Genomic DNA, 57,671 nt, shown 5'->3' with positions numbered 1-57,671 from the left:
ATAAGCAGTTTTATAAGCCTATCTACTCCTCTTATAATAGCAACTTTTACAAACATTATGGCGTTATTGACTGGCTACCAATCAATAGCTTAAATCAAAACAAGGAGTTAGTTTTAAAATTTAAAAGTTTTAGCGTAAAAAACATTAATCTATACATAGAAGGCGTTACTGACGATGGTACTTTTATATCCGAGGTAAAAACAATTAATATTGAATAAATAATACAAAGCTATAAAATCAGACTAACCAACCAACCAACCAACCAACCAACCAACCAACCAACCAACCAACCAACCAACCAACCAAAAATAAATTATATGTCTAAAAAACTATTCCTTACAATTGTATTCACAATCTGTTGTTCCTGTTTTTTTTATGCACAACAATTTAAAGACAGTTTAATTACGGCTTTCAAAGCCTACACAAACAGCCCAAGAGAAACAACTTATGCACATTTAAACAAGTCTGTTTTTATAGCAGGCGAAACAATAGGATTTACTGCTTATGCTTTTGATAAAAAAACAAAAAAACCTTCTTTAACCACTTCAAACTTATATTGCGTTATTGAAGACCAAAACAAAAAAAATATTCAAAGTAAATTAATCCGTATCACTGAAGGCAGAGGACATGGTCTTTTTAACATTGACAGTCTGTTTACTGCTGGAGAATACACCTTTAAAGCCTATACTAATTGGCAGAAAAATTTTGACGAACCTAATTTTTATTCAGAAATAATCGAAGTTATAGATAACAAAACTATTTCTAAAAATAAAGACACAAATTTAGAATCCAAAATTGATGCTCAGTTTTTACCAGAAAGTGGTCATGCAATTAATGACGTTAGTAACGTTTTTGGTATTGTTATTAAAAACAACCTAGGATTTGGAATTCCAAACATCGAAGGACACATTGTTGATGATAAAAAAAACACTATATCAAACTTTAAAGTCAACCAACTAGGAATTGGGTCTGTTAGTTTTACACCAAAAGAAAACGAAACCTATACTGCAATCTTCAATCACAATGATAAAATTCTTAGTTATAAGATAAATAACATAGAGTCAAAAGGCATTGTTTTAAGTATAAAAAAAACAGCTAACAAGGTAATACTAAATATTAAAACCAACAGGGCAACTCATAAAACAATAAAAAAGAATAAGTACACATTAACTATTCATAATGGAGAAGTTTTAAAAATTATAAATTTTGATTTTACAAAACAAACTGAATTAACCAACCTGATTAATATTTCAGATTTGAAGCCGGGTGTAAATATATTTACTGTTTTTGATCAGAACAACAAACCCATTTTAGAGCGTCTATTTTTCAAATATGCCGGATTAAAAAACAGTAACAGCAACTTAGCTACTATTGTAAAACAAGAAGACACAATTATTGCTACTATTAGCTATAAAGACGTCTTTATATCCAATGAGTCCAACTTCAGTGTTTCCATACTTCCAGCACAAACCAAAGCCTATAATCATCATCATAACATAATATCCTCGACCTATCTTCAACCATATATAAAGGGGAAGGTCGAAAATGCTAAGTATTATTTTACCGATATTAATAATCAAAAAAAATATGATTTAAATAACCTTCTAATTACTCAAGGTTGGAGTAGCTATAATTGGTTTAACATTTTTAATAATCCTCCCAAAACAAACTTTGTCTTTGAAAAAGGGATTTATTTTAAAGCTACAGCAAATAAAACAGAGTCTAGTAATTTTATACTATTACCATTACATTACAACAAATCCGCGACATATGTCGTAGATAAAAAAAATAACACCTTTGAACAACAGAATTTATTTCCTATCAACAATGAAGGGATAAAAATCATAGAATTGAATGAAAAAGGAAAAACAACTAGTCCAAAACTATATCTTCAATTTTACCCGTCTAAAATACCAATAATTGAAAATACAATTACACTATTAAATTCAAAATATAAACATCCAAAACTAGTAAATTTAAAAAGTGTTTTTATAGAATCAAATCTAAATAAGACCCAAATGTTAGAGGAAGTAATTATTAAAGCTTCAAAAAAACAAGTAAGAATAGATGAATTAGGAAAAAGATCTTGGGGAAAAATTGATCTTTGGGACAACAAAAAAAGATATGTGACACCCAATTTAGCTGCTTATTTTAGCAAATGGTACAAAGTTGGCAAAGGACAATACGGAGATATAACTTTAACTAGTTTTAAACCTGGTGTTCCTCCTCCCACAGTATTTTTAGATGGCATGCCACTTAGGAACGGACTAAGTCAATTAACATCATTATCAATGAATATTATCGATTACGTCGAAATAAACAAAAGTGGTTTAGGTGAAGGCATTAGAGGAGCTGGTGGAACTATTAGAATCTACACAGATCCATCAGCACGATTAAATGAAAGTAATGATAAAACACAGCGTTATACCAACTACACCCCACCACTAACCTTTAGTGATGAAAAGCAGTTTTACAAGCCCATTTATGCAACCTATAAAAGTGCTTTTTATAACCAATACGGCATCATAGATTGGCTGCCAATTAATAGCTTAAATTATAATAATGAGTTAGTTTTAAAATTTAAAAGTTTTAGCGTAAAAAACATTAATCTATACATAGAAGGCGTTACTGACGATGGTACTTTTTTTTCAGAGGTAAAAACAATTAATATTGAATAAATAAATAATAAGTATTTTAGCTTTTACAATTATATCATTTAGCAAACTTCACTAATACCACATTATTACTAATACCTAAATTATGAGATATTTATTTTTAATCCTTTTTTGTTTGTCAAGCATAAACACCTATGCTCAAGAAGAGTGGCTAATTAGTAATATAAAAACAGAATCTGATTTTTTAAATCCACGTGATATAATCCCTTTAGTAAATGAAGACACAAAAGATATTGTTTTATTTTTCACTAACAGAAAAGTAGTCTTTGGGAAACTATACAACCAAAACAAAGCATTAATTGGATCTATAAATAACATCAAAATTCCTAAAAAAGGAAAAGTTATTATTGGTGCAATTTATAACAATGATACTTACACACTCTTTTTTAGCAACACCAACAAAACGCATTTTAGTTCGGTTTCTATAAATTTTATTACAAATAAATTCAATATTACAGAAGACTTAAATATTAAGCTAGACAAAGAAAAAATAGTTGAATTTCTGGTGCGTAAAAACAAAATACACCTCCTTACAGTTAGTAAAAAAAATGATGTATTAAAAACCTTAACTATAACAGAAAAAGGAGTAATACAATCTTTTGAATATGATTTATCTAAAGAAAACATCGTTAATAATATTGATCAAGACTACCCTCTTTACCCATTGCTATTTGGTAATCCGTCTTATTCTACAATAGAGATCATTAATAATAACGTACCTAATAGTTTAGAACAAACAAATGCTATTACTAAACTATATCTAAATAACAATACCCTTACTATAACAAGTAATCTTTTTGATAAATCTACTTATATTATAAGCTTAGATTTAGAAACTAATACTTATAATTTTCAAAATATAATAAACACTGGTTTTAATGAGAGTCATAGAGGTGCCAACTCCAACTCGTTTATATACAACGACAAACTTTTAACTATCTATTCAACTTTAGACCACTTAAGTTTTAGCGCTTACAATCTAAAAAACTTAACGCTTTTAAAAACGTTTCAAATTAACAAAGAAGATAAAATAGACTTTAAAAATACGCCGATAATTCAAGAAGGAGGCGAGTTTGACAATTACAGAGAACTTGAAAAAAATTCTAAATTTCTAAGAAAAATTACACAATCAAAAATTGGAATTACAGCGTATACAAAAAACGACCAATTAATTATAACTCTTGGTGCTAGTAAAGAAATTGCCGGCAATAATTTTGCAATGGTTAATTTTGGATTAGTTGGCGGTATAGCATTTGGGCTATTAACTAATAACCTTTATAATTACTCACAAACAAAGTCAACACGAATTAGTTGTTTATTTGACGACAATCTAAATCATATAAAAGGACGTATTCCTTTAAACGATTTTGATAAAATTCAAAACTTTAAGCAAGACAACAATGCTTTTAATAATCCTAATTTACAAACTTTATTTAAATACAATTCTAGTTACCTTCTAGGTAATTATGATAAAAAAAACGGTTTGTATTCTCTATTCAAATTTGATTTTTAGTTAAATAAAACTCACCAAAACAAGTTATTACTTTAGGTAAAATGGAAATTATATAAAGCATGAAAATAATCATGTAATACCAAACCTTAAAGAGTATTGCATCTTTGTATCATAATCAAATCTAATATTATGAAACAAATTGTAACCGTCTTATTTTTAAGTTTACTGTTAAGCTGCGGCGCTTCAAAAACAGTCAAAGAATCAAGACAAACTATAAAAGGAGAATGGGTATTAAACACCATTAATTACAGTCAAGCAGGCATTTATAAAGTATCCCTTTTTAATGATGTATCCAAAGCATGCTTTGAACAAAGCACGTGGCAATTCATTCCAAATAATTATTCTGGGACTTACACTATAGATAAAACAGCTTGTAATGCTGGCACACGCAACTTCAACTTTAGTATTCAAGAAATAGATGAAGCAACTGGTTTATACAACTTTCTTTTAAAGCCAACAGATGCAAAAGGTAAAAGCGAAAGCAATCAAGGCTTTAGACTAAAACTAGCACAACTTTCTGAGACTAACATGATGTGGCAACAAACAATTACCGTAGACGGAGCTCCATTTACAATTAACATGAACTTTTCAAAACTATAAAACCTATGAAATCAATATTTAATAAAATAACAATCAGCGCACTTACACTAGTATTAACAATTAGTTTTACAAGCTGCAGCAGTGTAAAAAATGCAAATAACAAACAAAAAGGAGGCGTGATAGGCGCAACTGGAGGCGCTATATTAGGTGCTATAATTGGTAACAACGTTGGAAAAGGTGGTAACGGAGAACTTGGAGCTGTTATTGGAGGTGTTGTTGGTGGAGGTGCTGGAGTCTTAATAGGAAACAAAATGGACAAACAAGCACAACAGATCGAAGAAGAAATCCCTGGAGCTGTCGTAGAGCGTGTTGACGAAGGTATCGTAATTACTTTTGACGAAAATAGTGGTGTTTATTTTGACACTGCAAAATATGGTGTTAATGCAAAATCTCAAGAATCACTAAATAAACTTGTTGGCGTTTTTAAAGAGTATCCAGACACTAATATTTTAGTTGTGGGACACACAGATAGTGTTGGTAGCGAAGAAAACAACTTGATATTATCAAAAAACAGAGCTAATGCAGTGACCAATTACCTAACAAGTCAAGGATTGAGTAGTGCCCGTTTTACAACCAATTGGTTTGGAGAACTACAACCAACTAATGATAATAGTACTGCCGAAGGGCGTGCAAAAAATAGACGTGTAAATGTGGCTATTTTACCAAATGAGAAGATGATTAACGATGCAAAAATGCAATCTGGCGAAAACTAGAATTAATTTCGATTTTATTCGGAAATTTACACAGAGTTAAATATATTACCAGACCTTATTAAATTTTATAATAAGGTCTTTTTTTGTGCTTAAAAAATATAAAAAAAAGCCCCCAGTATCAAAAACAAAGCTTAACCTATCTAAGATGAAATTTAAAACAATAATATTACTTGCTCTATTTGCTGTAATGTCTTGTAAAACTAAACAAGAAGTCAAATCAACACCGCCATTCTCGCTATCTGATAATTGGTTATTAAAAACAGTAGCCTATCAAGACCCAAATCTTTTTGACACGATTGTACTTTTTAATGACGCTACTAATCAATGTTTTAAAGATAGTATTTGGGAATTTAAACCAACCAGCAATAGTGGTTCTTATTCTATAAACGATCTTAATTGCTCTTTCGGTTACCGTAACTTATGGTTTAAATTTTTAAAAACAGACCAGCAAACAGGCATAACACATATTACGTTAAGAGCCGAAAATAAGTCAGGAATGATTAAAAACCATAACATAAAAATAACTAAACAGTCTACTACTGCCATGCAATGGAGCTATTCCATTAGTGTAAAAGGTAAACGACGCACCGTTAATATGTTATTTGAAAAAGTATAATTGTCATAATTAACAAGACCAAAACAGCGCCATAATACATGCTAAAATATATAATATCTAAAACCAGACTACCTGAAACATCTGTAAAAAATACGGTAGACTTGCTTAATCAAGATGCAACAATACCGTTTATTTCGAGATATAGAAAAGAAGCAACGGGAAATTTAGATGAAGTTCAAATTGGAGATATTGTAAAATATAAAGAAGAATTTGAAGCCTTAGAAAAAAGAAAAAAAGCAATATTAAAAGCACTTGAAGAGCAAGGTGTTTTAACTGATGCTTTACAAGTCAAGGTCAAAGCTTGTAATGACTTAACAACGCTTGAAGATTTATACTTACCGTTTAAAAAAAGCAGAAAAACTAAGGCAGAAACTGCAAGAAAAAATGGATTAGAACCTTTAGCTAAAGTTATCATGTCTCAAAATGCAAATGATGTAGAATCTATCGCATTTAAATACGTAAAAGGCGACGTTAAAACAGTGGACGACGCTTTGGAAGGTGCAAGACATATTATTGCAGAATGGATTAACGAGCGAACAGATATTCGTAATAATTTACGTAACCAATTGGAGCGTCATGCTATGATTTCCACGAAAGTGGTAAAAACAAAAAAAGAGGACGAAAATGCTCAAAAATTTAGAGACTACTTTGAATGGGAGGAAGCATTAAGCCGCATCCCTTCACACAGATTATTAGCCATTTTAAGAGCTGAAAAAGAAGGGTTTATTCGTGTAAAAATTGAAATAGATAAAATAAAGGCGTTAGAAAATATTGACAGACGTATTATTAAAAGCGAAAATGCCTGCGCAGATCAGATTGAGTTAGCCATTAGCGACGCTTACAAACGACTATTATTCCCGTCTTTAAGCAATGAAGCGTTACAAAAAGCGAAAGAGAAGGCGGATGAATCTGCTATTTCGGTATTTGCAAAAAACTTAAAACAACTATTATTGGGTTCGCCTTTAGGTGAAAAACGAGTATTAGCGATTGATCCTGGTTTTAGATCAGGCTGTAAAATAGTCTGCTTAGATGCACAAGGGGTTTTATTACATAACGAAAACATATATCCGCATCCTCCAAAAAGTGATAGCATTGGTGCCATAAAAAAGCTATCCACTTTAACTGAAGCTTACAACATTGAAGCTATTGCTATTGGTAATGGAACAGCATCCAGAGAAACGGAAGCGTTAGTTAAAAAAATAAAATTTAAAAACGACATACAAGTCTTTGTGGTTAGCGAAGCTGGAGCAAGTATTTACTCGGCTTCAAAAATTGCAAGAGACGAGTTTCCAAACTACGATGTCACTGTTAGAGGAAGTGTCTCCATTGGACGACGCCTGCAAGATCCTTTAGCAGAATTAGTGAAAATTGACGCTAAGTCTATTGGTATTGGACAATACCAACATGATGTGGATCAAAGCAAACTACAGAAAGAACTAGATGTTGTGGTAGAAAACTGCGTAAATAGTGTTGGTGTAAACATCAACACTGCAAGTACATCTTTACTAAGCTATGTCTCCGGTATTGGTCCAAAGTTAGCCGAAAACATCTTTAACTACAGAAATGAGCACGGTGTTTTTACTAGCCGAAATGCGATAAAAAAAGTACCCCGTTTAGGCGGAAAAGCGTTTGAACAAGGCGCTGCTTTTTTAAGAATTAGAGAGGCCAAAAATCCGTTAGACGACTCGGCAGTGCATCCTGAAAGTTATAATATAGTCGAAAAAATGGCCAAAGATTTAAAGGTCACTTTAAATGATTTGATTAGCAATCAAGAGTTACTTAAAAAAATAGATTTAAAAAAATATTGTACTGATACTGTTGGTTTATTAACCTTAGAAGATATTATTAAAGAACTTGAAAAGCCAGGATTAGACATTAGAGAAGAGGCTAAAGTATTTACTTTTAATCAAAACATTAAAACAATAACCGATTTAGTTGCTGGACAACTATTACCAGGAATAGTCAATAACATTACTAATTTTGGGTGTTTTGTAGATGTCGGAATTAAAGAAAGTGGTTTAATACATGTCTCTAACCTATCCGACAGTTTTGTAAAAGATGTTAATGAGCATGTCCATTTACACCAACAAGTAATTGTTAAAGTTTTAGAAGTAGATGTGCCGCGTAAACGCATACAGTTAAAACTACATAAATAAAAAAAGCATCAATCTAGCTTATAGATTGATGCTTTTAATAAGACTAATTTAATACTTTAAGATGCCATTTTAGCATTGACTGTAACCTTTAAGTTATTATCAATAATGTCTTTCCAGTTTTCTATTCTTCGTGCTTCATAATCTTCTGTAAAGGCTTCATCTGTATCAAAAAAGCTAATAACTACAGCTTCTTTGTTAGGTGTATAAAACCAGATTTTTAAATCTAAATGCTTTAATCTTGTTACTTTATCTATGTCTTTTTTATAATCAGAAATGACTTCGCATGACTTGATTTCAGACAGCTCTAAATTAAGCACTTGGTTTTCGTCTGGCTTAAAAGCGACATAGGATAGTACTTTTTTATCTTCGGTTAAACCGATAAATTTATTGTTCCAAACCTCTTTTAGATTGTACCTAAACCCATTAGATTTTAGTAGATTTTCTGCTTTATGCTTTGTTTTTGTAGTGTTATTTAAACCTTTAAAGATGAATATAAAAAAAGGTACGAATACGCTTAATGTTACTAGTATAGCTAGTAATGAGAATGAAATTTTCATTGTTTTAATGTTTTGATTTAATGTATAAGAAATCAACACGTTATCTTTACGTAAAAGACAAGCGTTGCAATAGTTAATAAAAACGTATTGCGCTTATGTAAACCAATGAAAAGGGTAAATAATCTGTGTTTTAGACAATCCAACATTAATAGACGTGCTAGTTTTTTGATACACCAAGAAATTTTCTTGCTGCTCCTTACTAACTACATTTACAAAAGCAAGTTGCTTAAAAAAAGTAATGCTGTCTTCTGCCTGTACGTTAACTGTAAGATCAATTTGAGTATTTACAATTATACCTTGAGAATTTAAGGCTGCACTAGCTTGTACTGTATGTTGTGGAAAAGTATTTTGCACGACAGCCGCGACCTCAACTTCAGAAGTGAAGAAGGTAGACAACCCTATTAAAAGAGAAATAACTAAAACGCTAAATCTTGCCATGTTATACTTTAATTTAAAGTACAAAGGTATACGATAAGTTGTTAAGAAGATACTAAATTTTTAAAACGCACTTAATTTTTTTTTGAACCTACTAAACCCTAAATTTAAAACTTAAACTGTCAATTTACTTATGCTTAAAATAGCTTATCATCCTATTTATTGTCATCAATTACCTGAAGGACATCGGTTTCCGATGCTAAAATACGAGTTGCTTCCTGCACAGTTAAAACACGAAGGCACTTGTACTGAGGCTAATTTTTTTGAACCTAATAGAATGCTAAACGAAGCACCAATACTGGCAGTCCATGATCCCGAGTATTTTTACGACTTGCTTAATATTACATTGGATCAGCGTGCTGCGCGTAAAATTGGGTTTCCGTTGAGTGAGGTTTTAATTGAACGTGAAATAGTAATTGCAGACGGCACCATAAAAGCCAGTGAATTTGCTCTAAAACATGGTGTGGCCATGAATATTGCTGGCGGAACACATCATGCCTATACTAATCGTGGAGAAGCCTTTTGCATGTTAAATGATCAAGCCATTGGCGCCCGATTTCTTCAAAAAAAAGGACTCGCAAAACGTGTTTTAATTGTCGATCTGGACGTACACCAAGGTAACGGGACTGCCCAAATATTTAAGGATGATCCTTCTGTGTTTACTTTTTCAATGCATGGTAAACATAATTATCCATTTAAAAAAGAACAAAGCGATTTGGATATTGCTTTAGAAAATAATGTTGGAGACACGGAATATCTTTCGATTTTACATGACACATTACCCAAACTAATTATCGAATTTAAACCCGACTTTATCTATTATTTATGCGGTGTAGACGTTATTGCTACAGACAAACTAGGCAAATTAGGACTAACCGTGACAGGCTGTAAAGCACGTGATCAATTTGTTTTAGAAACCTGTAAAGCTAACAACATACCAGTTATGTGTAGTATGGGCGGCGGTTATAGTCCAGACATTAAAACCATTGTAGAGGCACATGCCAATACGTTTAGATTGGCTCAAGAAATTTATTTTTAAATGTAATGTAGCCTTACTTTATCAGACTATATACTTATGCTAAAAACATTTACAGAGTTTTCCACTAACGGAACATTAAAAATCTCTGACCAAAGTCTTTTAAAACAGTTTACAACCTCAAAACAAATTGGGCTTTATACCTTTATTCTTACTGGTAGTAATACCATTACTGCAGAAGTGGATGGTGTCCCTTTGGTTTTAAAACCGCATCAAATATTATCCTTAACGCCTATCCAAAATTTTAAATACATTGATGGGGACGATAGCGTAGTCTATCAATTTAACCAAGAGTTTTATTGCATAAAAGACCATGACAAAGAAGTGGGTTGTGCTGGTGTTTTATTTTTTGGGAATGATACTATTCCGGTGATTTCTTTAAACGAAAATGAGCAGCACAAATTTAATGTGCTCCATGATATGTTTTTAGATGAAATTGAAACAGAAGATACTATTCAGGCCGAAATGCTTAGAATGTTATTAGCACGATTTATAATAAAGACCACACGTTTACTTAAAAACGAAACACCATCTGCGCCACTTAATAAAGCTACTGACGAAACATTAAGACAGTATAACTTATTAGTAGAAACCCATTTTAAAGAAGCCCATCAAGTTAGTTTTTACGCAGAAAAATTATTTAAGTCTCCAAAAACGCTATCCAATAGCTTTGCTAAATCGGGACAAAGTCCTTTAAAGATTATTCATGAGCGTTTAGTATTAGAAACCAAACGCCAATTAATGTATACTGACAAAACTGCTAAGCAAATTGCTTACGATATTGGTTTTGAGGATGCTTCACACTTAAGCAGATTGTTTAAAAAACAAACTAGCATTACCCTTTCTGACTTTAAAAAGGGTTTATAAACTTTATTTAAGGCCTTTATTTCTTCACAAAAATACAATTTGGGAAAAATCGACAACTACTAAGGTAATATCGTCGTTTTAAAACCCGCTTTCGCGTCGCATCTTTGCACTGTAATATAAAAACAACAGCATTATGAAAACGACCATATCTATATTCAATCTAATTGAAATCTTTACAAAAGCAAAAAGAAAGCTAACCAAATCTATCAATCCGCAAGAACATTGTGAGCATAAACAATTACACGATTACTATTGTGATGCAGAAATCAACAAAGGAATTATTGACAATTCAATTATATAAAAACACAACATTAAAAACATAAGATTATGACACCTATTAAAGCACTTAAAAGAAACGAAGTAAACGCAACCAATCAAGCTATTTTTGACCAATTAGAAAAAGCTGTAGGATTTGTACCAAATTTATATGCAACGTATGCTAATAGCGAAACTGCTTTAGAAAACTACTTGAATTTTGCAAATGCAAAAACCTCTTTAAAAGCTAAAGAAAAAGAAGTAGTAAACCTTGCTGTAAGTGAAGTAAACAGTTGTATTTACTGTTTATCTGCACACACTGCAATTGGTAAAATGAATGGTTTTACAGACGACCAAATTTTAGAATTAAGAGCAGGAAAAGCCTCTTTTGATACTAAATTTAATGCTTTAGCTGCTTTAGCTAAAAACATTACAGAAACCAGAGGAAAAACAGACGCTACAATTTTAAACAACTTTTTAGACGCTGGTTATAACCACGGAAACTTAATTGATGTTATTGCTTTAGTTGGTGATAAAACAATCTCTAACTACATCCATAATACAACACAAGTCCCTGTAGATTTTCCAGTAGCACAACCATTAGAAACAGTAATATCTTAATTAATTATAAACCTTAAAAATAAATAACAATGAAAAAATTAATCGCAACTTTAGTAATGACATTAACACTTTTAGTATCTGTTAATGCACAAGACAAAATGATGAAACATGATGCTGTAAAAACAGTAGCATTAGAGCAAACTACGGGTGAGTTTACTCAAAAAGGATTAACTATAAGTGAAGGGACTTATATTTTTGAAATAGCAAATAACGCAGTTGGAACAGATGTTGGATTTGTACTAATTAAAAAAGGTGCTGATGCTTCTAACCCAGAAAACCACATTAAAACTGCTTACGTAACTAGTGTTGTTAAGGATGGAGAAACGCAAACGTCTAGCGCAACAACATTAGCAAAAGGAGAATACACATACTTTTGCCCATTAAATAAAACACCACAGTACACGTTAACTGTACAGTAATATATCAGCTTTTAAGCTGATCTAAAAATTCCTGTCTGCGATTACGCGAGACAGGAATTTTTGCATTTCCAGTCAAGATTACATAACCTTCATTCAGGTATTTTTCTATATAACTTAAGTTTATTAAATGTGATTTATGTACTAAATAAAAGTCGCTATGCTCTAATAATTTATTAAAATGCCCAATACTATTGGAGCTTAATAATGGCTTACCCTCTTTTAAATGAATTTTAGTATAACCCGCTTCGCCTTCGCAATGCACAATGTTTTCAATTTTAATAAACTCTAAGCCTTCCACAGACGGAATTATAATTTTCTTTTTTTGAAACGTTTGTACACCTAAGTTTTCAATTAACTGCTTGTTTTTTTGAAGCGCAGATTTATCACCAATATTGTTTTCGGCATTAGCCACAGCTTCTACCAGGTCTTTATTATCAACAGGCTTAACCAAGTAACCAATAGCGCAATGCTTTATAGCTTCAATAGCATAATTATCAAAAGCTGTTGCAAAAATGATTTCAAAATCAGGATTTTCAAATTGCTTTAATACATCAAACCCACTTAATTCTGGCATTGCAATATCTAAAAACACCAAGTCTGGTTTTAGACTTTTAATTAACTCAATCCCTTCTTTTGGGCTTTGGCTTTCTGCTATTATTTGAACATTAGGACATAAACGTTGAAGCTTATTTTTTAAAATAGCTAACGCTTTACGCTCATCGTCTATTAATATGGTTTTAATGGTCATAATCGTCTTCATTTAAGCCTTCCTTAAAAATCAAGGAGACTTTGGTTCCTGTTTTATCGGATGTATCTGCACGATCCTGAATTGTAAACGCGACATCCCAATGCTTACTATCCTTTAATAAAGTCAAACGCTCTTCTAACACAAAACTAGAATGTTCTGTATGCGTTTGTTTCTTTTTGGCATTCATAAGTTTAGACTTATTAATACCTATTCCGTCATCTGTAATTTCAACTTTAAAACTATAATCATTGATACTCACAAAGTCAATACTAACTTCTCCTTTTCCTTTTTTATGAAAGATACCATGGTTAATGGCGTTTTCTACAATAGGTTGTAAAATCATTGGAGGCAAAAATAAATCTTGTGTATCCAATGCTTTATCTATATTTAATTGAAAGTCAAAATCGTCTTCAAAACGAAGCTTTTCTATATCTAAATAATTTTTTAAAAGCGAAATCTCATGCGCTACCGAAATGCGTTCTTTTCGAGAATACTCAAAAAATTGTCGCATTAATTTTGAAAATTTAGATAGGTAATCTTCACTTTTTTCAACTTCGTTTAGCTGAATATAATATTGAATTGCATTAAGCGAATTGTGTACAAAATGTGGATTCATTTGTGCTCTAAGCGCATTAAGTTCCAGCTCGTGCTGACGTTTTTGATTGTTTAGTTTGGTTTCTAATTGTTCTTGGATGAGTTTGTTTTTACGGTTATTGAATACTGAAAACAAATACACAATTGTAGAAGCAATTAGTATAGCAACTAAAACAAGTACTAATAAAACTATATTTAATTCGTCTTTAGACATAAAAAACTTTTTATTATACTGCCATATAAAATTACATTTAATAGACTAATGATTACTGTATACGAATCTGAATATGTTTCTAAATAAAACATTAATAATTGAATTGGTAAAAATCCGATATAAAAGATAAGTAAACCAGCTATAATCCAAAATGGTTGTGAGGATTTAAAATTAACAACCTCTTTTTTGTTTAAAAAGTTTTTAAAAAAAATGGCAGATGTAATAATTATTATAACAGTACCTGTTGTTAAAGGAATACTCCAAAGTTGATCTACAAACGACTCTCTAAACAAACTAAAAACTACACTTGCCACAAAGACTATCAGGAAGCTATTTATTACTTTTTTATTTTCAATAATAGTATTAAACCAAAACAAGTAAAAAAGAAACGAGGCAACTGTATAGATATTAAAAACAAAATAATTATTAATCTTTAATACTGGCCCCAAAATAGCAGCAGAAACCTCTGAAAACAATACGTAACATAAAAAATGCAAAAAATAACGTTGCTTACTATTTTTATAACTATCCCAATACCTAACTGCAAAAATCACTGTTACAGTTACTATCAAAAGCCTTATTATTATACCAATATTTGCCATTTAGTTACCACCTTCAAATTCTTTAGGAGGCATTCCTGCTGTACCATAGTTTAAAGACTTAATTTTATAAGAGTTATTATTCTCATCATCCCCTTGTCTTGTTGTTTCGCGATTAGTTGGCGTAAAAAACACTGTATTTTTTAATTTTCCATCTGTTTTTTTTGCTCCAAAATACACTCTAATTCCTGGGTTTTCATATTCTAAATTATCAGATTCTTCTTTTACAAAGTTTAAATAATTTTGAAGTGTTTCTAAATCAAACCAGATATCCCTAACATCTTGAGGCATAACACCATTATTTGATGCAATTATCTCTGGTAAATTTTGATACTTATTTTTATAATTTTCCTCCAAAGCATCTGCTTCTGCATTTGTTATTAGATCTGTGGGATCTCCAAATGCACACTCTTTATTATTACACTCCTGAAAGAGCAAAAAAGAAAGGACTAAAACAATAATTAGTAGTGATTTTGTTGTTAAATTCTTCATTTTATAGTTGGTTTTAATTAATAGCTAGATTACTAAGGTAGTATTTTAGTTAATAACATATATTTTTTAACTTAATTTCCTTTTAGATGACAACTCATCCATCCACTTTTATTTTGTTTATGGAAAGAGACTGTTTTAGAAAACAATTCTGGTTTATCTTTTAAATTAGAGACTCTAACAAAATCTCTGTCGTAAAATGGTGTTTCTACTTTTTTAAAATTAGCGACAACATCTGCTCTTGCCTCGTTTTTGAATGTGATAGATTCAACATCTTGCACTTCACTATAAACTAGGTTTACATAAACCGCATTATCTTTTTGTCTAATAATATATTTTTTATTTGCATCTGAAATATCAATATTATAGACTGTATTAATCCTTGTGCTACTTGACATTTCTTGTTTTGTGGATGATATGGAATCTAACTTTATGACTCCTTTTTTTGCTAATTTTTTCAAATAATTTAATTCGGTTAAACTAGTACCTCCATTATGAAAAGTCATATTACCAACATACATTAGTTTTTCTACTTGGACAGGCCTGTCAGCCTCACAAGCTTTTATCATTTCTAGCGCTAAGCTTTTTGTTAATCCGTTAGTTGCATCTTTACAAGACGACAACATTAGGACCATGAGTATTACTGCTGTTATATATTTCATTGTATCAAGTTATTTAATTATTTTGAGAATCAAGAATCATTTTTTGATTTGGCTTTATAGTGATATTAACACGTCTGTTTTTTGCACGCCCATAAGCGGTTGTATTATCAAAAACGGGTTGTGTTTCTCCAAACCAATTTGTTGAAATACGATTAACATCAATACCTTTCTCGTAATGTAAATAACTAGTTACGGACTGCGCTCTAAACTTGGATAACGTAAAATTAGAAGCAGCAGATCCCACATCATCAGTATGCCCTTCGACAAAAATATCTGTATCTGGATATTCTCTTAATACATTTACCAATTTGTCTAAATTTTGTTTTGAAGCAGTGTTTAAATATTTTTCTCCAGTTTCAAAATATACTCCACTATTTTCGTCAAATGTAATTAGTATTGCATCATCAATACGCTCTACTGTTGCACCTGGAATTTCTTGTTCAATCTTCTGTGCTTGTTTATCCATTTTATTACCAAGCAACACGCCTGCAACGCCACCTAAAACACCTCCAATAATTGCACCTTCTGTCCCTTTGCCACCACTTCCTATATTATTACCAAGTATCCCTCCAACTACAGCGCCTCCAGCTGCACCAATTACAGCGCCTTTTTGTTTGTTATTAGCATTTTTTGTTGCGTTGCAACTTGTAAAATTTATAGTTAACACAACTGCTATTATAAACATTATGCTTTTGTTTAGTATTGTTTTCATGATTTTATTGTTTTAAAAAATTCATATTTAGTGTAAATGGTTTTCCGTCAACATTAATTGTTTGTCGCCACTGCATGTTAGTATCTGACAATTGCGTTAATGACATCCTAAAACCGTGATTGGTCTGGCTTTTACCTTTATAGTTTGTAGGTTTTAGCAGAAAATTATAAAGTCCTGTCGTTTTATCAATCTCCTTTATAGTAAAAACAAAATATCTAGCTTGATCACCACAACTGGTATTACTTAAACTATAATTACCCGAATTATTATTGGGTACAAATTTCCAAACACTACCTTTAAAACAGTCTTGTGTCGCATCATCCAACAACGCTATTTTATAGTTTCCTTTTTGATTATGTGTGACTTGACTAAGCACCCAATTTCCTTTTATTACTTTTTTTGATTGCCTTACCGTTTTACTACCACCACAAGACATGGCGAATAGCGTAAAAAGGCATAATGTTAAAATATTTTTCATTTTATTAGGATTTAAAACTCAAGACTAAAACCTATAATAGCCTTGAGTTTAGTTAAATTAATTAGTACAGCCATTACAAGCGTTACATACAATATCTCCAAAGACATTGTTGTCTACATAGTAATTTGCTGGCAAAGGGAAACTATTAGTTGCAAAAAGCAATCCTCCTGTTTGTGTTGTTAAATCTGAATAGTTTTGTAAAATTGAAGCCCCTAATCCTTGATACGTTAAATAATTTGAGAATACAGTTACACTATTACTTTGAGCACCTAAAATGGCATTAGCAGTAGATAAATCTTCATTAGCGGTATCTCCTCTTGGACTTGAACCATCCAACTCCTCGTCACTTATGTAAAAAATAGAACGACAAGCACCGTCTCTCCAATCAAAATAATTAGATAAATCCTCTACCGCATTTGCGCCTTGCTCTCCTAAAAATCCTGAAGGTGGTAAATCTGCAGCTAAAGGAAATGGAGCTCCTGGTAACGCATTTAAATAATCTCTATGCGAAGTCGTGAAATTTGTACTATTAAATGTACCATCAACGCCAAGATACATGACTCTTAAATCCGAGTCGCAATCTGCTAAAGCGGCATCAATACCTGCTTGAGCCTCATTACTAACTTGAGTTGCAAACGCACCCATAGAGCCACTTGTATCTATTAGAATTATTAAATCGACCATTGGTCTAGTGGCTGAGCCTCCACACGGATCATAAGTGTCATACTCACAATCACTATCACCACAAGCCATTGCTAATAGTAATATCATAGTTACTCCGACTGATTTTAATACTGTGAAAAACGCTGATTTCAAACCGTTGTTTTTCTTTTTTAAATATGTGTTTTTCATAATTTCTAATTTTTAAAATAAGTCAAGACCGTTTACTTTTTGTAAGCGTCACAGCCTTGACTTGGGATTGACTAATAGCCTCTTTTGTATTGTTTAGTGGTTTATAAACACACTACTTTAAATTCGGTTCTACGGTTAATGGTATGTTCATTTTCTTCGCACGTTACGCCATCTGCACAACGGTTAAGCAACTCTGATTCTCCAGCTCCACGAGCAATTAAACGCGCTCTAGAAATACCTTTAGACATTAGGTAGTCTACTGAAGATTGCGCTCGTTTTTGAGACAATTCTTGATTGTATTGATCGCTACCTCTAGAATCTGTATGAGATGACATTTCTACTTTTATTGTAGGATTATCTTGCATTAATTTTACAACATAATCTAAGTCTGGACGTGCAGCAGGAAGAATATCCCATTTACCTAAGTTGAAAATAATATTATCTAATTTTATAGCTTGACCACAAGGGTTAACACACATTTCAAAATCTATAAACAATGATTTATTTCTGTCCTCCCCATTTGTAGTCAACTCGACTTCATTAGAAAAATAACCGTCTTTATTTCCGTTTAAAGCATACGTTGATGCTTGTTTTAAATGAAAGATAAACTCACCTTTAACATCAGACAATGTGTTTTTTTGACCAGCATTTAATTTATCTCTTAGTTTTATATCCACACCTTGAATACCGACGATAGTATTACACTCTACCACATTTCCTTTTAAGATGAAATTTAAATCGCCGTATTTAATAACCTTTTGTATGCTATTACCATCTTTCTTACAGGCCTTAAATTCGTCCTTAGAAATACTAGTTTCCTCTAAACTAATATTGTATAATTTTCCTTTTACAATTAAATCGTCCTCTGCAACATCATTAAAAACAACCACTCCATAAGTATTAGTAGTTCCTGATTGTACAATATTTCCGTTTAAATCTGCTAGTACAACATCTGTAAAAGGCAAGGTTTCGTTTGTAAATTTATCTCTAGCGGTTACTGTAACACCACACCCACAAGTTGCACAACATCTTGGCATATGATCTTCTCCACATACCTCGCAAACATCTACTTTTTCTTTTTTATTGAATTTAAAAGTCACACCTGCAAACAGTCCAACCGAAGATATATCACAATCACATGGCTCTGTTCTAGTTTGTGCGTTACTAAAACCCACCGTATTACTTGGTTGCCCATTTGCTAACGTTCCAGCAACAACAGGATTATATCCTGCAGACACTGCTAAAGGTGTGTCAAAAAGTTCTGTTGCTCCAAAATGACGCATGTAATACGCACCAGCATTAATACCAAAATTATCATTTAAATAATATGTAAAACGAACTTGTCCTTTAAACGTAAACACGCTAGACGCATCATAACCAGCATGGAAATTTAAAGGATAGGCAGGAGAAGGTGCAACACTTTGTAAATAGGTACGACCTCCTTTAATAGATGCTAATCCAAAACGTGTGTTAATCTCTGTCGTAAATCTTTTAGATTGACTTCTAAACTGAATGTTTGGTCCTATACCGTAAAAAATTCTAGTTATCTTATTTTCGGTTAAGCTAAAATCTGAAATTGGTAAAGTCCCATCTGTTAAATTATCTGTTGGGTATGTGCTTTCTGGTTGATTCTTGATATAATCAAAATCAAACCCTAAACCAAACCAGTTCCAATAATAGTCTAAAGACAAGCCTAAATCTAGACCTCCTTTATAATCTATATAAGGGGTATTATTGTCATAACTTGGAAAGTCATAACCAATTCTTGGAGATAACTGAAAGTAATTAGTATCCTCCTGTTGTGCATTTGTTATAAATGCCGAAGCAAATACAAAAGCGATTAATAGAAATTTGAATAGATTTTTCATGATTTACATTTTTAAGTTTTAGTTATATACACTTACATAAAGAAGCGGTCTATTTTGTTACCCTTCCTTTTAAAATATGCAGTAATCAATTACTTAGGAGAATTAATATATACCCAAAGATGTACAAGAAAAGTCACACCAAATAGCAACAATAAACCAATAGACGTTTTGAGTCCATGAAGTGTCAACTACAATTGATAACAAAAAAAAGCCCGCTATAGTTAGCGGGCTTTTTTATGATAATAAAAAAAATATTATAAACTTTGAAGTAGTATTACAGCTAGTACTAAACACACAAAAGGCAAACTTAACAACAGTGTTAAATTATGATCCTTCGCTTTACTTTTATTAAACTTAGCATTTAAAACCTTTCTAGTCTTACCATTATATTTTAGCCAATTTTTAAAATGAATTGCAATAGCAGACAACACAAATAATGTCCAAGCTTTTTCGCTTGATATTGTGGACGCATTCATTTTAGTTAAAAAAGTAGCAATAAAAACACCTAGTAAAAAACACAATGTTATTTGTAAAGCCGAAAGATAAAACAAGGCTATAGTATTCGCTTTTTGCTTATAGCGTGTTTTAAAAGCTGTAAAAACCGTAAAAAAAAGCTGATCGAATGTATTAAGAGTCATAAATTATTAAAGTTGTTTCCTGAATGCACAAAAGTAACATATCCTACTATAGTATAAACCAGTATTTTTTTATCAGAAAAAAAAACTAAACCAATTAAACAAATAAGTAGTTAAAATTGAGAAGTATCGGTCTTCCAAAATATGCCGAAATATAATCTTTTATTGTGTGATGAACAGCATTTAAACAGTCCTGTTCTGTAAAAAAAATTAACAAATTACTATCTAAAGTTCAAGTGGTACCCATAGTAAAAAGCACATTATGCAACTATAAATCAATCAGATAAAACCATTTAAAGACAAGGATCTGGATTATCAAATTGTATTATTTCGGGAGAATTAATATAAATGGTATAAAAATCGTCATAATAATCGCGAGTTAAAACACCATCAATTGTCCCGCCATCTGCAGGTAATAACAAACTTTTAAAGTCTGAAAATGTACTTGTGCTTAAAATAACTGAATGACCTAAACAATCTAACATGCTACGTTCTCCATTAAAACTATCACTATTTTCTGAAGCAAAAGTCTGACCAACTACAGCGTCATCAAACCTAATATTGCTTAATCTAATATATTGACTTTCTAATGCATTAGAAAAATCTTCAATAGTAACATCTTTGGCCACAATTGGAACGACTTGATTAGACCTAATTATATGTTCGGATACTTGCGTACTAGGTATTCTTGCTATTTGACCATCTTCTAATCGACCTAATTGGATTACACCATTACTTTTACCTACGGATAATCCATTTAGCTTAATAAATACTTTTCGGCCAAACTCGTATTGCGTAAACATTGGATTTTTATCCACTTGAATACTTATGGCGGCTGTAGGGTTTTCTGGTGTATCTTGTATAATAAGTTGCTTATAAAAATTCCCGCCTTCATCACTAGACACGACATAACCCATGGTATATTTTTCAGAAACAGCATCTCCCGACAATTCATAAGTAATAGGATCACCGAAACCTGTTCCATAATTTCCTAACACAGCATCTATAGTATTAAACTGTGCCTGATCATTTGGATACGTTTCAATACCGGAAAGACCTGTTGGAATTTCAAAATCATCATCTTGAACACAACCCAAAAACACAAATACACTTAGTATTACAAAAGTTATTTGATAAGGATTAATTAGTTTGATAAGTGTTTTGTTTCTTTTCATAATTAAAATCTTACGTAAATATTTAAATAATAAGTGGTTCCGTTTCCAAAAAAATAACGATTACCAAACACTGGTCCACCCGTATTTGTTTGTTCCGTTAGCTGACTTCTATAATCTACCCGTCTTGATTGTTCAAAACCACCACTTTTATATTCTTGATTAAACACGTTATTTATAGTCGCAAAAAAACCAGCAAAATAATCCCCTATTCGCCATGACTTACCACCAATTATATTAACTAACATATAAGCATCAAACTGTTCTTGTTGCAATAATTGCTTTGCAACATCAGGATTTACATTATTAATCTGACCACCATTTAAGACATACAAATTACCACCAGCTGTACCATCTTGAAACTGTGTATTGGTATATAATTCTGGATCGGTAACAAAAGCAGCACTTCTTTTTAGCGCACTAGTATTGACATAAGCATTAGAAAACTGATTAGCTGTAACTCCAATATTCCAATAATCAGGGTCACGATACTCAAACCCTAATTGAAAAGCCCGTTCTGGCCCACCCGAAATATGCACGTTTTTAAGATTAGTTGTTCCGTCCCCAAATACTGCACGTCCCACACCAAACTCTTGACTATAAAAAGTGATATTTGGGTTGTTATTGTAAGTATACTGACCAACTGATGCGGCGCCTTTTAATTTTATTGTTGGTGTAACCTGAGCTTCTATACCTAGTTCTGCTCCAAAACGTTGCGTATCTATACCGGTAATTGCTTCTTGCACTAAATTATTACCCACACCTTCACTGTAATAAAAACCTGTTTCTGTTCCTTCTTGAATTGTAGAATAAAACCCCGTTAGTCGTGCTTTAACAATGGGTGATCTAAAAATATAACTTGCATCCAGACTGGAAATAATTTCGCTATCAACATCATCAATAAGCATATTTGATTGTCTAGAATTAGCAAACGTATTTCTAATATTTGGTGCTTTAGTCATATAAACACCATTAAAATCTAATACGTGAAGCCCAGAAATTTTATAAGTAGCGCCCGCTTTTACACCTATATTTATAAACTGAACTTTTTCACTCTTTCCAAAAGAGTTCCCCACAAAATATCCGTTTTCAAACAAGCCTTCCCTTTGATATGCTGTTTGCGAAACATTACCGGCTAAATAAAACTCTACCTTATTGTATTTAAAAATAGATTGAACAAAAGCACTAACAACATTAGCATTAATAATATAATTGTACTTATAGCGCTCGCCTTGATTGACAATTCTATTTGGATTTCTTACATCAGATTGCGCTGTGGTTAATGTACCGTCAATAGACTCTGTAGTTTCATCAGAAAAGAAATCGACATCTAAATAACCCGTACCACCCAACATATCTGATAAGACAGCAAAGTTTTCGCTTATTAATTTTCTATAATTGATTGCTGCATTTACTCTGATATTATTATTAAGCTCTGTATCAAAAAGAATATTAGCCATTAATTGTTTATCATCTATTCTATCTTCCTGAATAGCATAAATAGCATTATAACCCTGATTAGCAGCATCTACATTGGCCGCATAAAGTGCGTCCCAATTAAACTGTCCATCGGCTTGAAATGCTTCTTCTGCAATATAAGCTTGCTCAAAATTATAGGCAGTTGGTCCGCCCTCTACATTTAAGTAATAGCTTGGCAGATTTTGATAATATGTTGGATCTGTATTACGCGCTCCTCCAAGATAACTATCTTGACCTTGAAATGTCACAAGACGTGTCCCGCCATTATCAACTCTAGTATTTCCTGAAGACCCAAATTGATATCCAATATTTGTATTAATAAGTGCTTTTTCTGTGACCTTCCAAAAGTGGTTTAACATGACTATAGGTTCTTCACTTTTACGAATTCTAGAGTTCCGAACCTTACCATTCTGATTGCCCCAAAACGGATTATACTGTCGTCCTTTTAAATTAAAAACTTCGTCCGTTAAAGCCGTACCTTTTCCTCTTCTGTTTTGAGCATAAATAGCCATAAAGTTAAGACTATGCTTCTCATTTATTTGTTTTTCGGCAGAAGCCGTAAAAGAATTAGCGTCATACAATGTCCCGTCCACATAGCCTTCGTTTCCAAATCTTCTAGACACTAAAACGCTATAGGCCCAATTATTTTCCATTAATCCAGAACTATAGCTAAGCATCATACGACCTTGATAACTTCGATTTGCCGATGCTAGAGACAAGCGTCCTCCTTTACGGTATTTGGAAGCCCTCATAACTATATTGTTTGTTCCCGCTAAGTCTCCAAAACTATAGTCGTTAGCACTAATACCCATTGAAAATTCTTGATTACGTTGTAGATCATTAATCCCGCCCCAGTTACTCCATTGTGGCCTACCTGTATTTTGTTTATTTAACTCTAACCCATTTATTAAAACTTTACCATTAGTACTACCTAGACCTCTTGGTCTAAAAAAAGTAGCACTAAAATCATAAGCAGCTGCACTTAAAAAAGCATCTTTAGAAGACTGTAACAATCCAGATATATTACTTGTTAATCCATCGGCTTCACTATTTAATTCATCATCAGAAATAGAAATAACAAACACATCTGTTTTATTGATTGTTTTAAATGTTAAAGTCATATCCTGTATGTCTATTGTTTTTCCTTGACTTACAATTATTGGATAATACTTAGTAGCATAATTTAGTTTCTCAATTTTTAACATCTGTTCTCCTAATGGTACATTTTTATCGAATAGAAACTGTCCAAAAGCATCTGTTTTTGAAGATAAACCAGAGTCTTGAATAGAGATAATTACTTCTAGAATGGGTTGATTGGTTATGGCATCATTTACACTTCCTTTTACAATGGTTTCTTGTCCAAAAAGGCTAAACACAGTAGTTAATTGGACTAAGAGAATCAATAAAAATCTTTTCATAAATTACATTAAAATTGAATCCTTGATATGCTGCTAAATATTGATTTTTAAAGACTTAGTATTTTGTGTTATATTTAATAAATATATAGAATTGAAATTCATTCTACAAATAACAACCTAAAATACAACCCTTTAAAGCATGATGCATTTAAAATACAGACTGATAATCCTATTATTGATGGTGTCTGTAAACGGAATTAGTCAAGAGCAAAAAAACTACCGTATACATACCATCGCATTTTATAATCTTGAAAATTTATTTGACACCATCAACGATCCAACAAAGTATGACGAGGCAAGCCCAATGATGGAAATAAAAGCAAATCGTTCTAAGATTTATAAGAAAAAAATACGCAATATGGCACGTGTTTTATCTGACATTGGAAGTAGTGTAACACATAACAGCCCTGCACTAATTGGAATTTGTGAAATTGAAAATGTTACGGTAATCGAAGATTTAGTAAATGACCCCATACTTATGGAAAAAGATTATGGCATTGTTCATTTTGATGGACCTGATAACAGAAGTATTGATGTTGGCTTATTATACCAAAAAGCATTATTTCAAGTTGTCTCTAAAAGTACGCACACCTTAAAAATATATGATAGTGATACACATGAACGTCAAAATACAAGAGACCAATTATTGGTTACAGGAACATTGGAAGGCGAGACCATACATATAATAGTCAACCATTGGCCTTCTAGGCGCGGTGGAGAAGCCAAAAGCAGACCTAAACGTGTATCTGCTGCCAAGCTTAACAAACGCTTAATAGACAGCTTACAATCGATAAATCCCTATGCTAAAATAGTGACGATGGGAGATTTAAATGATAACCCAACAAATAAAAGTGTAAAAACCATTTTAAAAGCGAAAAGCAAAAAAGAGAACGTACCCTTTAAAGGTATTTACAATCCTTTTATAGACCTTTTTAAAAAATCAGGATTAGGTACAACAGCCTATAGAGATTCATGGAGTCTATTTGACCAAATCATGGTTACTAAACCATTTTTGGAAAAAGACTACTTCAGTTGGATGTATTACAAGTCTGGCATTTTTAACGAAAACTACTTGGTGACTAATAAAGGACGTTACGAGGGATATCCTTTTAGAAGTTTTGCCGATGGTGGATTTACAAATGGTTTTAGCGACCACTTTCCCGTCTATATGTATTTGATAAAAGAAGCTGAGGACAACAGTTCTAAAATAAAACAATAAATGACACACATAAAAAAAGCGACCAATTGGTCGCTTTTTTTAATTTCTATAAGTTAAACCATGCATTCCATGGTAATTTTGCTAGTACTAAAACTAATGCTAAGGTATAAAATATAGCGATAGGCTTTATTTTTCCTGCTGAAGTTAATTTCTTTTTATGTTTAGAATAACCAATAGTAATAAAGGCTACAGCTAATAGCATAGCAATAGGATGCTCTACAGCGTTAGATCTCAATGCTGAGTTACCCATAACTTCTTTTATAGTACTTTCTCCAAAATAATCTTGTGTAAACCACAAAACGATACCAATTAGTAACTGTATGTGCGATACTATTAACGTAAATAAAGCAATACGAAAATCTATAGGCTCATATTCCTTTTTACCAAAATGCTTAATTAAAGCATTTACAGTTGCTATTACCATCATTAAAAATACTAGATAAGCCCAATACGAGTGCAACATTTTAATCATAAGTCTTGTTTTAATTAGTTATACCACAAATGTAGTAATTATTAGGCATAAAAAAACCGCTTCTTTACAGAAGCGGTTTTAATATTATTTAATAATGCTTAGTTATTATCAACCCAAACACCACCTTCTTTAATTAATTTAAACTCTTCAATACCACTACTTCCGTCATATATAGCGAAAGATAACACGTACTTCTGACCTTCCTCTGCACCAGGTGCAAGACTATTATCTAAAAGACTAGCAAATGCAGTTGCTAACATTTCATCACTCCAGTATGCATCATTTGATGGTCTTCTATCAAAATTAGAATACTGAGCCACACTTGCAGTTGGTCCTTCAAAACCAGCTACCGCAGCAAAAGTTGAAGTAATATAATCGTAATCTGAACCATCTAAATCATGACGAATAGTGTTGTCTGGTACCCAAACTCCGTTATCATATCCAAACTGTAAAGACGACTCTATTGTAGACTCATGCGCATTCCACATACCATCTGTAAATGTGTATAAGTTACCTCTTCTTTGTGCTCCTGTAGAACTAGAGAAGTAATCGTAGATTACAAATAACTCTTGATCTTCTTGACCAAAAGGGAAATTTAACTCTAAAAACGTTGGTAAGTAATTGTCTGGAGATGTTGAGCTACTAAAGTTGTTGTATTGTCCTGGTTGTCCAGAAGCAGTACCCATAGAGTCATAATCAGCAGAAGTTAAATAATAAATATCTTCTACTGCTTCCCAGCTTCCACCAGTATACATAAAGTACTCTCCTTTAGAATCTGTTGCTCCTGTAGCACCTAAAGTCTTAATAGACATGTTAGCAATTCTCCAACGAGATGCATCACTATCTGTAGACTCATATTTAAACGCTACGTTAATTTCTTGACCATCATAAGCAGAAAAGTCATAATCTTCAGAAGAAGCCATATCTCCTGTAGCAGGACTAGCTAAAGTAATTTCATCCCATGTTGCAGTTAATACATCACCAGCATAATCTGTAGATACTAAAATTTTAACTAATGACGCGTCAGTAGCAAAATCAAGTTCTTGAGTAATTTGAAACTTAAGGTTATCCTCACCGTCTAAATCAATAGCTGGAGACACTAACCATTCGATATTTGCAATTTGAGTTCCAAAGTATCCATTACCTCTAACATTTCCAGTTTCAGTAGTCCATACTTCATCATTTCCAAATTCTTCTTGACTTACCCATCCTTCAAAACTTCCAGCAAAGTTATACTCTACTAAACTAGCTAAACCTACAACAGGTACTTCTGTATACTGCTTGTATTTAGCTAAAACAACTTGTCCTTCTGTTGGCGTTGCAATTTGTGCAGCTAATACATCAGGTATTTGAGACGTTGCATTTACGTTTGGATAAAATCCAAAAGCGTCACTTCCAGTTGTAGCATAATCTGAATTTGTAAAAGAATACACATCAGAACTAGTAAAATCACTTACTCCTTCTGCGTTACCAATGTAAAGGTTATAGTTTACTAAAACTGAAGACCCTTGTCCATATAATGGATAGACATCAGATAATAAAGCTGGCACTAATTCTTTAACTTGTAATTCTGAATCAAAACTTCCGAATCCTAATTCTAATGCAGAATAGTCTTCATCTGTAACTGTGTACTCAAAAGATCCAACATTAGGATCCTGAGGTAATGCATCAATTTCATTATTGATGTCTTCTAGTGGATTACAACCAGTAAAGACTGTAGCCACAACAACTAATAAATAAATTACTTTTTTCATTTTTCTTTTTTTTTAAAAATTAAGTTTCATTCCAACACTAAACGTTCTTCCGAAACCGTAATATACACTTGAAGAAGCAGCGTCTCCACCATCTTGTGCATCTGCAATATATTCAGTATCAAATATGTTGTTCATTCTTGCAGTTAAAGTAGCATCTAAGCTACCAAACTTAAATCCATGTCTAATAGCTGTATCAAAGATACCGTAAGAAGGCACTTTCCATGCTTCTGGTCCAACTGTACCTCTTTCACTTGGGTCAAATTCTGCATATAAATCAGCAAAATAGTTATAATCAATTGTAAATGTAGTTTCTGGTGAGAACTTGTATACTGTACCAATTGCAAATGTTGTTTGAGCAGCATCACCTACATGTAAATCTTTAATAATAAGATCTACTGTATCCACTAACTCATTAGCTTCGTTAAAAATCTGAACATTTTCAACATTATTTTGCCATCTCCAATCTCCAATAGAAGCCATACCTGTAACTGTTAAGTTATCAGTAGCCTTATATTTTAAATCTAATTCAACACCTTGGTGTACTGCGTTTACTCCTAAAATATTTGCAAAAGCAATAGATTCGTCTTGTAATTGGAATCTAGCAACTTCCGTTCTATCTTTCCAAGTTGTGTGGTATACGTTTATGTTAGCAGATAACTTTTCGCTTCTGTAACCATATCCTAATTCGAAACTAGTAATTTTTTGGTTTTCTGCATCATCATTAACATCTACGTTGTTTCTGTTAGCAAATACTGCGCTAAAAAATGGTGCTCTTTCGATATAACCTAAATTAGCAAACACATTATGATTTGTATCAATATTATAGTTAGCTCCTCCTTTTACACCATATGCAAAAAAGTTGTAAGCATCAGTTTCTTGTAAATCATCACTATCTAAATATAAAAAACGATCTACTCTTCTGTAACCTGTTGTTGAACCTGAAACAGATAAGAATGTTGATAATTCCTCTTTAGAATACTCAACCTGAGCAAAAGTACCTAACCAACTTACTTTACCATCATTGTCATAAAAAATTCTGTCTCCAACTTGCGCTTGATTGTTTGGGTTGTTAACGTTTGCATTATCTGAAGCGTACTGTCCTCCTAATAAATCTGTTACTTCTGTAAAGTGGATTCCTTTATAACTTCTAAAATCAACACCACCTAATAAAACGATGTCTTCAGTTAAATCTGTCTTTAATGTTGTTAAAACACCAAACCATTTGTGGTCGTTTCTAGATGCTCTTAAAAAAGACTCAGAACCGTTAACTCCTGCAGCTTCGTTTTCTGCTACAATCTTATCAAAATCGATAGTACCTAAACTTCCAATTCTGTAATCATCGTTGCTAAGTAAAAATTTACTTCCGTCACCACCGGTTCCACCTCCACCACCAGATCCGAAAGATGCATAAGCAGCAGTAGATAAAGAAGTGTTATCAGAAATGTTCCAATAGTGATTTAAAGAAATTTGAGGTTTGTGGTAAAAGTTATCTTCTTGAGATGTTACTTGACCATCTTTATAACCCCAATCAGAGTTAAATTTTCTTCCTCTTTCACTTTCTCTGTAAGTCGCAATTGAATGACGGTTTTGTCTTTGTCCGTGACGTTGTTTTGCACCAAATGCAGTAAAAGAAATTTTATGATCATCATTAATTTCTTTAGATAAGTTTAAGAAATAAGATACAGCATTAAAATCTGTACCATCTACGTAACCATCACCATCTGTTTTAGACGCAGATACTGTTGCAGCAAATCCTTTATCAGAAACTCCTGTAGAATATGTTACACCAAATTTTTGAAATCCGTCATTACCTAAAGTTGTATATACATTACCTCCTGCTTCAACATCTGTTGTTTTAGAAATAATATTAATTGTTCCTCCAATAGAAGGCACCGCTACTTTAGAAGCTCCAAGACCTCTTTGCACTTGCATAGAACTTGTTACATCTCCTAATCCAGCCCAGTTTGACCAGTATACCTGACCATTTTCCATATCATTTACTGGTACTCCGTTAATCATAACAGCAACGTTCTCTGAACTAAAACCACGTAAGTTAATACGTCCGTCTCCGTATCCACCACCACTTTTAGTAGCGTAAACTCCAGGAGTTGATTTTAATACCTCAGGAAATTCTTGAGTTCCTAATTTTAATTCGATGTCCTTCGCTCTAATTGTAGATACAGCTACTGGTGTTTTTCTATCAACTGCTACAGAAGCAATAATAGAAACTTCCTGTAAGTTAAACTCACTTGGTTGTAAAACAACCTCACCTAAGTTTTTGTTTCCACTAATTTCAAACTCTTGGTCTAAGAAACCAACATAAGATAAAACTACAGTAGTTTTGCTTGATTTAGTTGTTAATGAGAATTTTCCGTCAAAATCGGAAGATGTTCCATTAGATGTTCCTGATTCAATAATGTTAACTCCTAATAAAGGCGTTTTTGTCTCAGAGTCTACTACTGTTCCAGTAACAGTACTTTGAGCCATTGTAAATGCAGAAAACATTAATGCCACTGCAAAAAACATAACTTTAATTGTGTTTTTCATTGTAATTAATTAAGATTTGTTAGTTTCAAATTTGTGCAAAAATACGACTAATTCTAATTGTTATATTAACTTAACGTTAACAAATGCACAAAAACGAAATTACATAAAATATTCCAAATCTCAATTAACTGTTAATCAAAACAATAAAAAAATTTATTAACATAAATTATCTTAATTTCTTGTATAATTCCAATAAATTTAAGGTAGAAGCATCATGATTAGCAAAAATAGAATTATCAAATTCTTTTAAAATTTTATTGGCTAATTGCTTCCCTAACTCGACTCCAAATTGATCATAACTGTAGATATTCCAAACAATCCCCTGTACAAATATCTTATGCTCGTACATCGCGATTAATTTTCCTAAGCTCTCTGGAGTCAGTTTTTTTATGAAGATTGTATTTGTAGGTTTATTCCCCTCAAATACTTTAAAAGGTGTTAATTCTTTAATTTTTTCTACTGAAGCATTTTGACTTTTTAATTCAGCCTCAACGTCTTCTTTAGTTTTACCGTTTAACAACGCTTCGGTTTGTGCAAAGTAATTAGACATCAATTTATCTTGATGATCATGATTACCATATAGTGATTGCGCAAAACCAATAAAATCTGCAGGTATTAATTTTGTTCCTTGATGAATTAATTGAAAAAAGGCATGCTGAGAATTGGTCCCAGGCTCTCCCCAAATTAATGTTCCTGTTTGGTAATTTACTGGCACACCATTACGGTCTACACTTTTACCATTACTTTCCATTATACCTTGCTGCAAATAGGTAGCAAACTGAGTCAAATATTGTGTATACGGAATAACAGCTTCACTTTCTGCTTTAAAAAAGTTGTTATACCAAACACTTAATAGCGCTAAAACAACTGGGATATTTTGATCCAAATCCGCCGTTTTAAAATGGGTATCCATTTTATTGGCACCTTCTAAAAGCGAATCAAAATGCTTGTAACCTACAGATAAACTAATAGTTAGTCCAACTGCACTCCATAACGAAAAACGACCACCAACCCAATTCCACATCGGGAAGATGTTATTTTCGTTTATCCCAAAGTCTTTTACTTTTTCAATATTAGTAGATACAGCTACAAAATGCTTAGCCACATCTTCTTGCTTAGCCTGTTTTAAAAACCAAGTTCTAATAGTATTGGCATTAGACAAGGTTTCCTGTGTTGTAAATGTTTTTGAAACGATTACAAACAATGTTGTTTCAGGATTTAATGTTTTTAAAACCTCATTAACATGGTCACCATCTACATTGCTTACAAAATGAGTGGTTAAATGATTTTTATAATATTGAAGGGACTCAACCACCATAGCTGGTCCTAAATCACTACCACCAATCCCGATGTTTACTACATCAGTAAATGGCTTATTTGTGTATCCTTTTAATTGTCCCGTTATAACTTGGTTAGAAAACGTTTCAATTTTTTGTTTAACCGCTATAACTTCTGGCATTACATTTTCACCATCTACTATAATAGTATCTGTTGCTTTTGCACGTAAAGCCGTATGTAAAACTTCTCTTCCTTCCGTTTTATTGATGATTTCTCCAGAGAACTGCGCCTGAATAGCCTCTTTTAACTTAACCTCTTCCGCTAATTCTAAAAGCAAAGACATGGTCTCAGAAGTGATTCTGTTTTTTGAATAATCTACATAAAAATCGTCCCAATTAATAGTCATTTGATTTGCTCTTTCTGTATCCTGAGCAAACAAATGTTTCATCTCTAAACTTTTTACAGTTTTAAAATGAGCATCTAATTTTTTCCAAGCTTTTGTACTTGTTGGGTTGATTGAAGGTAGTGCCATTAGTTAGTATATGTAATTGTGTTTTCTGAAATAGTTTGAATATCTAAAATCTGATCTTCTTCGATAGGAGAAATAAACTCTATCCCATCCAATTGTGTTTTCAACGGTTTTATAAACTTTAAATATTCAGTTTTTAAGCTATCCGAAATAGGTTCTGCTTCCGGTAATTTTTGTTTAAAAGGATCTACTTGTTTTCCATTTTTCCAAAAACGATAACAAACATGAGGTCCTGAGGTATTACCTGTCATACCCACATATCCAATAACATCTCCTTGTTTTACAAAGTCACCCACTTTAGATTTACGCTTACTCATGTGTAAGTATTGCGTTGTATAAGTTGAGTTATGTTTAACTTTTACATAATTACCGTTTCCACCACGCTTAGCAGACTCGATAACTGTACCATTTGCTGTTGCACGGATTGGTGTTCCAACGCTTGCTGCAAAATCAGTTCCTTTATGGGGACGCACTCGGTTTCCATAAAGTGCAATTCTTCGATTTAAATTAAATCTTGATGAAATACGCTTATATTCTACGGGTGCTTTTAAAAATGCACGACGTAAGTTTTTCGCATCTTCAGAAAAATAATCTTTTAATCCTTTTATAGTATCTGTTTCAAACTCGAAAGCATAAAAAGGCTCGTTGTTATGCAAAAAGTAGGCTGCTTTAATATTATCGATTCCTGCATAGATAGTGTCATCAATATATTTTTCGGTGTAAACCACTTTAAACTTATCATTTTTCTGAAGTCGAGAAAAATCGATAGTCCAAGCGTAGATATCCGACATTTTATAAGCTAACAACACACTTTTACCTTGCTTTGCAAAAGACTCAGAAATATTAGACTCTATAACACCAGACACTTCTTTTTCTACATATTTTATGGGCTTTGTACTTGAATATGCGTGAATAGAATCTTGGAAGTTTATAACAACATAATCCGTTTTTGTAGGTTGGTAAATAAAACATTTTGGCTGCTGTAGCGAATCGTTAGAACACAACAAAGTATAAGGCTTACCAACTTGCAAGCGTCTGATATCAAAACTATCCTTTGTTTTTTCTGCGATTTGAAAAATCTTAGAGTAATCTATTTGATTACGTTGTAGAATTTCGCCAAAACTATCTCCTTTTTTGATAGTGTCACGTTTTACAATATAATCATCTAGTTTAAAACCAAATTCATAAAGCTCTTCTGGCTCAATAACCTCAACGCTTTCTATTGGTGTTTTATCTTCTTCTTTACAACTAACAATTGCTAATGTAAACGCTAAAAGCACTAGACATTTTTGCCCCAATCTTGCAACTCTTGTTTGCTCCATAGGTCTGGAAAAAATATTCGTCTTTGATACTTTGGATGCATGTATTTTACCCATTCACTTCCTCCTGTTGCTTCAGCTGTTTTACCACCAATATTTAAATAGTGATTAGCTGTGTTATAATGTGCCATTACCCACGTAATATTTACTGTGTAATCGTAATGACGCATTGCTTTGATTAAATCCTTGTCTTCTCTAACCTCTATTGGTAAACTTTTAAAGATAGTCCACAAATTATGTGTGTTATAGAATTCTGCAAATCTAATAAATTCGTCTTTGTATTTAGCTTCAAAAACTGTTAATGTATAGCTTTTTTTGCCCGTTTTGTAGTCCTTTCCTGCCGCTTGCCAATATAAATGCTCAAAAGCGTGCTCAAAAGAAGTGTCTCTATCAATAGTTTCTCTAAACCTATTGTCAATTAAATTGATCAACTCAGTTGAAGCAAACTCTATTTTACGGTATTGCGCTGACTGAAAACCACTTGCAGGCGTTAAAGTGTTTCTAAACTTATTGTATTGCTCCACATCCATACCATCTTTCATTACTGTAAATGATGACGTTAAAACATCAAAATAACGACTGATACGCATGATTTTTGTTTCAAAAAAAGAAGCGGTTATAGCATCTGATTTAGCGACTTGCTCTATTTCCCACAAGATCATTTTAAACAACAACTCATTTACTTGATGGTACATTAAAAACACCATCTCGTCTGGTAACGTTGTACGTTGCACTTGTAAATTTAAAAGCGCATCGGTTTGTATGTAGTCCCAATAATCAATTGGTTTACTATGCAATAAACCTTCTAAATGGGTATTTAGATTTTGGCCTAATCCATCGTACTTTTCTTCTAATTGCTTAATTAAATTCTGGTCTACGCTCATTATAATTAGTCTGCAATAATTTTAAAACTATGTTTCAACCCTTTAAAAGCTTCTAAATCTGCCCTTAAAGACCCCACTGCTAAATCTGCCTTGATACGTAAAGGTATTTTATTTTTATCATTAGACACCCAAAGCGTTAAACTTTCTTCTTCTTTAAAAACACGTCCAGCCATTACATATGGTCTAAACATTAACGTCTCTACAGTCCCGAAGCTTGTATCTAAGTTTTCTTTACCAAGGTATTTTAATTTAAAACCATAGTTTTCTTCGTCAAAAAACATGTCTAACTTTATCTCATCCCCTTCCTTAAGATTCTTAGTATCTAATTTATTTCTAAGAAAATAAAAAGTAGACACCATGTCTTGCACATTAGGCTTAGTGTTTATTGTCTTTTTTGTATCGTGCTTTTTGTTATAAACTAATGCTTTTTTATTTGGTTGATCAAACTCTATTTCGATGTTTTTTTTATGTCCACCTTCATCTATATTTCTAATAAATTTGTACGGTAAAATTGTTGATTTATCAAAGTAGCTTTCATAACGATCTTCTACTTTAAAAAACCATTTAATCATACCTGTTGTCCACCCTTTTCCAACAACGTGAAATACCGGCTTACCGTTTAATGTTGTTTCTTTTACTTGAAGCGTGGCGTTACCTGCTTTCATCCAACCACTATAACTCATTTTAAATTTAAACCACTCGCCATCCTTAAAAGCAGGCTCTTGTTGCACTGCATAGGATAAACCGGCAGTAAATATGGCTATTAGTAGAAGTATATGTTTTTTCATAACTGGTATTATTACAAGACTTAATTGTTTAAGCTATAGGTTATTTATAACTTAGTTTACAATTACTATTCCAAAAATATAAAACAAAAAAATGCCATCAGTGTATTTGATGGCATTTTTTTGTTATTAAATTATAAAGTTTAATTAAAGTGTCCCTCTTTTAGCTTGTTCTCTCTCAATAGATTCAAACAATGCTTTAAAGTTACCTGCACCAAAACCTTGCGCTCCCATACGTTGTATGATTTCGAAGAACAAGGTTGGTCTATCTTCTACTGGCTTTGTAAAGATTTGAAGTAAATACCCTTCCTCATCTGCATCAATCATAATTGATAACTTTTGAAGCTCGTTAATATCTTCCTTCATCATTTCCATGTGCACACCTAAGCGGTTTGGAATATCATCATAATATGCTTGTGGTGGTGGTGGTAAAAACTCGATACCTCTAGCTTTAAGCTGAGATACTGTTTTTATAATATCATCCGTTGCTACTGCAATATGTTGTACTCCTGAACCTTCGTAGAAATCCAAATACTCTTCAATTTGTGATCTTTTAGCTGCTTTTGCTGGCTCGTTAATCGGGAATTTGATACGCCCATTTCCATTACTCATTACTTTAGACATTAAAGCCGAGTATTCTGTGTGTATTTGTTTGTCATCAAAAGACAAGAAGTTAACAAACCCCATAACATCTTCATACCATTTTACCCAAGTATTCATTTCTCCCCAACCTACATTACCAACCATGTGGTCGATATATTTTAACCCTACTGGCTCTGGGTTATAGTCACTTTTCCACTCTACAAATCCTGGTAAAAATTGTCCGTTATAGTTTTTACGCTCTACAAACATATGTACAGTTTCTCCGTACGTATAAATTCCGGCTCTTACTACTTCACCAAACTCGTCTTTTTCAACGACTGGCTCCATGTATGATTTTGCACCACGTTTTGTAGTTTCTTCGTAAGCTTTTTTAGCATCTTCAACCCATAACGCCACAATTTTTACACCATCACCATGTTTTACAATGTGATCGTTAATTGGCGACTTACTATTTAATGGTGTTGTTAATACTAAACGAATCTTGTCTTGCTTTAACACATAACTTACCGAATCTTTTGATCCTGTTTCTAATCCTTTGTACGCATGAGATTGAAATCCGAATGCTGTTTTATAAAAATGCGCTGCTTGTTTTGCGTTACCCACGTAAAACTCTACATAATCTGTTCCTAAAAGTGGCAAAAAATCTTGTGCACCTTCAAATATTTTTTCTAAACCGTAGTCTACTGATTTTACTTCTTTTTTACTCATAATACTTTATATAGAAGAAAGAATAAAGCGACAAAAACAAAGACTTTACAGCCTGTTAAATAACTCCGTGTCAATTTTTTAAATTCTTGAATCTCTATTTCAATCTTAATTAATTATTGTTTTGAAATCTATTTAATACTAATGTTCTAGCCACGATTTATAGTAGTCTTCGTCAGCTATTTTAAGCGCCTCCTCAGTTACCATTAATGGTTTAAATGTATCTACCATTACTGCTAGCTCATCCGTTCTCACTTTCCCGATGCTACGCTCTGTTGCTCCTGGGTGCGGACCATGCGGTATTCCTGCGGGATGCAAGGATATGTGCCCTGCATCTATATCGTTTCTAGACATAAAATCTCCGTCTACGTAATACAAGACCTCATCACTATCTATATTACTATGATTGTAAGGCGCTGGAATACTATCTGGATGATAATCGTATAATCTTGGTACAAAACTACAAACTACAAAAGCATCTGTTTCAAAAGTTTGATGTACTGGTGGCGGTTGGTGGATACGTCCAGTTATAGGCTCGAAATCATGGATTGAGAACGCATATGGATAGTTGTAACCGTCATAACCTACAACATCAAAAGGATGTGTTGCATAAACCATTTCAAAAATATCGTCTTGCTTCTTAACTTTCATTAAAAAGTCTCCTTTTTCATTATGTGTTTCTAACTCTTGTGGCTGTCTTAAATCACGCTCGCAAAATGGAGAATGCTCTAATAATTGTCCAAAATAGTTACGGTAACGTTTTGGTGTATAAATTGGTCTTTTAGACTCGACAATAAACAAACGATTGTCTTCTGTATCAAAATCCATTTTATAAATAACACCTCTAGGTACTAATAAATAGTCTCCATATTTAAAGTCTAAATTACCTAAGTGTGTGCGCAGTTTCCCTGTTCCTTTATGGATAAAGATAAGCTCATCTGCGTCTGTGTTTTTATAAAAATAATCTGTTGTTGATTGTTTTGGCGCTGCTAAAATGATACTACAATCACTATTTATAAGCACCGTTTTACGAGACTCTAAATAATCGTTTTCTGGCTTGACTTGAAACCCTCTTAAACGGTAAGATTGTATGTGGTTTTTTTTAGCAATTTTAGGCGCAACACTGTATTGTTTTCTGATTTCCTTTACCTGTGTTGGTCTATGCTCGTGATAGGAATTTGTTGACATACCGTCAAAACCTATGGTACCAAATAACTGTTCTGCGTACAATGTACCGTCCGCTTTTCTGAACTGGGTGTGTCTTTTTGGTGGTATTTTTCCTAGTTTATGATAAAATGGCATTTTTTTAGTTTTTAAATTGAAAAAAAATAACGTCTAAGAACTGTGTGACGTCTTATTAAATGCTTAACAAGGAAGGAAGATCACTCTGGATTACGCTTAATCAAGAATTTTAAATGTGATAATAAATCGCTCCAAGCTGTCTTCATAGTCTAACAAATATCGTAAATATTTTTGAGTATAGAAAGTGTTTTTTATCTCTAGGCAGAAGCTTATGCGTTTTACCCCGCGTTAAGGGTAGTAATGGCATCCTTTTTTTGCTGCCACATATGGCAAAAAAAGATATAATGGATAACCTGGTTGCATTTAAGCCCTAAAGGATTAAATACAAAACGCCCCATTAAAACCAATATCCCAAGTTGAAAAACCAGTAGCTATCTCTAGTTTCTGGAGAGTAACTATATCTTGCTTCTATAGGGCCCAAAAACGAATCAAAAGAGTAGCCTAAGGCGTAACCTGAATATTCTGGCAACGATAACCAGTCCGTGGTGTCAAACAGCCTATCTGATACATTGGCATAGTTTGCGGTAACCATTAGGTGGTTTTTTGGAACAAATTGATAGTCTAGGTTTATGCTTGCTTTGATATAAGAATCTGCTGCTATGGATAAAAAATCATACCCGTAAAACGGTTTAAAATTATTGATAAAATTATTACCGTAACCTCCAAGTACAAAATCAAGAAACTGATTGGCTTTTGGATTTATTTTAAACCCTCCGTCTGTTACTAAATTAAAAGATAAGTTATCTGTTGCTTTGAAGGCATAACCTAGCTCTGCTTTAAATATAGAAAATGGAGAAAAATCTGTTGAAAAATCTGATGAATACATGTAGTAGTTGGCTTCTCCTAAAAAGAAAAGACCTTCTGTTGGGTAATACTTACTGTCATAGGTATCAAATTTTAACTGCCCAAAGAGACTAACGTAATTACTGTTTTCAAAAACTGTTTCGTCTTGGTTATCTGTGGACAAAATAGTTTCAGTTGTTACTTTAAGTTTTTTATGCTCCACACCAAGTGACAAGGCTAAATCGTTTCTGAATAATGTTTGCAAGTAAAACTGGTTGGTAAAATCTGTTAGCTCTGTATCCAATTTATTGATTCCTACATCTAAGACTTCTGACTGCGACAGAAAAGCATTGGCCACTACGCCTTGATCAAACTCGTTATACCTAGATTTTAAACCAATACTCCAATACATCCCTTTATCTATAAAATAATCAAAGTTATATCTAACATGGTCCCCGATAATTAAATCTAGAGACACCACATCGTTTTTTAATAGAAATTGGTTTTTAGTAATATTAGCTAAAATGGCACTTTTATAAAGGTCGTCATAATGTAACCCTAGTTTTAAAAACGTTGTTTTTTTAGTTTCGCTTACTGTAGTTATTAATCTGTAAAAATCATCTTCATCTTTTTTAAGCTCGTAAAAAAAGCTGTCAAAGTTATTAGTTGCTACAACATTATTAGCACCTTCTGCCAGCTCTGTGTATGCTATTTTAGTATAGGGTCTCATTTTTAATTTACCCAAAATGTAAGATCTTGTGTACTTATTTATACCGTTAGTTTCGATATAATTAATTTTTAAACTATCTGAATAGACCGTATTTAGTCTTTCTATTGGCTTTTTAGTCTGCTTTTCTTTTAAGTTTTTTAAAACGTCTATGTGCGCTCGAGCAGCTATTTCTCCGTTTTTTATAATTTGGTTACCGTCGTCAAAAGAAACAACATTGAATTTTGAAATATCTGGTTTTAAATAAATATCAGTCTGTGTAGACTTGATTTTCATGTCATTTATAGTCCTGAAATTATTTATTTGAAATAATATTTGTGGTGCTGATGACAGATCTGTACGATTAGCTAAACCATCCTGAACGTCCACACCAATAATTATATCCATCCCTTTTGCCTTAAGCTCGCTAATTGGATAGTTATTTACTACGCCTCCATCAATCAAAAGCTGACCATCTATCTCAACAGGTTGAAACAGCGATGGAAAAGCACCACTAGCTCTAACCGATTGTGGCAAATTACCTTTGTCTAAAACAACTTGCTGACCGGTTTCTACATTTGTTGCTATACAAAAAAATGGGATTGGTAGTTTTGAAAAATCGTCCTGATAACTAACGTGTAACATTAATTTAGTTAATAAATTAAATGTATTTTGTCCTCTAGATAATGCTGACGGTAGTTTTACTTTTAAGTGATCAAAAGGCAATGTTACTGCATAGCGCTCTGAAATCTCCCTTTCGTAAGTTGATTGCGCTGACCTTGGAATATTATCGGCTATTAAATTATCAAAATCTACACCTTTAAAAATAGAATCTAACTGTTTACCTGAGTAACCAGAAGCATATAAGGATCCAATAATTGCCCCCATACTGGTCCCTGCTACATAATCTACTCTAATACCTAAACTATCTATAACTTTTAAAACACCAATATGTGCAAACCCTTTTGCACCACCACCACTTAACACCAAGCCAACTTTAGGCTCCTGCTCTTGGGTTTCTTGCGCTTTAAGGCTGCTGCTTAATGCAAATATTAATAGTATAACAATGCTTATTTGCTTCATTCCTTATGGTAATAATTATATATTTTTGCTGCTCTTGAAATCCCTACAACATCTTCTAACTCATCCAATTTAGCGTTAGAAATACGTTTTGCAGATTTAAACTTTTTTAGTAATTCTACAATCGTTTTTTCTCCAATGCCTGGAATAGTTTCCATTTCTGTATTTAACGCTTGTTTACTTCTTTTATTTCGATGATGCTCAATTCCAAAACGGTGTGCCTCATTACGTAATTGCTGAATTATTTTTAGGGTTTCCGATTTTTTATCTAAATATAAAGGAATTGGATCATCAGGATAAAATAATTCTTCCAAACGTTTTGCAATACCTATAATTGCTATTTTATTACGTAACCCTAAAAGATCTAAACTTTTTAATGCAGAAGACAATTGCCCTTTACCTCCATCAATAATTATTAATTGTGGCAATGGTTGCTCTTCTTCAAGCAAGCGTTTATAACGTCTAAACACCACTTCTTCCATGGATGCAAAATCATCAGGACCAACAACCGTTTTGATATTAAAATGGCGATAATCCTTTTTGCTTGGTTTTCCGTTTTTAAACACAACACAGGCTGCAACAGGATTAGTACCTTGGATGTTTGAGTTATCAAAACACTCGATATGTCTTGGCTCTTGCCCTAAACGTAAATCTTGTTTCATCTGCGCCATAATACGATTGGCGTGACGATCAGGATCTGTGATTTTAACTTGTTTAAAACGCTCCATCCTATAATACTTTGCGTTTCTAATGGATAAATCTAAAATATGCTTTTTATCTCCTAGTTGTGGTACTGTTACTTTTAATTGCTCTCCAATATTTACCTTAAAAGGTACATATATTTCTTTTGAATTGGAGTTAAAACGTGCTCTAATTTCAATTATAGCTAATTCTAGAAGCTCTTTATCGCTTTCGTCTAGCTTCTTTTTAATTTCTAAAGTATGTGACCTAATAATAGATCCATAGGATAATTGTAAAAAATTAATATAACTATGTCCAGCATCACTAACAATAGAAAACACATCCACATTACTAATCTTTGGATTAACAATTGTTGACTTAGCTTGGTAGTTTTCTAAAACTTCAATTTTTTCTTTAATACGTTGCGCAGCTTCAAACTCCATATCTTCTGCAAACTGATTCATTTGCAATTTAAAATTGCCTAAAGAGTCTTTAAAATTCCCTTTTAAAATCTCTCTGATTGCTGCTATGTTTTCGTGATAATTAGCTTCTGTCTCTCGACCTTCGCAAGCGCCTTTGCAGTTTCCTAAATGATACTCTAAACACACTTTATACTTACCTTCACTAACCTTATCCTGTGCCAAGTTATAATTACAAGTACGTAATTTATACAATCCATTAATTAGACCTAGTAACGTTTTTACGGTTTTCATACTAGTGTAAGGCCCAAAATAATCGCTACCATCTTTTATAACCCGACGGGTAGGAAACACCCTTGGAAAACGCTCCTTCTTAATACAAATCCATGGATACGTTTTATCGTCTTTTAATAAAACATTATAGCGTGGCTTATGTTTTTTTATTAGATTGTTTTCTAATAACAATGCGTCTGTTTCTGTCTCTACAACAATATGTTTGATATTAGCAATACGCTTTACTAAAACTCTAGTTTTACCATTTTCATGAGTTTTTGTAAAATACGAACTGACTCTTTTTTTTAGATTCTTGGCTTTACCAACGTATATTATGGTGCCTTCAGCATCAAAATACTGATAGACTCCGGGAGAATCCGGTAAGGTTTTAAGCTGAATATCTAAAGCTGTATTACTCATTCTGACGTTAAAAATGGAAGATATTTGATTGTTAACCAAAGGTAATTATTTAAAAACAACTTAACGTTTATAGGTCAAATTTTAACCTAAAAATAAAAATTATATGTTTACTTATTTATTACCTTGCACCTCTTTTTAAACACTAAAAATGACAAAAAAAACCATTGGTAGAACCGATAAAATCAACTTCCCAAAGTTAGATTTATTTGAAGTGGACTGTAAAATAGATACAGGAGCCTACACCTCTGCAATACATTGCTCCAAAGTAGTTGTTAAAGACGACGGGTTACACTGTACTTTTTATAGCAAAGGACACCCCAACTTTAATAGTAAAACTAAAGTCTTTGAAGAGTACACCTTTACAGACGTAAAAAGCAGCAATGGTTTTGTAGAAAACCGCTACAAGATAAAAACAGAAGTAGTTTTTTTTGGTAAAACATATAAGATTAACTTAACTTTAAGCACAAGAGACGATATGAGATTTCCCGTTTTAATTGGTAGACAATTTTTAAAACGTAAATTTTTAGTAGACGTCGATATCCTAGACCAATCCTTTAATTATAACAAATAACATGAACATTGTAATCTTATCTAGAAACGCTAATTTATACTCAACAGATCGTTTGGTTGAAGAAGGTGAAAAAAGAGGTCATAAAATAGAGATCATAGATCCTCTAAAATGTGACATCATTATTGAAACTGAAAAACCAACCATCTTTTATAAAGATCGTTATTTAGATTATGTAGACGCTATTATACCGCGTATTGGTGCTTCTGTAACATTTTACGGTTGTGCAGTGGTAAGACAATTTGAAATGATGAATGTTTTTACAACAGCTTCTTCTGAAGCCATTTTAAGGTCTAGAGATAAGCTAAAAAGTTTACAACGTTTAAGCAAAGCTGGTATTGGAATGCCAAAAACAGTGTTTACAAACTACTCTAGAGATGTTGAGGAAGTTATTGAGCATGTTGGTGGTGTGCCGGTAATTATTAAATTACTAGAAGGTACTCAGGGGTTAGGTGTCGTTTTAGCCGAAAGTAAAAATGCTGCAGAATCTGTTTTAGAAGCCTTTAATGGTTTAGAAGCTAGAGTTATTGTACAAGAATTTATAAAAGAAGCTAAAGGTGCGGATTTACGTGCTTTAGTGGTAGATGGTCAAGTAGTTGGCGCTATGAAACGTCAAGGAAAAGAAGGCGAATTTAGATCTAACTTACACCGTGGAGGAAGCGCAAACATTATAACATTAAGTGACGCAGAAACGCAAGTTGCCATGAAAGCATCTCAAGCCTTAAAGCTACCAGTTTGTGGTGTAGATATGTTACAATCTGAAAGAGGTCCATTACTTTTAGAAGTAAACTCTAGCCCAGGATTAGAAGGTATTGAAAATGCGACAGGTAAAAATATCGCAAAAAATATCATCAATTATATTGAGAAAAACACAAATAAATAAACGATGTACACAAACGACGTTTTAGAAATTTTAGGAGAAACTATCAAACCTGGCCAAAGTGCAGAAGTTAGTTTTAATGTTGCGAAATTGCACACTAGAACTCCTGTAGATGTACCTATTATAATAGAACGTTCTAAAAAACCAGGTCCGACAATTTTGTTTACTGCGGGAATCCACGGTGACGAAATTAATGGCGTGGAGATTGTACGTCAACTAATATCCAAAGGCATTAATAAACCCAAAATAGGAACGACTATTTGTATTCCTGTCCTTAATATTTTTGGGTTTATAAACATGGAACGCGCTTTTCCTGATGGTCGCGATTTAAACCGTGTATTTCCAGGTATGAAAAACGGCTCTTTAGCTAGTCGTGTAGCCTATGAGCTAATACAAGAAGTGGTGCCACATGCCGATTTTATTGTAGATTTTCACACCGGAGGAGCCTTTAGATTTAATGCCCCACAGATACGTATAGAACGAGGAAGCGAAGATGATGATGTCATGGCCGAAATCTTTGGCGCGCCATTTATCTTATATTCTCAAAACTTAAACAAATCGTTTAGAAACGCTTGTAATAAATTAGGGAAACCTATCTTATTATATGAAGGAGGGAAATCTTTTGACCTAGACAATACCGTCACAAACACTGGTGTTAATGGTGCAAAACGCATCATGAATCATTTTGGAATGTTACGTAGACAGTTTAAAGTATCAGAACCTAAAAAAGAATGCGTTAAAATAACAGAAAGCTCTTGGCTTAGAGCTAAACATTCTGGTATGTTTAAAGCAACTATTAAACTTGGTGTTGAAGTCAAAGTTGGTGATGATATAGGAAACATAACCGATCCTTACGGAAAATTCAACCATTTTGTCAAATCTAAACATGCTGGTTATATAATAAACATTAACCAATCCCCGATTGTATATCAAGGAGATGCGTTGTTTCATATTTCGACGGAAGTCTTAAAATAGTTTAAGATGAAAAAAGCTGACTTAAGACCAAAATATAAAGCTTTACGCGCTTTGCTTTCCCATACTGAAATTGATGATCACAGTCTTGCAATTGCTAATCAGTTATTAAAGTTAACTATTTGGGACTATAACTTTTATCATTTATTTTTAACTATTGAAACACAGCAGGAAATTAACACAGATTACATTTTAAACATTCTGTCTGGTAAGGATAAAAACATTGTTATTTCTAAAAGTAATTTTAGCAACAACACCTTAAGTAATTTTTTATTAACCGATGCTACCACACTTAAATTAAGCACTTACAATATACCAGAACCTATTGATGGTATTCCAATTGCTAACACTAGCATTGACGTGGTATTTGTACCGCTTTTGGCGTTTGACTTAAAAGGAAACCGTGTGGGATATGGTAAAGGATTCTACGATAACTTTCTAGCAGACTGCAAACCAGAAACTATAAAAATAGGGTTGTCTTTTTTTGAAGCTGAAGCTGAAATTGAAGATGTTTATAAAGATGACATCAGCCTAGACTATTGCGTAACACCAAAGACTATTTACGAGTTTTAATTCTCTTCATTTTTAGGAAACGCTTTTCCATTAAAAAATATCAAAATACAGAAGCCAATACTAATAGCAACATCTGCTACATTAAAAACAGGCTCGAAAAACGTAAAATAGTCTCCTCCAATTCCAGGAATCCATTCTGGCAAATAACCTTTCCATAATGGCAAATACAACATGTCTACAACTTTACCATGCAAAACACTATCATACCCTTGTTGTGGCAAAAAACTAGCCACTTGAGAGACACTATCATCAAACAACACACCATAAAATACAGAGTCCAAAATATTACCTAAAGCACCTGAAAAAATAAAGACAAGTGCTAAAATTAGCGTTTTAGACTGTTGTTTTTTAATAGTATTTGTCAACCAATAGCCAATACCAATAATTGCAAAAATCCTAAAAACTGTTAAACATACTTTTGCTGTCCTATCTGAAATAGCCGGAATAATATCGCTTAGTTTAGTACCCCAAGCCATACCGCTATTTTCAATAAAATAAATTTTAAACCAACTAAAAAGAGCAACATCCTCTCCTAAAACAAAATGTGTTTTCACATATATTTTACTTATTTGATCAATAAGTAAAATAACAATTATTAGTAATGATGCTTTTTTAATATTCATATAAATTGGAATGCTTTTACTATGCTAAGCGCAAGTAGAATTTACAAAACAAAAATAGACTTATTTTTCTATTCTAGTCACGATAATATTTCCGTTAATGGAGTGGCAACTTATTGCATACTTTCCATATTTAAACTGAAGTATCTCTACCGTACCTGTTTTACTAAACGCCTCGACTTTTGCTAGATTAGTTTGCACAGCAATATTCCCATCGATAGTATTAATAACCGCATCACCTAGAAAGTCCTTTAATTGACAACTACCCTGATTAGACTCGATAAAAACCGCGGTATAAATCCCTGTGATAGTTACGGAAGCAATATCACTTTTAACATCCAAAGACATGTGTTCCGGAACCAAGAGCTCATACTCCACAGATAATACTTTATGCGCGCTTAACTTATCGTTATCACTTACAAATAGAGGCTGAAAGGCTGATGATATAAATAATGTTTCAGCTGAAACACTATCCAAAACAACTAAATTCTGAGCGTATTCGCCATCTATTTTAACCTTCAAGGTAATTGTATCTGACGGACCATTTTTTACATTAATTTTAAAAACATCACTACCTGCTATAGTCACCGTTTTTATAGCGTCAGCACGCCACATTTTTTCTTTGCTTATTTGCGCGTAAAAAGAACTGGTAATCAATAAAAATAAAAAGGTTATTCTAATTTTCAATGGTGCTATTTAGTGTAAATGTAAAACGCTTCAATAGTAATTGAAGCGTTTTAACTTATTATATTTTAGATCTAATAAACATTAGACCACTATTTTTTAATTGCTCAAAAAATTATGACTGCATATTCTTTGCTTCGATACTTAACGTTGCGTGAGGCACTAACTCTAATCTTTTAGGATTAATTAGTTTACCCGTTACGCGACACACACCATAGGTTTTGTTTTCGATTCTAATCAAAGCATTTTTAAGATCACGGATAAATTTTTCCTGTCTTATTGCTAAAGCAGAATTAGACTCTTTACTCATAGTCTCACTCCCTTCGTCAAACGCTTTAAATGTAGGCGACGTATCATCAGTACCATTATTATGATCATTCATGTAGGCACTTTTGATCAATTCTAAGTCATGCTTAGCACTTTTAATTTTTTCGTGTATTAGCACTTTAAAATTTGCTAAATCCTTGTCTGGGTATCTTACGTTTATATCTGATGCCATAATTTTAGTTTTTTTGAATAAATAGTTTGGTATTTACATCATCAAAAGCAATTTCTATACCACTATTTAATTGATTAATAATTTTTAGATCGTCAGTTAAGGTTTCAGCCTTAATATACTCTAAATTAGCTTGTACTGCTTTCACAATATTTTCATCTTCTTGAAGCTGAACAGAAATTCTATCTGTAACTTCAAAACCTGAATCTTTACGCAAATTTTGAATACGGTTTACCAACTCTCTAGCAATTCCTTCTTCTTTTAATTCTGGCGATATGGTTACATCTAAAGCAACGGTTATACTTCCTTCGTTTGCAACTAGCCAACCCTCAATGTCTTGAGACGTGATTTCTACATCACCACGTTGTAATGTAATACTTTTTCCATTACACTCGACATCGATCTCTCCTTTTTGTTCAACAACTTTAATGTCCTCTGCAGTCATCTTAACAATCACACCTGCAATTGCTTTCATATCTTTTCCAAAACGTGGTCCTAACGCTTTAAAATTGGGTTTAATTTGTTTTACTAATATATCTGACGCATCTTCTAAAAGCTCGATATCCTTAATGTTTACCTCATGCTTTATTAAATCTGCAACTGCTAGAATTTCTTCTTTTTGTTGTTCAGAATCTATCGGAATCATTATTTTTTGCAACGGTTGACGCACTTTTATTTTTTCTTTAGCTCTTAATGATAATACTAACGACGAAATAGTTTGAGCATTTTCCATTTTGCGCTCCAACGACTTATCAACAAATCTAGCGTCAAATTTTGGAAACTCAGACAAATGTACACTCTCAAACGTTTCTGATTGTGTTGTTTTTGTTAAGTCTATGTAAAGCTTGTCCATAAAAAACGGAGCAATTGGCGCACCTAATTTTGCTATGGTTAACAAGCATGTATATAATGTTTGGTATGCCGAAATTTTATCTGTTTGATAATCTCCTTTCCAGAAACGTCTTCTACTTAAACGTACAAACCAGTTACTTACATAATCTTGTGTAAAGTCAGAAATAACCCTTGCTGCTTTTGTCGGCTCATACTCGGCATAATACTGATCTACTTTCTGAATTAAGGTATGTAATTCTGATAATATCCAACGGTCTAACTCAGGTCTATCTTCTAATGGGATTTCCGCTTCAGCGTAACTAAATTTATCTAAATTAGTATATAAACTAAAGAAAGAATACGTGTTATAAAGTGTTCCGAAAAATTTACGTTTTACTTCTTCAATACCATCTAAATCAAATTTTAAGTTGTCCCATGGATTTGCATTAGCAATCATGTACCAACGTGTTGCATCTGCTCCGTAAGTATCTAAAGTTTCAAATGGATCTGTTGCATTACCTAAACGTTTAGACATTTTCTGTCCGTTTTTATCTAACACTAATCCGTTTGACACTACGTTTTTATAGGCAACCGAGTCAAATACCATTGTTGCAATAGCATGCAATGTATAAAACCAACCTCTAGTTTGATCTACTCCTTCCGCTATAAAATCTGCAGGAAAGGCTTCGTTATTATCTATTTTTTCTTTATTCTCAAAGGGGTAGTGCCATTGCGCATAAGGCATTGATCCAGAATCAAACCACACATCTATTAAGTCACTTTCGCGTTGCATTGGCTGCCCACTTGGAGACACTAATACGATACCATCTACAATATTTTTATGTAAATCTAGCTTAGCATAGTTTTCTTCGGAATTGTTACCAACTTCAAAATCTTCGAATATATCCTTAGCTAAAACGCCAGCTGAAACTGCTTTTTGCATTTCGGCTTTAAGCTCTTCAACAGATCCAATACAGATTTCCTCCTTACCATCTTCCGTTCTCCAGATTGGTAATGGAATACCCCAATAACGCGATCTAGATAAATTCCAATCGTTTGCGTTAGCTAACCAATTACCAAAACGCCCAGTACCTGTTGATTTAGGTTTCCAGTTAATGGTATTATTATTAGCTACCATTTTTTCTTTAACATCAGTAACTTTAATAAACCAAGAATCTAATGGGTAGTATAAGATTGGCTTATCTGTACGCCAGCAATGTGGGTAACTGTGCTTATATTTTTCTACCTTAAAGGCTTTATTTTCTTCTTTTAATTTAATTGCTAACTCAACGTCTATTGATCGTTCTGGAGCTTCGCCATCATTATAATATTCATTCTTAACATACTTACCACCAAACTCACCCATTTCTGGTCTAAAACGTCCTTGTAGATCTACAAGAGGCACTAAGTTTCCATTATCGTCTTTTACCAATAATGGTGGTATTTCTGGGGTAGCTTGTTTTGCTACTAAGGCATCATCTGCTCCAAATGTTGGTGCTGTATGCACGATACCTGTACCATCTTCAGTTGTTACAAAGTCTCCAGCAATAACTCTAAAAGCATCCTCTGGATTATCATTTGGTAACGCATATTGAAGCAGTTGTTCGTATTTAATACCAACAAGGTCTTTTCCTTTAAATTCTTTTACAATAAAATATGGGATTACTTTATCACCACCATTATATTCTGAAAGATCTGCTTTAGCTTCTACTTGATTAAATAACTTTCCGGCAAATTGTTTACCAACTAAAGCCTTAGCCATTATTACATTAATTGGCTGAAAAGTATATTGGTTATATGTTTGAACTAAAACGTAATCTATTTTTGGTCCAACAGTTAACGCAGTATTACTTGGCAATGTCCAAGGTGTTGTAGTCCATGCTGTAAAATGGATATCGCCTTCGTTTTGCAAAAAGTCAGGCAATGTACTTTCAATAGCTTTAAATTGTGCAACGATAGTTGTATCTGTTACATCTTGATATGCACCAGGTTGGTTAACCTCGTGCGAGCTTAATCCTGTTCCTGCTTTTGGAGAATACGGTTGAATGGTATACCCCTTGTACATTAGCTTTTTAGAGTAAATCTCTTTTAAAAGCCACCAAACAGTTTCCATGTATTTAGGCTCGTAAGTAATATATGGATCTTCCATATCTACCCAATACCCCATTTTTTGAGTCAGATCATTCCAAACGTCCGTGTAACGCATAACTGCTTTACGACAGGCTGCGTTATAATCTTCCACCGATATAGTTTTACCGATATCTTCTTTGGTAATACCAAGTTCTTTCTCTACACCTAATTCTATTGGTAAACCATGCGTATCCCAACCAGCTTTGCGCTTAACTTGGTACCCTTTCATGGTTTTATATCTTGGAAAAATATCTTTTATAGCACGTGCTAAAACGTGGTGTACACCAGGCAAACCATTAGCTGAAGGTGGTCCTTCAAAAAACACGTACGGCTCTGCATTATCTCTAGTTGATACACTTTTTTCAAAGATATTATTGTCTTGCCAATACTTAAGAATTTCTTCTGCTACGTTTGGTAAGTTAAGTCCTTTATATTCAGGGAATCCTGCGCTCATTTTTTCTGATTTCTATGTCGAGTTGCGAAATTAAGGAATTCTGTTTAAAACTCTGATTTTTGAGCATAAAAAAAGCTTAAATCAAAAACATGAAAACTTAAAAAACTAAGAAATTAAGAATAAAGCGGAATAGACTATGTAATTACTAAATCTACTAAGTCTTCAATTTTTGAAATTAACTGTACTTTAATCACGGTATCTTTTAAAGAAATTTTATTGTATTTAGACACAAATATGGTAGAGAAACCAAGTTTTTCTGCTTCAAGGATACGCTGTTCCACACGTTGGACTGGACGGATTTCTCCTGACAAACCAACCTCTGCAGCAAAGCAATAATTAGATGGCAAGGCATCATCTTCATTTGAAGACAATATAGCAGCAACTACAGCTAAATCTATTGCCGGATCATCTACATTTATACCTCCAGTAATATTTAAAAACACATCTTTAGCTCCTAATCTAAAACCTGCGCGCTTTTCTAAAACAGCTAACAACATGTTTAAACGTTTAGCATTAAATCCTGTTGCACTACGTTGTGGCGTACCATAAACCGCTGTACTTACCAATGCTTGCACTTCTATCATTAATGGGCGCATGCCTTCTAATGTTGCAGCAATAGCATTACCTGATAACTCTTCGTCTTTTTTAGAAATTAATATTTCGCTTGGATTAGAAACTTCTCTCAATCCTGAACCTTGCATTTCATAAATACCAAGCTCGTGCGTAGAACCAAAACGGTTTTTTTGAGCACGTAAAATTCTAAACACATGGTTACGATCGCCTTCAAACTGGAGTACCGTATCCACCATATGCTCTAATATCTTTGGACCAGCAATATTACCATCTTTAGTAATATGTCCAATTAAAATTACAGGCGTATTTGTCTCTTTTGCAAATTTAATTAGCTCTGTAGTACATTCTTTTACTTGGCTAATACTTCCGCTTGACGATTCTATATAATCTGAATGAAGTGTTTGAATAGAATCTATGATAACAATATCAGGCTCTAAAGCTTCAATTTGCTTAAAAATATTTTGTGTTTTAGTTTCAGTAAGAATGTAGCAACTTTCGTTATTAGGATTAATACGTTCTGCACGCATTTTTATTTGCTTCTGACTCTCTTCCCCTGAAACGTATAGCGTTTTATAAGGTAGTTTTAATGAAATTTGAAGCAGCAACGTACTTTTACCAATACCTGGCTCTCCTCCCAATAAAGTCAATGACCCTGGCACAATACCACCACCTAAAACACGATTAAATTCGGCATCTAGAGTATCTAATCTTGCCTCTTTGGAAGAGTCAATTTCTTTTATCCTTAACGGTTTTGATGTTCTTTTAGATGTATTACTTGGTGTTTTCCAATCGCTTTTTTCTGGTTTTTGAACCAACTCTTCCACAATTGTATTCCACTCTTTACAAGCGTTACATTGACCTTGCCATTTTGCATATTGCGTACCACAATTCTGGCAAAAAAAACTTGTTTTTACTTTTGCCATAGTTTAGTATCCAAAATCTGCCTTAATCTGTTCTGCTAATTCTAAAACGTGATCTTTAGTAATACCTGCAATTTCAGATAAAACATAAGCTGACTGATAGGTTTTCATTGCTTTTTTAGGCTCTCCTGTTTCTTCAAAAAAGCGTCCTAAATAATAATTACCAAGTAATGTTTCTGGGTATTCTTTACGCGCTAATTTTCCTAAATCTTCAAAATATTCCCATTTTTCATTCTTTTTTATAGCTGCTTCAATAGCTTTAAAATCGTTGATTAAAATAGGTTTTTCAATGCCAAATAAATCATCAATCATTTGATATTTATCTGTCAGATATTCCACTGGATTACCTTCTAATTTAAGAATAGTCTCTTTATATTCTGTCTTACTAATTGGTTGAAACACAAAAAAGATACTCTCCAAAGCTTTTGGTATCGCATGCGCTGGCAACGTATAATGAGATGGTCCTTCAAACGTATCAAACGTTTTTAAAACGTTACTGTTTTCTATACTTTCTAAACTTTTAGATAAAGCTTCTGTTGTTTCTTGAATACCCTTAGTATCATTAGTTGTAGTCGCTAAATAATAAAAAGTTTTTTGTTCTAATTTAGGAAACACTTCCGTTAAATAACTAGCCATATCCGGTGCTAATTCTGGACTTAAGACAATATAAGACTGAAATAAAGGCACTCCTTTTAATAAGTAATAATTTATAAAATTGGCTGATTTTCCATGTCCAATAGCTACTTTAAAATTTTCTGTACGGAAGGTTTTATCTACAAAAGGAACCAGTTCCATACTAATAAACTCAAAAAACTCGGCACCTGACTCAACAGGTAATGAATTCTGCTCACTATAATAACAATCGTTTTCACGTAATCCGTATTGATTAATTCCAATTACAATAGCTTCCGGAATATCTTCCCAATAAGCGTAATAATCAACATTACCTGCAACAGGTTCAAACAAATAATCTGCATCAAAGACATAAATTACAGGATACTTTTTACTTGACGTATCGTAATTTCTAGGTAACTGGATTTTTATTTGCCTTGTTTCCCCTAACTTTTCAGAATTAAGCTCTTTATAAATTGTTTGAGCAGTCACGTTTGACATTATAAATAGGCCAACAAATAGAAAAAGAATACGTTTCATGATAAGTATAATTTAAGTTTGGGTGTAAGTTACAAATTATTTGTTTCGGTTAAAAAATGGAAGATATAATAACGAAATTCCTCCGCAAATAAAAATTAGTATTGTGCTAGAGCTCCACATAATCCATCCAAATGCACGACTTGGATCTTCAGGCAAGCTAAATAAAGAAAAAGCAATAACAATAGCTTCTGGGTAAGACCCAATACCACCATTAGTTGCAGCAACACTAAAGGTTGCCAAAATAAAACCTATTAATATCGCGCCAAATGGAATACTATTTAAATCTGAAAAGGCTAATGTTGTGACATAAAACATTAATAAATACATCACCCAAATAAATAGTGTATGAAAAATAAAGGCCCACTTTTTTTTCATTTTAAAAATACTAAGCGCTCCTTCTATCAATCCGCTAACAAACCCTTTTATCTTTAATGCTATTTTAGAAGTGCTACGCCTTAAAACCACTATAAATATAACACCTAGAATAACTAAAACAGAACCAGCAAAAATCACTTTAGCAAGGTCAAACTTGGCTACTAAAAAGTTATATATAAAATCAAATTGGATAAACAAAGTAACAGCTATAATCCCTAGCATGACAATCATGTCCGCAATACGTTCTGCTACTATAGTACCAAAACCTTTTTCAAACGGAACGCCTTCATAATTTGTTAAAATAGAAGCTCTGGCTACTTCTCCTGCTCTTGGGATAGTATAATTAATCAAATAGGTTGCAAATACAGCCATAATACTATTACCTAGCTTGATCTTATAACCAAGAGGCTCTAGCATAAAAACCCATCGATAGGCACGAGACAAATGACTTAAAAGACCAAAAAACACACCTAAAAGAATGTACCCGTAATTTGCATTCTTAGCAAAATCTAAAATATCTTGAAAAGATAATTTTGACAGAGAATACCATATTAAAAATGCTCCCAATATAATTGGGAGCACGATTTTTAAAAGTTTTAAAACTGGCCTTTTGGACATTTATTTTAATAAGTTATTTGCTTCATTGGGAAATACCAATGATGGCTTAAAAACTTTAGCTTCTTCAATATCCATAAAAGCGTACGTTATTAATATCAAGATATCGTCTTTAGCAACTAATCTTGAAGCCGCACCGTTTAAGGTGATTTCTCCACTGTTTCTTGGCCCAGGAATTGCATAGGTTTCCAAACGTGCGCCATTATTGTTATTTACAATTTGCACTTTTTCTCCTTGAACAATATTTGCTGCATCCATTAAATCTTCATCAATAGTAATACTACCAATATAATTTAGGTCTGCACCTGTTACTTTAACTCTGTGAATTTTAGATTTTACTACTTGTATTTGCATAGGAACAAAGGTAATTAATTTAGAGCGATATTATCTATTAATCTTATGTCTCCTGCATAAACTGCAATAAACGCTCTGTAAGTGTTAGTTTTATGTTTTCGTTTTACTGTTTTTAATGTGTCAACATCGGCAATTATAAAATACTCCAATTCTAATATATCATGATTTACAAACTGCTGCTCAACCCATTGTGTAACTATAGTAGCACTTTTTGTGCCAAATTTTATTTGTGCCTCTTGCAACGTTTTATAGATAAACGGTGCAGCTATTTTGTAATCGGGTTTTAGCCTTACATTTCTAGAACTCATGGCTAAACCATTGGCTTCTCTATGTATTTTACATCCCACAATGTTTACTCCCAAATGATACTTACTAACCAATTTTTTAATAATAGTTAATTGCTGAAAATCTTTTTCTCCAAAATAAGCATTATCAGGCGCTACAATTTCAAACAAACGCTTTACAATTGTTCCAACACCATCAAAATGCCCTTTTCTAAAGCGACCTTCCATTTCAAACTCCAAACCATCAAAACTAAAATGTTGCGCTACAGTATTACCCTCGTATATATCGTCAACACCAGGTGCGTATACAATTATATTTGGTGACACTGTTTTTAAAAGTGCTACATCATCTTCTAAAGTACGCGGATATTTTTTAAGATCATCAGCATTATCAAACTGGGTTGGATTAACAAAAATGCTAACCACCATTACACCATTATTTAGGAGCCCTTCCTTTATCAAAGACATATGTCCCTGATGCAAAGCGCCCATGGTTGGTACAAAACCTATTTTAGTCCCTTCCTCTTTCAAGGCGGTAACGTGTGTACCTATTTTGTTTTTATTAGTAAATACAAGCATTTTTAATATTTAATTAACGAATGCAAACTTAATATTTTAGTCGCACTTTGCATAAATTTTCGTACTTTTGCGTGTTTTTATTGATAATTCTGAAAAGCTAAACAATATTATGAAAGATAAGAGGATATTATATGTATCATCTGAAGTGGTACCTTATTTACCAGAAACAGAGATTTCTTCAATGTCATTTGAGACGCCTAGAATGGTGAATCAACAAGGCGGACAGATTAGAATTTTTATGCCTAAATATGGTAACATCAACGAGAGAAGACATCAACTACATGAAGTTATTCGCTTATCTGGAATTAATTTAATTGTAAACGATTTAGACATGCCTTTAATAATAAAGGTTGCCTCTATCCCAAAAGAGCGTATTCAAGTTTACTTTATTGATAATGACGAATACTTTAAAAGAAAAGCAACTTTAACAGATGAAGATGGAAATCTTTTTCAGGATAATGACGAACGTGCAATTTTCTTTGCAAAAGGTGTTATTGAAACAGTTAAAAAATTAAACTGGTCTCCAGATATTATTCATGTACATGGATGGTTAGCTTCTTTATTACCATTGTATTTAAAACAATTTTATAAAGACGAACCACTTTTCAACGAAAGCAAAATAGTAACATCTATATATAAAAGTGGTTTTGAAAAAACACTTAATCCTGATCTAATCAAAAAAATACAATTTGATAAAATCGATGATGATAAAATCAAAACATTAGTTGAGCCAACATATAATAACCTAATGAAAGTCGCAATTGATAGCTCTGACGCATTAATTGTTGGATCAGAAGATTTACCTGAAGAGTTAACAACTTACCTTAAAGAGTCTGACAAACCTGTTTTAGAATATCACGCAAAAGACGAATTTAGCGAAGCATACACTAATTTTTATACAAACAGCGTTTTAGACTAACGTAATACCATATTTAAGACATATTTATGAAAACATACCTATTGAACGTTATCAAATCTGTATTTTTATTGATAATTGTAGCTTTTACTACAGTTGCCTGTGAAAAAGATTTTGTAAATGTAGAAAGCGACATTAGTGGTGCTCAAAATTTTACCACAAACAGCAGATTATTTCCGTTTGTATCTTACAGCAAAAAGCTAGACCCAGTGCAAACTAATGCAATAACAAGTAATGTTTTAGGTTTCTATAACGACCCTGTTTATGGCGTAACATCTGCTAATTTAGTTACCCAAATAGCTCCAGATGATGTAAGTCCTGACTTTGGTGATAATCTTGAAATTATATCGGTCAAACTATACATACCATATTATGCAACTGCAGATGACACGGATGACGATGGTAACACAACTTACATATTGGACTCTATTTTTGGTAATGCAACTAGCCCATATAAATTATCGATATTAAAAAACGAATATTACTTACGTAATTTAGATCCAGAATCTGATTTTGGCGAATCTCAGGCATATTACTCAAATGCTTATTCAAGTCTTAACCTAAGTGCTTTTGAAGGAGATTTAATTTACAAAAGCCCGGATAGTGGTTTCGTACCAAGCTCACAATACATTGCGATTGAAGAAATCCCAATTGGAGAAGACGAACTAGAAGAACTAGAAACAAGTCGTGCTCCTGGGATATATTTAGATTTAAACAATGAAATGTTTGACAATTCAAAATGGAAAGATTTACTAGTGCAATCTGATGGCACAGCAAATACTAACTTAAATAATATTGCAGATTTTAAAAATGCTTTCAGAGGATTAATTTTTAAAGCAGAACAAATAGGTCTTAACGAAGGTAACATGGCTTATTTAAATCTAAGCGAAGGTGCTACTATTGACATTAGATATGAAACTGACGTAGAAGACACAACTACAAGTGAAAGAGAAAGAGACACATATACATTTAATTTTAATAGTATAAAGTTTAATACTTTTGAAAACGTAACTAACACGATACCTCTTACTGACGGAGATGCTGAAAATGGTGATGATCAACTTTTCATTTCTGGATTTAAAGGGTCAATGGTTGTTTTAGATCTATTTAACGGTGATATCGTAGATGAAACTAATACCACTCAAGATGCTTTTCTTTATTTTAAAGATCGCGAAGACAAATGGTTAATAAATGAAGCTGCTTTGACTTTTTATGTTAACATACCTACAGGTCAAGGAGGACAAACAGAACCAGATAGAATAATACTTTATGATTTAGAAACTAAAGCACCAATAGCAGATTACTTTTTGGACGGAACAGCCACTAGTACTGACCCTGTAAACTCCTTAATACTATACTCTCCAAAATTAGAGAGAGATAGTGATTTGAATGGAATAAAATATAAAATACGCCTTACAGAACATTTAAATAACATACTTTTAAACGACTCTGAAAACTCTAAATTAGGATTATACATTACAACTAATATTAATTATTCAGCGACATCAAAAATACTGGATACCCTAGAAGATGATACAGTTACATTTGTACCT

At 32.8% G+C, this 57,671-nt stretch carries 53 protein-coding genes (2 of these 53 only partly in view); 19 read left to right on the top strand and 34 right to left on the bottom strand.

Annotation, left to right across the window (positions count from 1 at the left end; all coding sequences use genetic code 11):
* The 7 genes from ACZ2G2_RS07135 to ACZ2G2_RS07105 form a co-directional block, all read left to right on the top strand.
* On the top strand, positions 1-218 hold the end of the coding sequence (locus tag ACZ2G2_RS07135; RefSeq protein ID WP_470394747.1) for a hypothetical protein. 2,134 nt of this gene lie to the left of the window's left edge; 218 of the gene's 2,352 nt are visible here — the last part of the coding sequence; the start codon falls outside the window, past its left edge; the stop codon is at positions 216-218.
* 99 nt (positions 219-317) lie between these two features.
* Entirely contained in the window at positions 318-2,678 is a 2,361-nt protein-coding gene (locus ACZ2G2_RS07130; protein ID WP_470394745.1) for a hypothetical protein, read from the top strand.
* An 82-nt stretch (positions 2,679-2,760) separates the two neighbouring features.
* Positions 2,761-4,188, top strand: coding sequence for a hypothetical protein (locus tag ACZ2G2_RS07125; RefSeq protein ID WP_470394743.1), 1,428 nt, complete (start codon positions 2,761-2,763; stop codon positions 4,186-4,188).
* A 129-nt stretch (positions 4,189-4,317) separates the two neighbouring features.
* Positions 4,318-4,788, top strand: coding sequence for a lipocalin family protein (locus tag ACZ2G2_RS07120; RefSeq protein WP_470394741.1), 471 nt, complete (start codon positions 4,318-4,320; stop codon positions 4,786-4,788).
* A gap of 5 nt (positions 4,789-4,793) precedes the next feature.
* Positions 4,794-5,501: a YiaD family glycine zipper/OmpA-like lipoprotein gene (locus ACZ2G2_RS07115; protein ID WP_090836639.1), complete on the top strand. Its 708-nt coding sequence runs from the start codon at positions 4,794-4,796 to the stop codon at positions 5,499-5,501.
* Positions 5,502-5,646: 145 nt separating this feature from the next.
* Positions 5,647-6,117, top strand: a complete 471-nt coding sequence (locus ACZ2G2_RS07110) for a hypothetical protein (protein ID WP_143067767.1) — start codon at positions 5,647-5,649, stop codon at positions 6,115-6,117.
* Between the two features lie 38 nt (positions 6,118-6,155).
* Positions 6,156-8,273 (top strand): Tex family protein, encoded by a 2,118-nt coding sequence (locus tag ACZ2G2_RS07105; RefSeq protein ID WP_470394739.1) that lies wholly within the window; start codon positions 6,156-6,158, stop codon positions 8,271-8,273.
* Positions 8,274-8,329: 56 nt separating this feature from the next.
* Here ACZ2G2_RS07105 and ACZ2G2_RS07100 read toward each other — a convergent pair whose 3' ends face one another.
* Together ACZ2G2_RS07100 and ACZ2G2_RS07095 are read right to left on the bottom strand one after the other, a co-directional pair.
* Positions 8,330-8,830 (bottom strand): hypothetical protein, encoded by a 501-nt coding sequence (locus ACZ2G2_RS07100; protein WP_470394738.1) that lies wholly within the window; start codon positions 8,828-8,830, stop codon positions 8,330-8,332.
* Positions 8,831-8,923: 93 nt separating this feature from the next.
* Positions 8,924-9,268 (bottom strand): hypothetical protein, encoded by a 345-nt coding sequence (locus ACZ2G2_RS07095; protein WP_470394737.1) that lies wholly within the window; start codon positions 9,266-9,268, stop codon positions 8,924-8,926.
* Positions 9,269-9,398: 130 nt separating this feature from the next.
* Between ACZ2G2_RS07095 and ACZ2G2_RS07090 the strand changes: the two genes are divergently transcribed.
* The 5 genes from ACZ2G2_RS07090 (at position 9,399) to ACZ2G2_RS07070 (ending at position 12,463) form a co-directional block, all read left to right on the top strand.
* Entirely contained in the window at positions 9,399-10,304 is a 906-nt protein-coding gene (locus ACZ2G2_RS07090) for a histone deacetylase family protein (protein WP_470394735.1), read from the top strand.
* 36 nt (positions 10,305-10,340) lie between these two features.
* Positions 10,341-11,168 (top strand): helix-turn-helix domain-containing protein, encoded by an 828-nt coding sequence (locus ACZ2G2_RS07085; RefSeq protein WP_090836650.1) that lies wholly within the window; start codon positions 10,341-10,343, stop codon positions 11,166-11,168.
* A 133-nt stretch (positions 11,169-11,301) separates the two neighbouring features.
* Entirely contained in the window at positions 11,302-11,469 is a 168-nt protein-coding gene (locus ACZ2G2_RS07080; protein ID WP_157814064.1) for a hypothetical protein, read from the top strand.
* Positions 11,470-11,495: 26 nt separating this feature from the next.
* A complete protein-coding gene (locus ACZ2G2_RS07075; RefSeq protein WP_101015517.1) occupies positions 11,496-12,044 on the top strand; it encodes a carboxymuconolactone decarboxylase family protein in 549 nt (182 codons plus the stop codon).
* Between the two features lie 29 nt (positions 12,045-12,073).
* Positions 12,074-12,463: a plastocyanin/azurin family copper-binding protein gene (locus ACZ2G2_RS07070; RefSeq protein ID WP_101202065.1), complete on the top strand. Its 390-nt coding sequence runs from the start codon at positions 12,074-12,076 to the stop codon at positions 12,461-12,463.
* A 4-nt stretch (positions 12,464-12,467) separates the two neighbouring features.
* Here ACZ2G2_RS07070 and ACZ2G2_RS07065 read toward each other — a convergent pair whose 3' ends face one another.
* The 12 genes from ACZ2G2_RS07065 to ACZ2G2_RS07010 all read right to left on the bottom strand — a co-directional run bounded on the left by ACZ2G2_RS07065 (position 12,468) and on the right by ACZ2G2_RS07010 (position 24,383).
* On the bottom strand, positions 12,468-13,211 hold the full coding sequence (locus ACZ2G2_RS07065) for a LytR/AlgR family response regulator transcription factor (RefSeq protein ID WP_101202244.1): 744 nt from the start codon (positions 13,209-13,211) through the stop codon (positions 12,468-12,470).
* Positions 13,201-14,019, bottom strand: a complete 819-nt coding sequence (locus ACZ2G2_RS07060) for a sensor histidine kinase (RefSeq protein WP_470394733.1) — start codon at positions 14,017-14,019, stop codon at positions 13,201-13,203. Before ACZ2G2_RS07060 ends, ACZ2G2_RS07065 begins: the two co-directional genes overlap by 11 nt.
* The gene (locus ACZ2G2_RS07055) at positions 14,001-14,591 is read right to left on the bottom strand and encodes a hypothetical protein (protein WP_470394731.1); all 591 of its coding nucleotides are present in this window, start codon (positions 14,589-14,591) and stop codon (positions 14,001-14,003) included. Before ACZ2G2_RS07055 ends, ACZ2G2_RS07060 begins: the two co-directional genes overlap by 19 nt.
* A gap of 30 nt (positions 14,592-14,621) precedes the next feature.
* On the bottom strand, positions 14,622-15,110 hold the full coding sequence (locus ACZ2G2_RS07050) for a hypothetical protein (protein ID WP_470394729.1): 489 nt from the start codon (positions 15,108-15,110) through the stop codon (positions 14,622-14,624).
* A gap of 71 nt (positions 15,111-15,181) precedes the next feature.
* The gene (locus tag ACZ2G2_RS07045; protein WP_282069750.1) at positions 15,182-15,769 is read right to left on the bottom strand and encodes a hypothetical protein; all 588 of its coding nucleotides are present in this window, start codon (positions 15,767-15,769) and stop codon (positions 15,182-15,184) included.
* A gap of 13 nt (positions 15,770-15,782) precedes the next feature.
* The gene (locus ACZ2G2_RS07040; RefSeq protein ID WP_470394727.1) at positions 15,783-16,481 is read right to left on the bottom strand and encodes a YiaD family glycine zipper/OmpA-like lipoprotein; all 699 of its coding nucleotides are present in this window, start codon (positions 16,479-16,481) and stop codon (positions 15,783-15,785) included.
* Between the two features lie 4 nt (positions 16,482-16,485).
* On the bottom strand, positions 16,486-16,959 hold the full coding sequence (locus ACZ2G2_RS07035; RefSeq protein WP_470394726.1) for a lipocalin family protein: 474 nt from the start codon (positions 16,957-16,959) through the stop codon (positions 16,486-16,488).
* A gap of 57 nt (positions 16,960-17,016) precedes the next feature.
* Positions 17,017-17,811, bottom strand: a complete 795-nt coding sequence (locus ACZ2G2_RS07030) for a vWA domain-containing protein (protein ID WP_470394724.1) — start codon at positions 17,809-17,811, stop codon at positions 17,017-17,019.
* A gap of 101 nt (positions 17,812-17,912) precedes the next feature.
* Positions 17,913-19,679, bottom strand: a complete 1,767-nt coding sequence (locus ACZ2G2_RS07025) for an OmpA family protein (RefSeq protein WP_470394723.1) — start codon at positions 19,677-19,679, stop codon at positions 17,913-17,915.
* A 254-nt stretch (positions 19,680-19,933) separates the two neighbouring features.
* Complete coding sequence (locus ACZ2G2_RS07020) at positions 19,934-20,317, bottom strand: hypothetical protein (RefSeq protein WP_090836674.1); 384 nt, start codon at positions 20,315-20,317, stop codon at positions 19,934-19,936.
* 290 nt (positions 20,318-20,607) lie between these two features.
* Complete coding sequence (locus ACZ2G2_RS07015; protein WP_470394722.1) at positions 20,608-21,489, bottom strand: DUF5689 domain-containing protein; 882 nt, start codon at positions 21,487-21,489, stop codon at positions 20,608-20,610.
* Between the two features lie 2 nt (positions 21,490-21,491).
* Complete coding sequence (locus ACZ2G2_RS07010) at positions 21,492-24,383, bottom strand: TonB-dependent receptor (protein WP_470394720.1); 2,892 nt, start codon at positions 24,381-24,383, stop codon at positions 21,492-21,494.
* Positions 24,384-24,525: 142 nt separating this feature from the next.
* On the opposite strand from ACZ2G2_RS07010, the gene ACZ2G2_RS07005 reads away from it, so the two are divergent.
* Complete coding sequence (locus ACZ2G2_RS07005; protein ID WP_470394905.1) at positions 24,526-25,602, top strand: endonuclease/exonuclease/phosphatase family protein; 1,077 nt, start codon at positions 24,526-24,528, stop codon at positions 25,600-25,602.
* Positions 25,603-25,648: 46 nt separating this feature from the next.
* Here the strand turns inward: ACZ2G2_RS07005 and ACZ2G2_RS07000 are convergent, their stop codons facing one another.
* From ACZ2G2_RS07000 to uvrC, 11 genes are all read right to left on the bottom strand, one after another.
* A complete protein-coding gene (locus ACZ2G2_RS07000) occupies positions 25,649-26,074 on the bottom strand; it encodes a hypothetical protein (protein WP_090836678.1) in 426 nt (141 codons plus the stop codon).
* Between the two features lie 98 nt (positions 26,075-26,172).
* A complete protein-coding gene (locus ACZ2G2_RS06995) occupies positions 26,173-27,828 on the bottom strand; it encodes a choice-of-anchor J domain-containing protein (protein WP_470394718.1) in 1,656 nt (551 codons plus the stop codon).
* A gap of 12 nt (positions 27,829-27,840) precedes the next feature.
* Entirely contained in the window at positions 27,841-30,375 is a 2,535-nt protein-coding gene (locus ACZ2G2_RS06990; RefSeq protein WP_470394717.1) for a TonB-dependent receptor, read from the bottom strand.
* A 166-nt stretch (positions 30,376-30,541) separates the two neighbouring features.
* On the bottom strand, positions 30,542-32,185 hold the full coding sequence (gene pgi / locus ACZ2G2_RS06985) for a glucose-6-phosphate isomerase (protein ID WP_470394715.1): 1,644 nt from the start codon (positions 32,183-32,185) through the stop codon (positions 30,542-30,544).
* Entirely contained in the window at positions 32,185-33,504 is a 1,320-nt protein-coding gene (locus tag ACZ2G2_RS06980; RefSeq protein WP_090836684.1) for a M23 family metallopeptidase, read from the bottom strand. Before ACZ2G2_RS06980 ends, pgi begins: the two co-directional genes overlap by 1 nt.
* On the bottom strand, positions 33,462-34,385 hold the full coding sequence (locus tag ACZ2G2_RS06975; RefSeq protein WP_282069735.1) for a tryptophan 2,3-dioxygenase family protein: 924 nt from the start codon (positions 34,383-34,385) through the stop codon (positions 33,462-33,464). The genes ACZ2G2_RS06980 and ACZ2G2_RS06975 overlap by 43 nt, the downstream gene beginning before the upstream one ends.
* A 5-nt stretch (positions 34,386-34,390) precedes the next feature.
* Positions 34,391-35,173, bottom strand: coding sequence for a DUF3108 domain-containing protein (locus tag ACZ2G2_RS06970; RefSeq protein WP_090836689.1), 783 nt, complete (start codon positions 35,171-35,173; stop codon positions 34,391-34,393).
* A gap of 144 nt (positions 35,174-35,317) precedes the next feature.
* Positions 35,318-36,481 (bottom strand): 4-hydroxyphenylpyruvate dioxygenase, encoded by a 1,164-nt coding sequence (hppD, locus tag ACZ2G2_RS06965; protein WP_101202080.1) that lies wholly within the window; start codon positions 36,479-36,481, stop codon positions 35,318-35,320.
* 138 nt (positions 36,482-36,619) lie between these two features.
* A complete protein-coding gene (locus tag ACZ2G2_RS06960) occupies positions 36,620-37,780 on the bottom strand; it encodes a homogentisate 1,2-dioxygenase (protein ID WP_090836693.1) in 1,161 nt (386 codons plus the stop codon).
* A 337-nt stretch (positions 37,781-38,117) separates the two neighbouring features.
* Complete coding sequence (locus ACZ2G2_RS06955; RefSeq protein WP_470394713.1) at positions 38,118-40,352, bottom strand: patatin-like phospholipase family protein; 2,235 nt, start codon at positions 40,350-40,352, stop codon at positions 38,118-38,120.
* Complete coding sequence (gene uvrC, locus ACZ2G2_RS06950; RefSeq protein WP_470394711.1) at positions 40,349-42,142, bottom strand: excinuclease ABC subunit UvrC; 1,794 nt, start codon at positions 42,140-42,142, stop codon at positions 40,349-40,351. Before uvrC ends, ACZ2G2_RS06955 begins: the two co-directional genes overlap by 4 nt.
* Before the next feature lie 148 nt (positions 42,143-42,290).
* Here uvrC and ACZ2G2_RS06945 point away from each other — a divergent pair, with 148 nt between their 5' ends.
* The 4 genes from ACZ2G2_RS06945 to ACZ2G2_RS06930 are packed head-to-tail and all read left to right on the top strand — an operon-like array spanning position 42,291 to position 45,135.
* Complete coding sequence (locus tag ACZ2G2_RS06945) at positions 42,291-42,713, top strand: ATP-dependent zinc protease family protein (RefSeq protein ID WP_090836699.1); 423 nt, start codon at positions 42,291-42,293, stop codon at positions 42,711-42,713.
* A gap of 1 nt (position 42,714) precedes the next feature.
* A complete protein-coding gene (gene rimK, locus ACZ2G2_RS06940) occupies positions 42,715-43,593 on the top strand; it encodes a 30S ribosomal protein S6--L-glutamate ligase (RefSeq protein ID WP_090836701.1) in 879 nt (292 codons plus the stop codon).
* A 3-nt stretch (positions 43,594-43,596) separates the two neighbouring features.
* Entirely contained in the window at positions 43,597-44,565 is a 969-nt protein-coding gene (locus ACZ2G2_RS06935) for a succinylglutamate desuccinylase/aspartoacylase family protein (protein WP_470394709.1), read from the top strand.
* A 6-nt stretch (positions 44,566-44,571) separates the two neighbouring features.
* Complete coding sequence (locus ACZ2G2_RS06930; protein WP_282069727.1) at positions 44,572-45,135, top strand: 5-formyltetrahydrofolate cyclo-ligase; 564 nt, start codon at positions 44,572-44,574, stop codon at positions 45,133-45,135.
* On the opposite strand, the gene ACZ2G2_RS06925 is transcribed toward ACZ2G2_RS06930, so the two are convergent.
* From ACZ2G2_RS06925 to panC, 9 genes are all read right to left on the bottom strand, one after another.
* On the bottom strand, positions 45,132-45,758 hold the full coding sequence (locus ACZ2G2_RS06925; protein WP_101202083.1) for a lipoprotein signal peptidase: 627 nt from the start codon (positions 45,756-45,758) through the stop codon (positions 45,132-45,134). The two genes, ACZ2G2_RS06930 and ACZ2G2_RS06925, sit on opposite strands and share 4 nt — an antisense overlap.
* Before the next feature lie 60 nt (positions 45,759-45,818).
* Positions 45,819-46,442 carry a hypothetical protein gene (locus tag ACZ2G2_RS06920; RefSeq protein ID WP_470394706.1) on the bottom strand — a complete coding sequence of 208 codons (624 nt, stop codon included), beginning with the start codon at positions 46,440-46,442 and terminating at the stop codon, positions 45,819-45,821.
* Positions 46,443-46,554: 112 nt separating this feature from the next.
* Positions 46,555-46,938, bottom strand: a complete 384-nt coding sequence (locus ACZ2G2_RS06915) for a TraR/DksA family transcriptional regulator (protein WP_470394704.1) — start codon at positions 46,936-46,938, stop codon at positions 46,555-46,557.
* A 4-nt stretch (positions 46,939-46,942) separates the two neighbouring features.
* Positions 46,943-50,350, bottom strand: a complete 3,408-nt coding sequence (ileS, locus tag ACZ2G2_RS06910; protein WP_470394702.1) for an isoleucine--tRNA ligase — start codon at positions 50,348-50,350, stop codon at positions 46,943-46,945.
* 134 nt (positions 50,351-50,484) lie between these two features.
* Positions 50,485-51,846 carry a DNA repair protein RadA gene (gene radA / locus ACZ2G2_RS06905; RefSeq protein WP_090836715.1) on the bottom strand — a complete coding sequence of 454 codons (1,362 nt, stop codon included), beginning with the start codon at positions 51,844-51,846 and terminating at the stop codon, positions 50,485-50,487.
* A 3-nt stretch (positions 51,847-51,849) separates the two neighbouring features.
* Positions 51,850-52,995 carry an alpha/beta hydrolase gene (locus ACZ2G2_RS06900; protein ID WP_470394700.1) on the bottom strand — a complete coding sequence of 382 codons (1,146 nt, stop codon included), beginning with the start codon at positions 52,993-52,995 and terminating at the stop codon, positions 51,850-51,852.
* A gap of 36 nt (positions 52,996-53,031) precedes the next feature.
* Entirely contained in the window at positions 53,032-53,988 is a 957-nt protein-coding gene (locus tag ACZ2G2_RS06895; protein WP_470394699.1) for a lysylphosphatidylglycerol synthase transmembrane domain-containing protein, read from the bottom strand.
* Entirely contained in the window at positions 53,989-54,339 is a 351-nt protein-coding gene (gene panD, locus ACZ2G2_RS06890; protein ID WP_028291594.1) for an aspartate 1-decarboxylase, read from the bottom strand.
* Between the two features lie 14 nt (positions 54,340-54,353).
* Positions 54,354-55,202, bottom strand: coding sequence for a pantoate--beta-alanine ligase (gene panC, locus ACZ2G2_RS06885; RefSeq protein WP_470394698.1), 849 nt, complete (start codon positions 55,200-55,202; stop codon positions 54,354-54,356).
* A gap of 109 nt (positions 55,203-55,311) precedes the next feature.
* Between panC and ACZ2G2_RS06880 the strand changes: the two genes are divergently transcribed.
* Entirely contained in the window at positions 55,312-56,121 is an 810-nt protein-coding gene (locus ACZ2G2_RS06880) for a glycogen/starch synthase (protein WP_470394697.1), read from the top strand.
* Between the two features lie 26 nt (positions 56,122-56,147).
* Positions 56,148-57,671, top strand: the 5' portion of a protein-coding gene (locus ACZ2G2_RS06875) for a DUF4270 domain-containing protein (protein WP_470394695.1). The gene runs 111 nt beyond the window's last position; the window shows 1,524 of its 1,635 coding nt (coding positions 1-1,524); its start codon is at positions 56,148-56,150; its stop codon lies off the right edge, out of view.

The organism is Olleya sp. KKT75 (genome assembly GCF_055635485.1).
This window is presented reverse-complemented; position numbering and strand designations above follow the sequence as displayed.

Excerpts from the sequence above, each read along its gene's own strand:
- ACZ2G2_RS06880 (WP_470394697.1), top strand. The coding sequence starts at position 55,312 with ATGAAAGATAAGAGGATATTATATGTATCATCTGAAGTGGTACCTTAT.
- ACZ2G2_RS07090 (WP_470394735.1), top strand. The coding sequence starts at position 9,399 with ATGCTTAAAATAGCTTATCATCCTATTTATTGTCATCAATTACCTGAA.
- ACZ2G2_RS07005 (WP_470394905.1), top strand. The coding sequence starts at position 24,526 with ATGCATTTAAAATACAGACTGATAATCCTATTATTGATGGTGTCTGTA.
- ACZ2G2_RS07095 (WP_470394737.1), bottom strand. The coding sequence starts at position 9,268 with ATGGCAAGATTTAGCGTTTTAGTTATTTCTCTTTTAATAGGGTTGTCT.
- ACZ2G2_RS07040 (WP_470394727.1), bottom strand. The coding sequence starts at position 16,481 with ATGAAAACAATACTAAACAAAAGCATAATGTTTATAATAGCAGTTGTG.
- panC (WP_470394698.1), bottom strand. The coding sequence starts at position 55,202 with ATGCTTGTATTTACTAATAAAAACAAAATAGGTACACACGTTACCGCC.
- ACZ2G2_RS06900 (WP_470394700.1), bottom strand. The coding sequence starts at position 52,995 with ATGAAACGTATTCTTTTTCTATTTGTTGGCCTATTTATAATGTCAAAC.
- panD (WP_028291594.1), bottom strand. The coding sequence starts at position 54,339 with ATGCAAATACAAGTAGTAAAATCTAAAATTCACAGAGTTAAAGTAACA.
- ACZ2G2_RS06915 (WP_470394704.1), bottom strand. The coding sequence starts at position 46,938 with ATGGCATCAGATATAAACGTAAGATACCCAGACAAGGATTTAGCAAAT.
- rimK (WP_090836701.1), top strand. The coding sequence starts at position 42,715 with ATGAACATTGTAATCTTATCTAGAAACGCTAATTTATACTCAACAGAT.
- ACZ2G2_RS06980 (WP_090836684.1), bottom strand. The coding sequence starts at position 33,504 with ATGGAGCAAACAAGAGTTGCAAGATTGGGGCAAAAATGTCTAGTGCTT.
- ACZ2G2_RS06975 (WP_282069735.1), bottom strand. The coding sequence starts at position 34,385 with ATGAGCGTAGACCAGAATTTAATTAAGCAATTAGAAGAAAAGTACGAT.
- ACZ2G2_RS07105 (WP_470394739.1), top strand. The coding sequence starts at position 6,156 with ATGCTAAAATATATAATATCTAAAACCAGACTACCTGAAACATCTGTA.
- ACZ2G2_RS06970 (WP_090836689.1), bottom strand. The coding sequence starts at position 35,173 with ATGAAAAAACATATACTTCTACTAATAGCCATATTTACTGCCGGTTTA.
- ACZ2G2_RS07130 (WP_470394745.1), top strand. The coding sequence starts at position 318 with ATGTCTAAAAAACTATTCCTTACAATTGTATTCACAATCTGTTGTTCC.
- ACZ2G2_RS06895 (WP_470394699.1), bottom strand. The coding sequence starts at position 53,988 with ATGTCCAAAAGGCCAGTTTTAAAACTTTTAAAAATCGTGCTCCCAATT.
- ACZ2G2_RS07100 (WP_470394738.1), bottom strand. The coding sequence starts at position 8,830 with ATGAAAATTTCATTCTCATTACTAGCTATACTAGTAACATTAAGCGTA.
- pgi (WP_470394715.1), bottom strand. The coding sequence starts at position 32,185 with ATGGCACTACCTTCAATCAACCCAACAAGTACAAAAGCTTGGAAAAAA.
- ACZ2G2_RS07115 (WP_090836639.1), top strand. The coding sequence starts at position 4,794 with ATGAAATCAATATTTAATAAAATAACAATCAGCGCACTTACACTAGTA.
- hppD (WP_101202080.1), bottom strand. The coding sequence starts at position 36,481 with ATGAGTAAAAAAGAAGTAAAATCAGTAGACTACGGTTTAGAAAAAATA.
- ACZ2G2_RS06955 (WP_470394713.1), bottom strand. The coding sequence starts at position 40,352 with ATGAAGCAAATAAGCATTGTTATACTATTAATATTTGCATTAAGCAGC.
- ACZ2G2_RS07025 (WP_470394723.1), bottom strand. The coding sequence starts at position 19,679 with ATGAAAAATCTATTCAAATTTCTATTAATCGCTTTTGTATTTGCTTCG.
- ACZ2G2_RS06960 (WP_090836693.1), bottom strand. The coding sequence starts at position 37,780 with ATGCCATTTTATCATAAACTAGGAAAAATACCACCAAAAAGACACACC.
- ACZ2G2_RS07000 (WP_090836678.1), bottom strand. The coding sequence starts at position 26,074 with ATGATTAAAATGTTGCACTCGTATTGGGCTTATCTAGTATTTTTAATG.
- ACZ2G2_RS07045 (WP_282069750.1), bottom strand. The coding sequence starts at position 15,769 with ATGAAATATATAACAGCAGTAATACTCATGGTCCTAATGTTGTCGTCT.
- ACZ2G2_RS07125 (WP_470394743.1), top strand. The coding sequence starts at position 2,761 with ATGAGATATTTATTTTTAATCCTTTTTTGTTTGTCAAGCATAAACACC.
- ACZ2G2_RS07075 (WP_101015517.1), top strand. The coding sequence starts at position 11,496 with ATGACACCTATTAAAGCACTTAAAAGAAACGAAGTAAACGCAACCAAT.
- ACZ2G2_RS07120 (WP_470394741.1), top strand. The coding sequence starts at position 4,318 with ATGAAACAAATTGTAACCGTCTTATTTTTAAGTTTACTGTTAAGCTGC.
- ACZ2G2_RS07110 (WP_143067767.1), top strand. The coding sequence starts at position 5,647 with ATGAAATTTAAAACAATAATATTACTTGCTCTATTTGCTGTAATGTCT.
- ACZ2G2_RS06935 (WP_470394709.1), top strand. The coding sequence starts at position 43,597 with ATGTACACAAACGACGTTTTAGAAATTTTAGGAGAAACTATCAAACCT.
- ACZ2G2_RS07035 (WP_470394726.1), bottom strand. The coding sequence starts at position 16,959 with ATGAAAAATATTTTAACATTATGCCTTTTTACGCTATTCGCCATGTCT.
- ACZ2G2_RS07010 (WP_470394720.1), bottom strand. The coding sequence starts at position 24,383 with ATGAAAAGATTTTTATTGATTCTCTTAGTCCAATTAACTACTGTGTTT.
- ACZ2G2_RS07030 (WP_470394724.1), bottom strand. The coding sequence starts at position 17,811 with ATGAAAAACACATATTTAAAAAAGAAAAACAACGGTTTGAAATCAGCG.
- radA (WP_090836715.1), bottom strand. The coding sequence starts at position 51,846 with ATGGCAAAAGTAAAAACAAGTTTTTTTTGCCAGAATTGTGGTACGCAA.
- ACZ2G2_RS06995 (WP_470394718.1), bottom strand. The coding sequence starts at position 27,828 with ATGAAAAAAGTAATTTATTTATTAGTTGTTGTGGCTACAGTCTTTACT.
- ACZ2G2_RS06925 (WP_101202083.1), bottom strand. The coding sequence starts at position 45,758 with ATGAATATTAAAAAAGCATCATTACTAATAATTGTTATTTTACTTATT.
- ACZ2G2_RS07020 (WP_090836674.1), bottom strand. The coding sequence starts at position 20,317 with ATGACTCTTAATACATTCGATCAGCTTTTTTTTACGGTTTTTACAGCT.
- ACZ2G2_RS07015 (WP_470394722.1), bottom strand. The coding sequence starts at position 21,489 with ATGAAAAGAAACAAAACACTTATCAAACTAATTAATCCTTATCAAATA.
- ACZ2G2_RS07060 (WP_470394733.1), bottom strand. The coding sequence starts at position 14,019 with ATGTCTAAAGACGAATTAAATATAGTTTTATTAGTACTTGTTTTAGTT.
- ileS (WP_470394702.1), bottom strand. The coding sequence starts at position 50,350 with ATGAGCGCAGGATTCCCTGAATATAAAGGACTTAACTTACCAAACGTA.
- ACZ2G2_RS07085 (WP_090836650.1), top strand. The coding sequence starts at position 10,341 with ATGCTAAAAACATTTACAGAGTTTTCCACTAACGGAACATTAAAAATC.
- ACZ2G2_RS07080 (WP_157814064.1), top strand. The coding sequence starts at position 11,302 with ATGAAAACGACCATATCTATATTCAATCTAATTGAAATCTTTACAAAA.
- uvrC (WP_470394711.1), bottom strand. The coding sequence starts at position 42,142 with ATGAGTAATACAGCTTTAGATATTCAGCTTAAAACCTTACCGGATTCT.
- ACZ2G2_RS07050 (WP_470394729.1), bottom strand. The coding sequence starts at position 15,110 with ATGAAGAATTTAACAACAAAATCACTACTAATTATTGTTTTAGTCCTT.
- ACZ2G2_RS07070 (WP_101202065.1), top strand. The coding sequence starts at position 12,074 with ATGAAAAAATTAATCGCAACTTTAGTAATGACATTAACACTTTTAGTA.
- ACZ2G2_RS06945 (WP_090836699.1), top strand. The coding sequence starts at position 42,291 with ATGACAAAAAAAACCATTGGTAGAACCGATAAAATCAACTTCCCAAAG.
- ACZ2G2_RS06930 (WP_282069727.1), top strand. The coding sequence starts at position 44,572 with ATGAAAAAAGCTGACTTAAGACCAAAATATAAAGCTTTACGCGCTTTG.
- ACZ2G2_RS06990 (WP_470394717.1), bottom strand. The coding sequence starts at position 30,375 with ATGAAAAACACAATTAAAGTTATGTTTTTTGCAGTGGCATTAATGTTT.
- ACZ2G2_RS07065 (WP_101202244.1), bottom strand. The coding sequence starts at position 13,211 with ATGACCATTAAAACCATATTAATAGACGATGAGCGTAAAGCGTTAGCT.